Here is a 55,763-nt window from a genome sequence, read left to right as displayed (position 1 = left end):
ACACGACATCCCGCTTCAATAGCAACACGGTCTTCAACAGTAAGCCTGCGACCACGCCCTACCACGCCCTGTTTATCTAAAGCGGCGCTAGGAAATCCATCAACGGCTTGAGTTCTCATCGGTGCTGGCATACCAGAATCTTTACCCAGCTTCTTGCCTGTATCTGGTATAGACACCACCGCCTCATCAGGCGTTCGGCGATGTCGCTGCCGGCGTGACTTCGCATACCGCTGCTTCCTTATCCACTCATACACGGTAGAAGGATGCACAACGACAGCATCAGCCACTGTCTGACAGCTCTCACCAGCAAGCACTCGCTCCACGGCCTGAGCACGTTCATCAGGTGACAAGCGTGCGCGTCTAGGCCGCACTTCGATGACACCAGCCTTCTTTAACCTGCTGTGAAGCACGCCAGTCGATAATCCAACAGTCTGTGCTGCTTGATTGATCGACATACCTGCACGCACCAACCCAACAGCCGGACCTGACCCCTGTTTGGTAGACACCTGATATCCAGCCCGGTTGGGCTGGGAAGAAAGGTAATCTACCACCATGCCTAGGTACTCCGAACAGTTCAAACGTGATGCTGTGGCCCTCTACGAAAACAATGAGGACCTCTCACTTCACGCGGCTTCAGCAGAGCTTGGAGTCAATCGATCCTCACTTTATTCCTGGCTTAAGCAGTACGGCACCGGCAAACGCGCCCGCACGAAGACCCTGCGTGACAACGCCCAGGCGACGACTGATTCTGAACGGATCCGCCAGCTAGAAAAAGAAGTCTCTAAGCTTCGTGAAGAACGTGACATCCTGCGTAAGGCCGCGAAGTATTTTGCCGAAGAGACACGCTGGTAATCCGCTTCCAGTTTGTCTATGACTACCGAACCGAATACTCGGTCAAGCGGATGTGCCACGTGTTAAAGCTCAATCGCTCCTCGTTCTACAAATGGGTCAACACCCGCGAAAAACGCAGGTTAAAGACGTGTTCCGATGCCCTTCTTGGTGCGAGAATCAAGACTATCTTCGATGATGAGCACGGGCTTTATGGTGCTAAACGCATCGCTGCAAGCCTCAACGACGATACGGACTTTCCTCCGATCAATCACAAGAAGGTCGCACGCATCATGAAATCCATGGGGCTGAAAGGCTTTAGTAAACGGCGTCGGTGCATCACCACCAGGCGCAAGCCTGGACGTCGAGTCATGCCAGATTTAGTAGGCCGCAAATTCACAGCTGACAGGCCGAACCACGTCTATGTAGGCGACATTACGTACCTGCCGTGTAAGGGCGGCAAGAACATGTACCTGGCCACGGTCATCGACGTCTACTCGCGCAAACTCGTCGGCCATGCACTAGCCGATCACATGCGGGTATCGCTGGTTATCGAAGCTTTATCTCATGCCAGAAAAGTCCGCGGAAGCCTTAAAGGGGCAGTTTTCCATTCCGATCATGGCAGTGTGTACACCTCACAAGCATTTAGAGAGCACTGCGCTGTACTTGGTGTTCGCCAATCCATGGGAGCAGTGGGTACAAGTGCCGATAATGCCCTGGCAGAATCGTTTAACGCCAGTCTCAAGCGTGAAGTTCTGCGTGATCGGAAAGTGTTTGACAATCCCATCATCTGCCGCCAAGAAGTCTTCCGATGGTGCATGCGCTACAACACGCGCAGACGGCACTCCTGGTGCAATCTTCTAGCCCCCGATGCCTTCGAAGCACTCACATCAGCTACACTGACTCAAGCAGCATAGCTAACCCCCGACGTGTCTACTTTCCGGGGGTCAGGCCCGCCTCACGGACAAACGGATCACGCAGACGACTCGCACGCCTGCCAGGAGGCTCGACACCTCTTACCCTCAACCAACCGTAAACCGTATCGGGACCCACACCCACATCACGCGCGACGAGACTAACTGCCTCACCTGCCACCACGCGCTCAATAGCGGCTTCCTTAACAGGCCCTTCCGGTTTTAGAGTGCGTTGATTTTGTCCTGTAGTTGTCCGGAGTGGATCAGGCTCCGCAAGATGTAGTGGTTGAGGTTTTTGAATCCTAGGGCGATGCCGCGTAGGTGTTCGAGTCTGCCGTTGATTGCCTCGACGGGGCCGTTGGAGGCACCGATATCGAAGTAGGCGAGCACATCTTTGCGTCGACGCCACAGGGTGCGTCCTAGTTGGGCGAGCTCTTCTAGGCCTTGTGGTAATCCTTTACGCAGGGTGTGGATGATGCGTTTCATGAGCTTTTTGCCTTCCGATTTCTTCGGATGCGCGTACGCTGCGATCATGTCTTGGTAGACCAACCACGTTACTTCTAGGCACACGTAGTCATCATCGGTGGCCCACAACATCTCTAAGCGGTGCTTTTGCCGCTCGGTGAGATAATTCGTCCTGGTCAACAGGGTGCGCCGATGCTTGTACAGCGGATCATCTTTGCGTCCGCGGCGCCCGGTGGTCTCGCGTTGGAGTCGCTGTCGGCAACTGGTGAGTTTGTCGGCTGCTAGATGCACCACATGGAAAGGGTCCATGACTTTGTCAGCTTGTGGTAGTTGCTCCTCGACTGCGGTGGCATATCCGGTAAACCCATCCATTGTCACCACCTGTATCTGCTCCCGGAAGCTGGGGTTGCGTTCCTTAAGCCACCCGCTGAGCACATCTGCGGACCTGCCCGGTCGCATGTCTAACAAACGAGCAGGCCCACGCCCGTCCACCAACGGGGTGAGGTCAACGAGTATGGTCACCAGGTTTGATGCCTGGCCTGGTTTTCTGGTGTGTTTCCATACATGTTCATCGACTCCGAGGACGCGAACCCCGTCGAGGTGGTGCGGGTCGCCGTAGACAAGCTGGCGGCAGGCATCCAGTGCGACCTGGTTGACCAGGTCCCAGCCCACACCGAGTGCTTTGGCGGTCGCTGACACACTCATCCGATCAATAGCAAGGCGCTGCAAGATCCAGCGGGTGACTCGGTGGGTGAGCTTGGCGCCGTCATCAGCGCAAGCCAGAGATTCTTGGAAGATCTTCCTTTTACATGAGGTGGCTGTGCACTGGAATCTAGGGACTTTTACGTGCAGCCTGGTGGGGAATCCGACGACAGGAAGATCAACGAGTCGACGGGTGGTGTGGTCGCGCAGCTTGCCTGGCTGTCCGCAGTCCGGGCACACGCCGATAACGGCTACGGGCGTGGCCTCAATGATGGTCAGCGGTCCGGCATCAGCAGCACCGGTGATAGCAAGCCCGATTTCCGCGGTACGGCAAATGGTGTCGGCAACGAGGTTTCCAGTAGGCTTCACAGCACGGGTCCCTGGTGGGTTTAGATGGTTGTGTAGGAACTTTCATCTTCACACCAGGGACCCCTATATGTTGTGGTGACCCGCTGAACCCATCGTGTTCTACTTCACCCAGCTACGCACTCCAAAACCGGAAGAGCCCCTTAACATCCTTCGGAGTCCAACGCGTCACAACTACCTCCCGGTCGAAGTGGCGCATTCACCCCTTGACAGCACGCAGGTGGGCGTCGGCAAGCGCTTGGCGACGCCCGACCACCCACCAGGAGGTTTCGGGATCGAGGTCTGGGGCTTTGGGTTGAGTGCCGCCGCAGCGTTGGGCCCAAAAGATTGGGGTTTTACCTCGCAGCAGGCCTAGACTTGCGGGCGTGACTATTGGCAAGATTCTCCTCTACTACTGCTTTACTCCCATCGAGGACCCCACCGCGATCATGCTGTGGCAGCGCTCCCTGTGCGAGAAGCTCGGCCTGAAGGGCCGCATCCTCATCTCGGAGCATGGTATTAACGGCACCGTGGGCGGGGACATGGATGCGTGTAAGCGCTACGTGCGCGAGACCCGCGAGTACCCAGGCTTCAAGAAGATGGAGTTCAAGTGGTCCGAGGGTAGCGCGGAGGATTTTCCGCGTCTGTCGGTCAAGGTCCGCGATGAAATCGTGGCCTTCGGCGCGCCGGGAGAGCTCAAGGTGGATGAGAATGGCGTCATCGGTGGCGGCGTGCACCTTAAACCCGAAGAGGTCAACAAGCTGGTAGAAGAACGCGGCGAGGAAGTCGTCTTCTTCGACGGGCGCAATGCCATGGAGGCGGAAATCGGCAAATTCAAGAATGCCGTGGTGCCGGACGTGCGCACGACTCACGACTTCATCGCCGAACTCGAATCCGGGAAGTATGACTGGATGAAGGACAAGCCCGTGGTCTCCTATTGCACAGGCGGTATTCGCTGCGAAATCCTCTCCGCGCTGATGAAGAACCGAGGCTTTAACGAGGTCTATCAGATTGACGGCGGCATTGTCCGCTACGGCGAGAGATACGGCAACGATGGCCTGTGGGAAGGCTCGATGTATGTCTTTGACAAGCGCATGCATCACGAGTTTGGCCAGGGCCTAGAGGATCCGGGCTTTATTCAGCTCGGCCACTGCGTGCACTGTGGGAAAGGGACGAATACCTTCCATAACTGCATCAATGAGGACACGTGCCGCAAGCAGGCGCTTATCTGTGATGACTGCATCCAGCACGTGGAAACACAGCACTGTGGGCGCCCAGATTGCGCCGAGGTGGCTGCGTCCCAGGCGAAGGCCTAGTTTTCGCTAGTTTTCAAGAACCGGGGCGAGCAGGATCTGGATATCGTTGATGCACCAGATCATGAAGTTGCCGGCCATGACCCAGAAGATGGCCATCCAGCCGCGCCAGCGCACGTAAGCCTTGAGTTTGCGCACCATAATGACTGCGCAGCCGATCATGCCAATGAAGGGGATGATGAGCGTCGTCGTGGCGAACACGGTGCGTTGGGTCCTCGTGCAGAGCCAGGCGGCGTACTCGGCCTGGAGGCAGCCGGTCGTGGTTCCGGCGACCTTGAAGATGCCCGCGAGGAGAAGCGCATAGAGCACCGAACCGACGAGGATGAAAATCATAAACCACAGCGCTTGGCGCGAGGAGCGGCGGTTGGCCTCGGCGACGGCGAGGGGATCGGGCTCGTCGGCAAGCTCATCAAAGCTGCGGGGCTCGGGGCGAGGCAGGTTGGTATAGTCCGCGTCGGACGTGAGATCATTTTCGGGGTGCTCTGCTGCCATGCTGTGCAAGTCTAACGTGCTTCGGGGTCATAGGTGCTCGGGCAGACCAGGACTGGCACGCCCACGTGGGGGAGTAGTTCGGTGGCGGTGCTGCCGATGAAGACGCGCTCGATCGGTCCCATGGGGGAGGAGCCCAAGCAGAGCAGGTCGCCCTTCTTCCACTTGAGCGAATCCACCGCGCCGGCCCAGCCGTGACCGCTGCCGATGTCCGTCGTGACGGAAATCTCCGGGAAGGCCTCTGCGATGAAATCGGGGGCGCGGTCCAAAAGCGAGGGCGAGTGCTCGCGCCAATTGGGGGCGTCGGAGGGAAAAGTGGGGGAGTATTCGAGGGGGACGTCGACCAGCCCATTGGCGGAAAACGCCAGGATACGCAAGGGGATGCCGCCGCGCTGCGCAATGCAAGCTGCGTGCCGGAGGGCGGGATCGTCAGCGCGGCCAAGTTCGGTGAAGGCGAAATTGATGCGCGTCACTCCGTGCTTGGACAGCTTGATACCGCGCGGGGTGAGACCCACGGGAAGCGGCGAGTAGTGCAGCAGCGCATCGGCGGTAGAACCGGAGAAGAAACGGCCCTTCGGCGCGGACTGGTTGGCCCCCAGGAGGATGACGTGAGCGTTGAAATCCGTAGCCGCTTGCTCCAGCAGCTGCGGGCGGGACGGTCCCGCGATGAGAACGGAGACGTTCTTATCGAGCTGGGCCTTGTCCACCCCGGCTGCGTCCAAGGCCTGCTTAACGGCGCGTTCGCAGGTTGCGCGCTCCTTCTTGAACCACTGCTTATAGGAGCCGCTGAGCTTGCTGAGCGACGTCACGGTGAGGGGTTGCGAAATCGTGGATACAACCCGGATCTGAACGGGCGTGGAACGCGCAAGCCATGCGGCAAACTCGATGGCCTCGGTGCCTGTGGAGCTAGGACTCCACGAGACGAGTACGCGAAGCGGGGGGATACGGTCTTCCGAGGAGGACTGTCCTTCCGCGGGGTGTGAAGATTTCTTAGCCATTCATCAAAAGGATCGGGGTCGTTTCCTTCATTATCGACCCTTCACGCTTTAAAATAAAATCTGTTCTACCGGCACTTTTTGGTCTATTTTCCGTCCATGGTGGGGCGGTACACATCCGCGAGTTTGGAAATCAGGTTGACCAAAGAATTGGCGTCCTTGATGTCCTCCGGTTCAAGCCAGCGCAAGATCTCGGCCAAAGCTGCCGCACGCTGGCGGGAGACGATGGTCAGCTCGGATTCGCCGAGCTGGGTGAGGGCGACGAGAACGCCGCGGCGGTCCTTTTCATCGCGGTGCCGTTCCACGAAGCCTTGGCGCTCCAATTGGTACAGTGCATTGGACGCGGTGGGCATCCGGATCAACTCTGCTTGGGCGATGGTGCTGACGCGAGAGGGCCCACGCAGGCGCAGTTGATTCATGATCGAGACCTGCGAGGTGGTTAGGGACGTGCCCTCCGTTGTGCGCTGGAAGATGAGCATGAGCTTATTGAGCGCGGGCTGGATTTGGCGGGCAACATCCAGGGCGTCCTCGTAGGGGATCGGGGATTCGATAGTTTCTTCACTCATGGAAAATAAGTGTAGCTACGATCCACTCGCGGCGGTAGTTAGCCGACTAAAAAATTAGGTTTTGCGTCGCGAAGTGCCCAAGGGGAGCCTAGATTGTTGACGCTGCCCGCACTACACTGTCCGGCGTGAATTCCCCGTCCAAGGCAGAGTCTGCAAAGGCAAGGCCAGAAGTGGCCTACCGCAACGAAGTCTCCTATGAATGGGAGCGCGCGCAGCATCTGCGCGAGCTTCGCGCGGGAAAAGTGACGCGCGAAGAACTGTGTGATGCTGATTTTCTTCTCCGTGCGGCGGCGGAGCACCACGGCGTTGACATGCAGAAGCCGTGCCCGGTGTGCGGAGAAGCGCTGCGACTGACCCGCTGGGTTTATGGCGACTCTTTAAAGCGCCGTGCGGGAAGCGCGCGCAGCGCGGCGGAAATTGCAGAAATGGCGGCCGAGGGGCTGGAGTTTACAGTGCATTTCGTGGAAGTGTGCCCGGCATGCCGCTGGAATCATCTGCTTCGAGCGGCCACGGTCTATGCTCGAAGGTAGTTTTGGCTTCCCAGTTCACGCCGGTAAGCTGCATGTATTTACAGTTTCTGTACAGGATTGATGAGGACACGGATTAGTGACCGAGAAGGAAACCTCCGGGCGAAAGTCAGGTAATCGCAAGAAGAGCGCCTCGCACAGGAGTAGGCGTTCGTCCGGCCGCACACGCCGCTGGCCGTGGATCGTGCTCGCTGTCTTATTCGTAATTGTCGGCATCCCCGCCTTGCTCTTTGGGTACGCGTATACGCAATACGACGTCCCCGAGCCCAAGGAGCTGCAGCCGAGCCAGATTTCCACGATTGTCGCCGGCGACGGCGAAACCCAGCTGGCCAAACTAGTTCCACCGGAGGGCAACCGCCGCCAGGTGACCCTGGATGAGATCCCGGATTACGTTGAGGATTCTGTCCTCGCGGCCGAGGACCGCGAGTTCTGGACCAACTCGGGCTTTTCCTTTACAGGTCTGGGCCGTGCCGTCTTGGGCAAGCTCACCGGTGATGCTTCCGCTGGTGGTGGCTCGACGATTACTCAGCAGTATGTGAAGAATACTCTCGTTGGTGACGAGTACTCCTACGTCCGCAAGATTCGTGAGCTCATCTACTCGGTGAAGATGACCAACGAATGGTCCAAGGAGGACATCCTCAACGCCTACCTCAACACGGTCTACTTCGGCCGCAACGCGTATGGCATCGAGGCTGCATCCAATGCGTACTTTAATAAGGACGCCAAGGACCTCACTAAGGAAGAAGGCGCGCTGCTGGCGGGTGTTATCCAGTCCCCGTCCGTCCTTGATCCGTGGGTAGATGAGGAACGGTCCCAAGCTCGCTGGAACTACGTCATGGATGGCCTCGTTGAGATGGGTGACTTGGATCAGTCTGAACGCGATCAGCTCGTCTTCCCGGAGACCCGCGATCCGTCTGAGTATTCCGCGTATACCGAAGCGCCGGGTGCCTATGGTCACATCAAGAACCAGGTCATTGATGAGCTGTCCCGCGTGGGTATTACCGAGGACCAGCTGGCCACTGGCGGCCTCAAGGTGACTACCACCATTGATATGACCGTGCAGAACGCGTCGACCGACGCCGCTCACGCACAGCTTGCTGTGCTGCAAGAGGACGCCCGCGCCGCCGCCGTGACCATTGACCCCGCCACGGGCGCCGTACGCGGCTACTTCGGCGGCGATGACTCTAATGGTTGGGACTATGCCAACTCGCCGCTGCAGACCGGCTCGACCTTTAAGATCATGGCACTGGCCGCAGCTCTTCAGCAGGGCATCGACCTCAATACGTATTACTCCTCCGCGCCGTACCAGCTGCCCGGTTCGCAGACCGTGACCAACGTGGGTGGCGGCTGCGGCAGCTGCACCATTGCTGAGGCGCTGAAGAACTCCTACAACACCTCCTTCCTGCGCCTCCAGGATGACCTGGAAAACAAGATGCAGGACACCGCTGACATGGCGCACGCACTGGGTGTTGCGCGCAGCCTGCCGGGGATTGAGAAGACGCTGACGGAGAACGGCGGCACGCCGTACGAGGGTGTCGTGCTGGGCCAGTACCAGTCCCGCCCGCTCGATATGGCGACGGCAATGGCGACCCTGACCAACCAGGGGGTGTGGCACCAGCCGCACTTCGTGCAGAAGGTGGAAAACGCCGCCGGCGAGGTTCTCTACGAGAACCCGACCGACGGCGGTGAGCGCCGCGTGTCCGCCAACGTGGCTAATAACGTTATTTCTGCGATGCAGCCGATTGCCGCATGGTCGAATGGTGCGCTGGCGGGCGGGCGCCCGTCGGCCTCCAAGACTGGTACCACACAGCTGGGTGATACGGGCACCAACAAAGATGCCTGGATGGTTGGTTCCACGCCACAGCTGGCTACAGCAGTGTGGGTAGGCACGGCCGACAACACCTCCGCGATCTTTAATCAGTGGGGTGGAATCATGTACGGCTCGGATGCACCGACAAAGATCTGGAAGTCCATCTTGGATACCTCTCTGGCCAACGTGGAGCAACAGCCCTTCCCGCAGGCTTATCCGGTTCATTACGGCGTCGGCAGCTGGGGCTCGGGATATGTCTATGATCCGAGCCAGACCACCACGTGGAACCAGACGCCGGCGAGCCCGGAGAGCGACAGCACCGAGGGTGAAGAGGAAACACCTGACGAGGGCGGCGAGCACCACGACGAGGGTCAGGGCGGTAGCCCAGAGCAGCCGGCCCAGCCTGAGCAGCCTGAGCAACCCGCTAACCCTGAAGTACCTTCACTCGATGACATTCTTAATGGAGATGGCCTCGACCAATTGCTTGGCCAATAGGAGATTGATCCCCCGGTGAGCCATCACACTTCTTCGCAGCTTGTGCCACTCTCATCCGAATCGATGACCCGTGGCGCCATCGATGCCCTCGGCGGGCCGACGGGGCGCTTCGCCCGCTCGGCCCATTCTGGTTGGTGGACGCCGCTGCGCGTCATCATCACACTGGCGTGGACGTTCCTGGCGTTTGGATTCTTGAGTAAGGCAACCTGCGCGGGCAGCCGCCGGGGCGAGGACGGCCTCATCAGCCTGAACGGGGATGGTAACCGCCAGTACACGTCCTTTTGTTATAACGACATCGTGCCGCTCTATGGTGGGCGCGGCTTGGATCAACCTGGCTTTCCCTATGCCTACTCCTGGGTGGAGGGAGACCTCACGCGCTACATGGAATACCCCGTTCTGGCGGGCCTGTTCCAGGGCGTCGTCGGCTGGCTGGCGCGCACCACGTATCCGGCCGTCGAGTGGATTGGTATGGCCGAGGTCAGTTGGTACTTTGGGCTGACCACGCTCATCTTGTCCCTCGTGTGGGTAGGCACCGTGGTCATGGTATTCCAGCTCACGGGCAATCGGGCATGGGATACCATTCTCATGGCGGCCAGCCCGCTCGTGGTCATCCACGCCTTCACCAATTGGGACATCCCGTCGGTAGCGTTCATGGTGGGCGCCCTTCTTGCCGTGAAAAAGCGCAAGAACTGGCTCGCCGGCATTCTCATCGGGCTCGGCACGGCGTTCAAGCTGTGGCCCCTGTTTATCTTGGGCGCGTTTCTGGTGTTGGCCATCCGTCACAAGCGGTGGGCGCCTTTCTTCAAGATGTTCGTGGCAACCGCTGTGACGTGGCTCGTGGTGAACCTACCCGTGGCGCTCGCCTACCCCGAGGCCTGGCGCGAATTCTTCCGACTCAATCAAGAACGCGGTGCCGAGTGGACCACGATCTATGCGCTCTTGAGCCGCGTCGCGGGCGTGAGTTTTGAGCCCGAATTCCTCAACACTTTCTCACTCGTGGCGTTTCTGGTGAGCTGCGGGGCGATTGCCATCATGGGACTTAAGGCGCCGCGCGCGCCGCGAGTAGCCGAAATGATCTACCTCATCATCATGGCCTTCCTCATTTTCAACAAGGTGTGGTCCCCGCAGTACTCCCTGTGGCTGGTCGTCCCGGCACTCCTGGCCCTTCCCAGGTGGCGGCTCATCTTTAGCTGGGCGCTTGCCGACGCCCTCCTCTGGCCCATCCTCACCTGGCACATGCTCGGCTCGGAAAATAAGGGTCTGCCGCACGAGATGCTCGATATCGCGGTGCTGACGCGCGATGGCTTCATCATTGCCATCGGTGTGCTCATCATCCGCCAGATGTGGGGCAAGTCTGAGGACAAGGTCCGCGCCGCTCATGGCGGCAGGGACCCGTTGGCGGGGGATTTTGCACGATGACTATCACCATCGTGGGCATCGTCTCCATCACGCTGGGCTTCCTTTGTGTGTTGAGCGCCTACTACCTGTTTCAGCGCTCTCAAGACCGCACCTGGCCGGTTGTGCTGGGCTTGCTGGCTTTGCTGTTTCTCACGGTGATCCCGGCGGGATCGGCGATCTTCGTCGCGGCGACCCACTAGCGGCAGCCGAGAAGATGGGGGATTTCCTTTTCCGCCGGTCAGTGCGGTACTGTGTGAGGGTTGCTTGACGCAACAGACCCTCCTGCCATATCCGCAAAGGTGATATGGCCGATACCAATTACTAGACCATAGGAGGTGATGAGGTCCGTGCGTCACTACGAAGTCATGATCATTCTGGATCCTAACCAGGATGAGCGCACCGTAACCCCGTCCCTAGACAAGTTCCTCGAAACGATCCGCAAGGATGGCGGCAAAGTCGAAAAGGTTGATGTGTGGGGCAAGCGCCGTCTTGCATACCCGATCAACAAGAAGGAAGAGGGCATCTACGCAGTCGTGGAGCTGGAGTGTGAATCCCACTCGGTTCTCGAGCTTGATCGCCGTCTGAACCTGAACGACTCCATTATGCGTACCAAGGTTCTGCGCACCGACAGCAAATAGCGGATACTGGGTTTCGAGCAATCCACGTAACCGATATTAAGGAGTAAAGACATGGCTCAGGGAGATACCAACATTACGGTTGTCGGCAACATTGTGGCCGACCCGGAACTGCGCTTCACCCCAGCGGGTGCCGCAGTGGCAAATTTCCGTGTTGCCTCCACCCCGCGTCGCTATAATCAGCAGACTTCCCAGTGGGAGGACGGCGAGGCCATGTTCCTCACCTGCAACGTGTGGCGCCAAGCCGCAGAAAACGTTGCGGAGACCTTGACCAAGGGCATGCGCGTTATCGTTACTGGCCGTTTGCGCCAGCGGTCTTACCAGACCCGTGAGGGCGAAAACCGCACTGTTTTTGAAATCGAGGTTGATGAGGTCGGCCCGTCCCTGCGTTATGCATCCGCACAGGTTAACCGCAAGTCCGGCAACGGCGGCGGCAACTATGGCGGTGGCCAGCAGCAGGGGGGTGCTAACTACGGCGGCGGCGGCAACCAAGGTGGTTTCTCCGGAAACCAGGGCGGTTTCTCTGGAAATCAGTCCCAGTCCTCTGCCCCGCAGCAGTCTCAGCAGCAGTCGGCTCCGAGTAACGATCCGTGGAATTCTGCACCCCAAGCGGGAAGCTTTGGTGGTGCGGATGCAGAACCCCCGTTCTAAGACTGTCACGCAAGTATTCATTTAACTCAATTGAAAGGCAGGGATCATGAAGCTGATCCTCACCGCTGCCGTTGAGAACCTCGGCGCCCCCGGCGAAATTGTAGAGGTTAAGGACGGCTACGGACGTAACTACCTGCTTCCGCGCGGCCTGGCAATCGTTGCTACCCGCGGTGCTGAGAAGCAGATCGAGGGCATCAAGCGCGCCCAGGAAGCTCGCGCAATCCGCGACCTGGACCACGCACGCGAGATCCGTACCCAGCTGGAGGAGCTCAAGGACGTTAACGTCCCCGTGAAGACCTCCGAGTCCGGCAAGCTCTTCGGCTCCGTGTCCGCTGAGGACATCGTGAACGCCGTTGCCGCCGCTGGCGGCCCGAAGCTGGACAAGCGCATCGTTGTGCTGCCCAAGGGCCTGGTCAAGAAGACCGGCAATTACCAAGTCGAGCTGAAGCTGCACGCTGACGTTATCGGCAAGGTGAACTTCTCGGTCGTCGCTGCCTAAGAATTAAGGCGCACGACGGTCACCCTCCGTTCGCCCGCGTGTGAGGCGCGGCGCCGGTACGCAGGATGTGACCTTATGACAACAGCAAGGCTTAAGGCCGTGCTCCTTTCACTATGTGAGGTGGTGAGAGGAAGCACGGCCTTGCGCCGTTTTACGCGGGGTCGCCTTTTGGGGGATCTCGCACCGCGGAAGGCAGGGAAACGTCGCCAAGCGCGGCCTGTGGATAACTCGCCCAGCCTGTGGATAAACCTGCGTTCAGTTAACGGTGAATTCACTCATGCCGCCATGTGTTAACCCGCTGGTAGCGGCAATATCGGGGTAATGCCCCTACTTTTCCACGGAATTTGTGCGTATTTTCACACCACAGAAAATAGGCTTTGACCTGCAGGAATAATCTTCGATGGTCACAGCGTTGCAAAGTTATCCACAGCCCTGACCTCTGGCTTTGTACGCCATGTCTTTGCTGACCTGGGAATTCCACAGCTCTCTGTGGATAACTGTGAGAGTTATGCCCAAGGGGTAGTGTCTTGACCCTCGGCTACACTGTTGTGTACTACGCGCGGTTGCCGCTTGGCACTGCATCGAAGCCTGGCCGTCCGGCGCGGAGAAGAGTGAGAACTTCAGGAACGGCCAGGGTGGGACTAATGAACGGTGGGATTGATGAGCAATGACTAATGCCAGTTTTGACGACGACCACGTTCCACCGCCGCCGGAGCCGGTAGAGGAGGAACCTCGCCGCTCTTACCGGCAGGAAGAACCGAAGCGCTACGGCGAATTTCGCCAGCCGCCCGCGGACCGCGAGGCCGAACAGGGCGTTCTCGGCGCCATGCTCCTGAGCCCGAATACAGTCATGGAGGTCATTGAGGAGCTGGAGCCGGAGGACTTCTACTATCCTGCGCACACGCTCATCTACCAGGCCATGATCGATCTTTACGCGGCAGGCACGGATATTGACGCGGTGATTGTCGCGGCCCGTCTCGATCGCTATAACAACCTCGAGCGCGTTGGCGGTGCGCCCTACCTGCATACCCTGCTGGCCACGGTGCCCACTGCGGCTAACGCCCGCTACTACGCGGAGATTGTCGCGGAGAAGGCGGTGCTGCGCAAGCTGGTGGACGCCGGAACCAGAGTCGTCCAGCTCGGCTTCCAGGGCTCTGAGGACATGGAGATCGAGTCCGTGCTGGACCGCGCCCAGCAGGAAGTCTTCGCGGTGGCGCAAAAGAAGACGACCGAGGATTACCGTGCGCTGAGTGATCTCATCGACCCCACGATCGATGAGCTCGCCGCCCTGCAACAAAACGGAGTGGAGTCGGGCGTGCCCACAGGGTTCATCGACCTCGACAACCTGACCAATGGCCTGCGTGCCGGCCAGATGATTATCGTCGCCGCCCGCCCTGGCGTGGGCAAGTCCACGCTGGCCATGGACTTCATGCGCTCGGCCTCCCTGCAGCACAACAAGACTTCTGTCGTTTTCTCCCTGGAGATGTCCGCCTCCGAGATCGTCATGCGCCTGTTGTCAGCGGAGGCGGAAGTGAAGCTGTCGGATATGCGCGGTGGCCGCGTGTCCACGGAGGATTGGGCCAAGATCGATGACACCCTCAACCGCATCCAGGATGCGCCCCTGTTCATCGATGATTCCCCGAACCTCACCATGATGGAGATCCGCTCGAAGGCCCGCCGTCTGAAGCAGCAGCACGGGCTCGACCTCATTGTGCTGGACTATATGCAGTTGATGTCTTCGGGCAAGAAGGTGGAGTCCCGCCAGCAAGAGGTCTCAGAATTCTCGCGCCAGCTCAAGCTGTTGGCCAAGGAGCTCGAGGTGCCCCTCATCGCGATTTCGCAGCTGAACCGTGGTCCAGAATCCCGTACCGATAAGAAGCCGCAGCTGGCGGATCTGCGTGAGTCCGGCTCGCTGGAGCAGGACGCCGATATGGTTATGCTGCTCTACCGCCCGGACTCACAAGACCGCGATGATCCCCGTGCCGGTGAGGCGGATATCATCCTGGCTAAGCACCGCGGCGGCCCGATCGACACGGTGAAGGTCGCGCACCAGCTGCACTACTCCAAGTTCGTGAACATGGCGCACGGCTAAATTACAGGTCCACCACGGCGTTGGGGTCACCCAACCGTGGGCCGAGGATGACCAAGACCAGGAAGACCGCAGCCGCGGCGAGCGCCAGCCACCGCCACACCGGGAAGAAGCGCTCGCCGCACAGCCTGGCAAACCCTGCGCCGATGAGTGCGCCGAGGGTGTTGAAGATGAGGTCATCAATATCAGTGCGCCCGAGCGCGAAGGCATACTGCGCTGTTTCCAGTGCCAAGCTCAGCGCGAAGCCCCATGCGGCAGTGGCCTTGACTGACCGGCACATGCTGAAGACGAGCATGCCAAAAGGAATGAAGAAGGCGGTATTGCCCGCATACTCAAAAAGCGGGCCAAACCAGGTGCCGCCGGAGAACTCATCAAGTGGCAGCAAGCGTAGGTCACGGACCCGCTGGTTCTCCGGCTTCCAAAGGTAGCCAATCTGGTAGAACGGCTTGAGCGTGGTGAGCGCGACCATGACCCCGACCCACGCGCCGAGGGCGGCCCTATTGAGCAAGGGCCCGCCCCTTGAACTCTGGCAGGGTCAGCGCCGCGAAGGCCGCGATGCCGAAGGCTGCTGCAAAGAGCACGAAGAGCCAGCCCGTTCCCGCCACCGCGATGAGCGGCGGAACGATAAGCGGTGCCAGGATGGAGGCGAGTCGGCCGAAGCCCGCGGCAGCACCGGTACCGCGCCCGCGCAGGGCGGTGGGGTAGAGCTCCGGGCCGATGGCGTACAGCGCACCCCACGCGCCAAGGTTGAAGAAGGAGAGCAGGCAACCGGCCAGGATGATCATGGCTTCAGTGTTAGCGAAACCAAAGAACCCGGCCGACAGGGCGGAACCCACGAGGAATATCGCTAGGGTCGAGCGGCGGCCCCAGACCTCAATGAGCCAGCCGGCTGCGGCGTAGCCGGGTAGCTGGGCGAGGGTGATAATCAGCGTGAAGCTGAAGGACTTCACCAGGGAGAAGCCATCCGCGACAAGCAGTGACGGAATCCAAATGAAGGCGCCGTAGTAGGAGAGGTTGACGCAGAACCAGATGGTCCACAGCGCCAGCGTGCGCCCGCGCAAGGACTTTGACCAAATGCTGGTGGCGGTGACATCTTCCTCGGAGTAGGTCGGTGCCGGGGTCGTGCGGTCAATGTCCGCCTCGTCTACCTCGGCCTCAAAGGACGCGACGATTTCTTCTGCTTCCTCGTGGCGGCCTTTCGACTCCAGGAAGCGCACTGATTCAGGCAAGTGAAGGCGTACATAGAGAGCGTAGAGCGCGGGCACCATGCCGAGCGCTAGGGCCCAGCGCCAGCCGCTTTCCGACGCCCCCACCACGAACGTTCCAATTACGGCAGCGAGGATCCACCCCACCGCCCAGAAGGCCTCCAGCAGAACGACCATGCGCCCGCGCACCTTGAGCGGTGCGAACTCGGAAATCAGCGTGGAGGCCACCGGCAGCTCAGCGCCGAGGCCAAGTCCGATGAAGAAGCGCAGGATGATGAGGAGTGTAAGGCCTGTTGCTAGGGCGGAGGCGCCCGTCGCGAGGCCATAGACCAGCAGGGTCAGAGCAAAGATGTGGCGGCGGCCGAACTTATCGGCCAAGAGGCCGCCGAAGGTGGCGCCCAGGGCCATGCCGATGAAGCCCACGGACGCCAGCCATGAGGACTGGGTCGGTGTGATCCCCCAGTGCACGGCCAAAGCGGCCATGATGAAGGAGATGAGGCCCACGTCCATGGCGTCGAGCGCCCAGCCGATGCCGGAGCCAAAGAGGAGACGTTTGTGTTTTCCAGTGACGGGAAGGCGGTCGAGCCTTTCCGTGCGTGAGATAGAGCGATGATCAAGACGATTCATGCAGGCTAAGCTTACTCCTCGGGGGTAAAGCTTTTCAGCCGCAGAGAATTGGTCACCACAAAGACTGAGCTCAGGGCCATTGCCAACCCCGCCAGTAGGGGGTTGAGCAGCCCGAACGCTGCCACGGGAAGAAGAATAATATTATAGGCGAAGGCCCAAAAAAGGTTGCCCTTGATGATGCGCAGGGTACTGCGCGCGAGCCGCACCGCCTCTGCAACGGAGCGCAGGTCGTTGTTCATCACCGTGATGTCGGAGGCCTCGATGGCCACGTCGGCTCCCGCACCCATCGCGATTCCGAGGTCCGCCTGCGCGAGCGCCGCGGCGTCGTTGACGCCATCGCCCACCATGGCCACGGTCCGCCCCTGCTCCTGCAGTCGAGCGATAGTCTCTACCTTGTCTGCGGGCATGACCTCCGCTGTCACGTTGGCATCATCAATGCCAACGGCCCGCGCCACTGTATGCGCCGCGCCGGCGTTGTCCCCGGTGAGTAGGTGGGGTGTAAGCCCTAGCTTGTGCATTGCGGCGATGGCGGCGGCGGAGGATTCCTTGATGCGATCCTGTAGCTCGATGGTTCCCACCAGGTCATCGTCCGCGTAGACGCCCACCTGCGTCCCGGTGCCGTCATAGCCCGCAGGCGGCCGGCCCACCCGCACCCGGGAGCCCTCAATCGTTGCTTCGATTCCCTGGCCGGGAAGCTCGTGGAAGCCCTCGGCCGCGGGGAGCTCATCGTCGTAGGCTGTGCGGATGGCTCGTGCGATGGGGTGCTCGGAACCCTGTTCCGCGGCGGCCGCGAGGCGGAGAACTTCCTGCTGCGTGCGTCCTGCCGTAGGTTGGACTGCTCCCACCGACATCTGGCCTTCGGTGATGGTGCCGGTCTTGTCCAGCACGATGGTGTCGATTCGGCGCGTCGATTCCAAAATCTCCGGGCCCTTGATGAGGATTCCCAGTTCGGCGCCGCGTCCGGTGCCGACGAGGATTGCGGTGGGCGTCGCCAAGCCCATGGCGCACGGGCAGGCGATGATGAGCACAGACACGGCGGCCACGAAGGCCGGGGCGACGCCGCCGACCCACAGGTGCGCCAGGAGCGCGAGGATGGCGATGCCGATGACGATGGGGACAAAGACGGCGGCGATACGGTCCGCGAGGCGCTGGACCGGTGCCTTCGAGGTCTGGGCTGCAGTGACGAGCGCACCCATCTGGGCCAAGACGGTGTCGGACCCGACGCGGGTGGCGCGCACCTCAAGACGTCCAGAGGTGTTGATGGTCGCGCCCGTTACCGTGCTGCCGGGAGAAACCTCAACCGGCATTGACTCGCCGGTGAGTAGGGATTCGTCCACGGCCGAATGACCGCTGAGGACCACGCCATCGGTGGCGATCTTCTCGCCGGGGCGGACAACAAAAACATCGCCTACGCGGAGCTCGCTGGCAGGAATGCGGGTTTCGGTACCGTCGCGAAGCACAGTGGCTTCCTTAGCTCCCATGGTCAGCAACGCGGTGAGCGCCTCGGAGGATCGCCCCTTAGCTTTGAGCTCAAACCATCGTCCAAGCAGCAGGAACGTGATAACCATGCCGACGGACTCAAGATAAATATGGTCCATCTGCGCGTCATTGGAGTGCAGCGTCATGTGCATGGTCATGCCGGGCATCCCGGCATCGCCGAAGAAGAGCGCGTAGAGCGACCAGCCAAAGGCGGCGGTGGTGCCCAACGTGATGAGAGTATCCATCGTGGCGGCGCCATGCTTGAGATTGGCCCAGGTGGCCCGGTGGAAGGGTGCTCCGCCGATGACATAGACAAGCGTCGTGAGCATCAAGCAGGCCCACTGCCAATGCTGAAACTGCAGGGCCGGGACCATGGAAAGCAGCATCACCGGCAGTGAGAGCGCCGCGGAGAGCAGGGTGCGCTGCAGGATGTCGGAGGCTTCGCTCTCGCGGGCGTCCTCCGCCGTGCTTGCCGACGCCTCCCCCTCACCATCCACGGTGAATGCTCCGTAGCCTGCGCCTTCGACGACGTCGATGAGATCGGCAGGCGTCGTCGTTGCAGGGTCATAACTCACGGAGGCGGACTCCGTAGCGAAGTTGACCGTGGCTTCAACGTTGTCGAGCTTGTTGAGCTTGCGCTCGACGCGGGAGGAACACGACGTGCAGGTCATCCCGGTGATGCCGAGGGTGAGACTGGTAGTCATGCTGTTTAGGCCAACTCGTAGCCGGCTTCGACGACGGCGGCGGCGACTTGGTCGTCGCTAAAGCCCTCCCCGGTCACGGTGACGGCGCCGGTGGTGTGGTCGGCCGTAACGTCGGTGACGCCACTGATCTCTGAGATCTCTTCCTTGACGGAAAGCTCGCAGTGGCCACAGGTCATGCCGTTAACGGTGTAGGTTGTGGTGCTCATGGTGGATCCTTCTCCTTACCTTGGGGGTTAATGCCACTGTCGAGGATATACCCCCCTGGGGTATGTGGGCAAGGAATAATCGAGTCTTGTGTACCGTTGGGGGTTGATAGAACCGAGAAATATCCCCGAGACTGATAGGAAAAGACATGGCAACGATTGACATTACTGAGGACACGTTCCAGGAGACCGTTTCCGGCGACGGCATTACGCTCGTCGATGCTTGGGCGGAATGGTGCGGCCCGTGCAAGCGCTTCGGCCCAGTCTTTGAGAAGGCATCTGAAGAGCACCCCGATGCCACGTTCGCCAAGCTGGATACCGAGGCCAACCAGGAGCTATCCGCGAAGCTGCAGATTCAGTCCATCCCCACCTTGATGGTGTTCCGCGATGGCATCCTGGTCTTCCGCGAGGCTGGTGCCCTGCCGCCGGCGGCACTGGAGGATCTCATTGGCCAGGTTAAGGCCCTCGACATGGACGAGGTCCGCGCCCAGGTGGAGAGCCAGCAGGCGGAATAGAACTGGTTAGTCCTTGTCTGCGGCGGGGCCCGGCGGCCTGCCGCGCGCGCTTTCCTGTGAGTATCGCTACACTCGCAGGAAAGCGTCTTTTTATATAGGGCACCAATAAGAGCTGCATTAACTACTGCTGCAGGAACCACAAAGGAGTGAGTGCGATGGCAAATCCATTTAGCAAAGGCTGGAAGTATGTGATGGCTTCTTTCGATCAGAAGATCGATGAGAATGCTGACCCCAAGGTCCAGATCCAGCAGGCCGTGGAAGGCGCGAAGAAGCAGCATCGCGAGATTTCCGAACACGCAGCGGAGATTATTGGACGCAAGACCCAGTTGGAAATGCAGCTCAACCGCCTGGTGAAGACCCAGCAGGATTACCAGGATCAGACCCGCCGGGCGCTGGAGTTGGCGGATGCCTCTGAGGATCCGCAGAAGGCCGCCGAGTACAACCAGGCGGCAGAGGTCGTGGCGAGCCAGCTGGTCGCCGTGGAAAACGAGCTGGCTAACCTGAAAACGCAGCACGAGGCGGCTAGCCAGGCTGCCGAGCAGGCGAAGGCACAGCAGCAGCAGTCGGAGGCCCGCCTGAAGGAGCAGCTGGCACAAGTCGACCAGTTGCTGTCCCAGGCAGATCAGGCAGCGATGCAGGAAAAGAACGCCGAGGCGTTGAACTCAATGAACGAGCTCAAGCCGGATGATTCCACGCCGACCTTGGACTCGGTGCGCGCCAAGATTGAGAAGCGCTACGCGGATGCGCTCGGCGCCCAGGAGCTCCATCAGGCGGCGGGTGGTAGCCGCATTCAGGAAATTACGGCCGCGGGCCACGACATGGCCGCCACGTCCCGCTTGGACGAGATTCGCGCCGAGATGGCCAAGAGCAAGGAGCTGGAAAGCTCGCCCTTCGCCAGCGACCAAGCGCTTGAGGCCGGCGCCGAAGCTGATGCTAGTGATGCCAACGCCGAATCGGACACCGCCGAGGACAAGCAGTAGCCACTGCAAAGCACGCCACTGTACAGAAAAGGGACCTTCTAGAGCGGGGCGCGCAGCGCGGCCGGGGTGTTTCAGCACCCCACGCTCTCCAAGGTCCCTTTTGGCGGTTTTCGGTTTAGCTATCTTGGCGGCGGATATTGATGAGCACGCCGCGGATGCCCGAGTGAAAGCCATCGCGCAGGTTGACGCGCTGGGTTTCTGTCAGCGTGTACTCGTGCAGCGTTTCGCAGGCGAATTGCAGTAGCGGGCGATCGATCTCCGGTGGCAGGCCGCCGCCGGAGAGCAGATGGGCCTGATCGCGCTGGTCGGCGCTCGCGGCGTTGTCGAACCACCACGAGGCATATTGTTGCCCCACGTCAAAGGGGGACTGGAAGCCTGCGGAGCTCACACTCTCGGGGGGGACATTCGACGCGGCGCGCGCACATCATCGACGTTTGTGCAGCTGTTTGGGGCCGAGCTGTCGGCCGCGCCCGCATCCTTCGCCTGGCTCGGAGCTCTTGTCGGAGGGACGCTCTCTTCTGCGGAGGCATCGGCGCAGCCGATTCGGATGAGGCAGTCGCGGCAACGCCGTCGCGGCGGCAGAAGTCGGGCGGGCGGCGGGGAGGCGAGCGTTGCGCGTGCTCGTCTCCTGTCCATCGGTGGCACGGCTCGCCTGCTGCGTCTCGTCTGAGGCTCGCGCGATGGCGGCGCGCTCGAGGACCCTCATTGCATCGGCGAATTTCCCGGATGATGGTGGAGAGGCGCACGCCGAGACATCGAATCCCAGCCAAAGCCATAGAGGTGTACGCGCACGCCGTTGTTCACGGCTTCTTGGACGCCGGGAATCATGTCGGCATCGCCGGAGACCAAAACAAAGTCCGTGACTTGGCCCTTCATGGCGGAGACGATCATGTCGGCGACAAGGCGGGTGTCCACGGCTTTCTGTGTGCGACGCTCGCCCCACTCGATGAGCTGGCCGGTGCGTAGCTGGACGCCGTCGCAGACGCGCAGTGCGCGTTGGTAGCGGTGGGGGCCGGTATCCGGGATTCCGTCATACCAATATTGGCGGTGAACGCGGTTGCCCACCTGGGTTTCAATCATCGAACCGAGGGAGCTGACCACTTCGGGTAAATCAATCTCTAGCTGGGCACGGGCGCCCGTCTCCCAGGAGTTATAGAAACTGGCGAGTAGATATGACGTGTCAACGAAGACAAGTGTTCGTTCAAGCATGGCTCCTAAATTCCGTTCTATTTTTTCTAACTAATTTTCTTAGGTCACTTCTGTGAGGTCTTCCAGCCTACGGCCGGTGTAGTCCAGTGTGCCCCATTAGTCACAAAACGTCGATAACCTTGAGGAAATTCCCAGGTCAAAGATATGGAATGGGGAAACCTTGCCCTGGTCGAGTGTTGGTTATATGGTTAGTTACATGAGTAACCAACCAGCTAAGGGGTCTGCATGGACAACTCCGCGCAGCCGCTCTTTCGTCAGATAGCGGTGCTCATCGAGGACGCCATCATCGAGGGCACTCTCGCCGAGGGTGCCCAGGCACCGTCCACGAATGAGCTCGCCGCCTTCCACAGCATCAACCCCGCCACTGCCCGAAAGGGCCTGACCCTCCTCGTGGATCTCGGAATCCTCGAAAAACGCCGAGGTATCGGCATGTTCGTCACCTCTGGTGCCGCAGACCTTATCCGGGCGCGGCGTCGCCAAGAATTTGCAGCCGAGTACGCCGCGCCGCTTATCGACGAAGCCGTGCACCTGGGCTATACCCGCCAGCAACTCCACGACCTCATCGACCTTGTCGCAGAAAGCCGAGGACTCTACTCATGATTTCCACCCCGCACTTCACCTTCGACAACGGCCTTACACACGGCCTCGTCGGCCCCAACGGCATTGGCAAGACCACCCTGCTGCGCAAGATTGCTGGCCAGCTCGGCGGCTCCAGCATCAAGGTCGACGGCGACAAGCCCTACGACAATGAAAAAGTCCTCAACAAGGTTGTCCTCATGGGCATAGACAACCCACTGCCTGCAGGCTGGAATATGAAGAAGGTCTTCACGGTATGCAGCCTGCGCTGGCCCACCTGGAGCAAGACGCGCGCCGCGGAACTGGTCGAGCGCTTCGAGCTTCCGATGAAGAACTACTCGGGTCTTTCCCGTGGTCAGAAATCGGCCGCGAGCTTCATCGTTGCGGTGGCTTCGGGGGTGCCGTACATGCTTCTCGACGAGCCCTACCTCGGCCTCGACGCCGCTAAGCGGGAGGTTTTCTATGACGTCCTGCGCGAGGAGCATGGCCGCACCATTATCGTCTCCACCCATCACCTCAACGAGCTGTCCGGTTTGCTCGATACCGTAGCCCTGATGGGGGACAACCCCTTGTCCGGCCCCATCGATGAGTTCATCGAGGGTGTCGTCCAGCTCACTGGCTCTGCCGAAGCCCTCGATCGCGCGCTGGGGCGCCTGCAGCTCCCGGTGCTTGAGCGCGAAACCTCAGCCGTCGCTGACCGTGTGCTTGTCGACGCCCGCCCCAACCACACCGCCAACGTCTTTGCCATGGCCCAGGAAATGGGGCTTCGCGCCACCGAGGTATCCCTCGAACAGGCAGTTCTGGCATTGGGGGAGGCGTGATGAAGCTTTATAGGCATATGGCGCTGAGCTGGATCAGCTTCTTCTACGCCTTGTGGATTGTCATCCTTCCGGTGCTGGGAATGGACCGTGGGCAAGGCTGGGCCATCGGGTATTCACTCCTTATGGCGCTCCAGCTCTACCTGGTCCAGCCTGACTTCTCGCGCTACCTCACCTTTGGTCTCAGTACGCGCGTCTGGAACGGGCACCGGCGAATCAATGCCTCCCTGGCGCTTTTGCTCCTTCTCGTCAGCGCACCCTGGGCTTTCCCGTGGTGGGTCCTCATTGCGCCGGCGCTCATGTGGGTGGTGTGCATGACGAAACGCTTTGAGCCATCACGACTGACCACTGGCTCCCTCATCGTAGGCAGCGATGGTGATTCTTCGACGGGCTGGTTCTCAGCGTCCCCGGTCTCCCAGATTGTGTTGCGCCCTCAAGCTCGCGCGTGGATGTGGGCTGCATTCGGTATAGCCATCGCAACTGCGATAAACATCGTGGTGAGCAAGCTGTGGGATAAGGGTGTGGGCATCGTAGGCGCCATAGTCACGTTGATTGTCCTGCCGCTAGTGGCTGACGCGGTTCGCAGCTCGATGAAGGATGCGGTGACCTTTGGCGTTCCACGCGCGGCCTGGTCCACAGCGACGTTATTGTGTACCGCGATTCCAGTGGGCTTGGGAGCTGTCACTGATGTGGTGACGTTGATGTGGACCGGAAGCCTCGCCGGATTCACCATCGTTCCCCTTGCAATGGCTGCCGTTCTCGTGAGCTTTGCGATCACCGACAAAGAGACATGGCCCTATACGGCTGTCACGGTCGGAGCCATTGCTGCTGTCTTGCTTGCGTGGCTACTTAACTCTGAGATCTCTGTGTGGTGGACGCTCACAGGGATGGCAATCATCTACGTCGTGTGGGTTGCCGCGTATCCCCGGATGGCTAAAAAGACCAACGTGTTTAGCCCGGGCCTTATGGGCTGGTTTGGGGCACACTGAGTGCCATCCAATGTCTGCGTTAAAAGGTTGTTTTAGTGCACTTCAAGAAGGGGTAAAAACCTTCATTGAAGTGCATATTTGTGTTTTATCAAGGCCGTGTGTAACTTTATATGAGTCAGCGCGACCGACAGCGCCCCACAGGAACTGAGGTTCTTGGAGAGTGGCGGTAGGAAAACAGGCCCTGACAACAAATATTTTCTTTACTCGCAGTACTGCGTTTCGCTCAAGGCGGGCCGTATGACTGTGTGGTGACGATGTCTGAGAACTCAATAGTGTGCCAATGTACTTTTTTGTTGGTTGATTTTTATCATTTTGGCTGTGATACGTCGTATGCGTATCGCGGTTGGTGTATGCCGGATGGCGCTTTTCTTTCAAGCGGCGTCATTGTAAATAATATTAAGTTGTTTGGGCATATGGTTGAAATCTTCTAACTGGGCCAGCCTCCTTTTTGCCCCGTCGGGTTGGGGGTTGGTTGGATTTTTTCTTTATGTAATTTTTGGATAGCCAGTCCGTGTGGTGTGTGCGTGATGTGTGCGCATCATGCGGTGTGGTTTGTCTGTTTGTTAGGTTTGGGCTTTTCACGGCCTTTTTTGTGGAGAGTTTGATCCTGGCTCAGGACGAACGCTGGCGGCGTGCTTAACACATGCAAGTCGAACGGAAAGGCCAGTGCTTGCACTGGTACTCGAGTGGCGAACGGGTGAGTAACACGTGGGTGATCTGCCTTGCACTCTGGGATAAGCTTGGGAAACTGGGTCTAATACCGGATATGAACCGTCTTTAGTGTGGTGGTTGGAAAGTTTTTTCGGTGCAAGATGAGCTCGCGGCCTATCAGCTTGTTGGTGGGGTAATGGCCTACCAAGGCGTCGACGGGTAGCCGGCCTGAGAGGGTGTACGGCCACATTGGGACTGAGATACGGCCCAGACTCCTACGGGAGGCAGCAGTGGGGAATATTGCACAATGGGCGGAAGCCTGATGCAGCGACGCCGCGTGGGGGATGACGGCCTTCGGGTTGTAAACTCCTTTCGACAGGGCCGAAGCTTGTTGTGACGGTACCTGTATAAGAAGCACCGGCTTCCTACGTGCCAGCAGCGGCTGTAATACGTAGGGTGCGAGCGTTGTCCGGAATTACTGGGCGTAAAGAGCTCGTAGGTGGTTTGTCGCGTCGTCTGTGAAATTCCGGGGCTTAACGTCGGGCGTGCAGGCGATACGGGCATAACTTGAGTGCTGTAGGGGAGACTGGAATTCCTGGTGTAGCGGTGAAATGCGCAGATATCAGGAGGAACACCGATGGCGAAGGCAGGTCTCTGGGCAGTTACTGACGCTGAGGAGCGAAAGCATGGGTAGCAAACAGGATTAGATACCCTGGTAGTCCATGCCGTAAACGGTGGGCGCTAGGTGTAGGGGGCTTCCACGTCTTCTGTGCCGTAGCTAACGCATTAAGCGCCCCGCCTGGGGAGTACGGCCGCAAGGCTAAAACTCAAAGGAATTGACGGGGGCCCGCACAAGCGGCGGAGCATGTGGATTAATTCGATGCAACGCGAAGAACCTTACCTGGGCTTGACCTCCACTAGATTGCTGCAGAGATGTAGTGTCCCTTGTGGGAGGTGTACAGGTGGTGCATGGTTGTCGTCAGCTCGTTTCGTGAGGTGTTGGGTTAAGTCCCGCTACGAGCGCAACCCTTGCCTTATGTTGCCGGCATATGGCTGGGGCCTCATGAGAGACTGTCGGGGGTAACTCGGAGGAAGGTGGGGATGACGTCAAATCATCATGCCCCTTATGTCCAGGGCTTCACACATGCTACAATGGTCGGTACAACGCGCAGCGACACTGTGAGGTGGAGCGAATCGCTGAAAGCCGGCCTTAGTTCGGATTGGGGTCTGCAACTCGACCCCATGAAGTCGGAGTCGCTAGTAATCGCAGATCAGCAACGCTGCGGTGAATACGTTCCCGGGCCTTGTACACCCCGCCCGTCACGTCATGAAAGTTGGTAACACCCGAAGCCAGTGGCCTAAACTTGTTAGGGAGCTGTCGAAGGTGGGATCGGCGATTGGGACGAAGTCGTAACAAGGTACCCGTACCGGAAGGTGCGGGTGGATCACCTCCTTTCTAAGGAGCATATTTTTTGGCACCAGTTGGTGTCTTTTAGCCGCACTTTTGTTGTGTGGCTGGTGGTTGAGTGAACAAACGTTTTACTGCCACCGCATAATAATCGGGTGGAGATACATCTTAACTGGGATGATGGATTAGCTAACGCGTTGAAGAGTACTTGGTGCATTGTTGGGTGTCTGGGGCATTGTTCCCTGGTTGTAACCCGCACGAGTTTCAATGGCTGCTTAACCTTTTGTGGTGTGGTTGTTTAAGTTGTGTGGGGTGTTGTGTGAGAACTGTATAGTGGACGCGAGCATTAAACCATGTGCTTGTTACTGTCACTTTTTGTGTGGTGGCAATGTGTGTGGTTTGTGTGATTTCTTTGTTCTTTTTGTGTTTTGTGTGTTCACACCAGCACAGTTTGTTGTGTTGGTTGTGTGTTCGTTATTTAGGGCGCATGGTGGATGCCTTGGCATGCTGAGCCGATGAAGGACGTGTAAGGCTGCGTTAAGCCTCGGGGAGTTGTCAATAAAGCGTTGATCCGAGGATGTCCGAATGGGGAAACCTGGCACCTGTTATGGGGTGTTACCCTTCAGTGAATTCATAGCTGTTGTGGGGGTTTACGCGGGGAAGTGAAACATCTCAGTACCCGTAGGAGAAGAAAATAAAATATGATTCTGCTAGTAGTGGCGAACGAACGTGGATGAGGCTAAACCGTGTGCATGTGATACTTGGTAGGGGTTGTGTGTGCGGTGTTGTGGGCCCCAATGTAAATCAGCTACCACTGGTTTGCTTGTGTGTTGTTGTTAGGTGAAGTGGTGTGGAAACGCCTACCGTAGAGGGTGATAGTCCCGTAGTTGAAGGCTTCAGCACATGGGTTGTTGGGTTGCCCGAGTAGCAGCGGGCTCGTGGAATCTGCTGTGAATCTGCCGGGACCACCCGGTAAGCCTAAATACTCAGTGTGACCGATAGTGTATTAGTACCGTGAGGGAATGGTGAAAAGTACCCCGGGAGGGGAGTGAAATAGTTCCTGAAACCATGTGCTTACAATCCGTCAGAGCACTTTTTATTGTGTGATGGCGTGCCTTTTGAAGAATGAGCCTGCGAGTCAGCGGCATGTCGCGAGGTTAACCCGTGTGGGGTAGCCGTAGGGAAACCGAATCCTAATGGGGTGTTTTAGTGGCATGTCCTGGACCCGAAGCGGGGTGATCTACCCATGGCCAGTGTGAAGCAGTAGTAAGATGCTGTGGAGGCGCGAACCCACGTAGGTTGAAAACTGCGGGGATGAGTTGTGGGTAGGGGTGAAAGGCCAATCAAACTCCGTGATAGCTGGTTCTCCCCGAAATGCATTTAGGTGCAGCGTCGCATTAGCTTGGTGGAGGTAGAGCTACTGGTTGGTTGAGCGGGACTACAATCTTAGCAATGTCAGCCAAACTCCGAATGCCATCAATTGTGTTGTGCGGCAGTGAGACTGTGGGGGATAAGCTTCATAGTCGAGAGGGAAACAGCCCAGATCGCCGGTTAAGGCCCCTAAGGGTGTGCTAAGTGGAAAAGGATGTGGGATCGCGAAGACAGCCAGGAGGTTGGCTTAGAAGCAGCCATCCTTGAAAGAGTGCGTAATAGCTCACTGGTCGAGTGGTCCTGCGCCGACAATGTAGTGGGGCTCAAGCACACCGCCGAAGCCGCGGCAAACTTTTTGTTTGGGTAGGGGAGCGTCGTGCATGTGTTGAAGCGTTACCGTAAGGAGGCGTGGAGTGTGTGCGAGTGAGAATGCAGGCATGAGTAACGAATTGGAAGGTGAGAATCCTTCCCGCCGGATGACTAAGGGTTCCTGGGTCAAGTTCGTCTTCCCAGGGTGAGTCGGGACCTAAGGCGAGGCCGACAGGCGTAGTCGATGGACAACCAGTTGATATTCTGGTACCCGTATATCCGCGCCCATGATAAAGCACTGATACTAACCACCGCGGATACGAATTGTGCACTCTTTGAGTGTGTGGTTTGTTGATGTCGTGGGGCCTGATGTGTGGTTCAAGTGATGGGGTGACACAGTGTAGTAGCCATGCCGCTTAGTGGATTGTTGGTGTAAGCGTGTGAGGTGGTGTGTAGGCAAATCCGCACACCGTGTAAGCCTGAGGCGTGATGCGTAGCCCTTGTTGGGGTGAAGTTGGTGATCTAGTACTGTCGAGAAAAGCCTCTAGCGATGTGGATGTATGGCCCGTACCCTAAACCGACACAGGTGGTCAGGTTGAAAATACTAAGGCGTTCGGGTGAACTGTGGTTAAGGAACTCGGCAAAATGCCCCCGTAACTTCGGGAGAAGGGGAACCACACGACTTAAACACTCCTTGCGAGTGTGGTGGGTTGTGGGGTCGCAGAGAATAGAGGGAAGCGACTGTTTATCAAAAACACAGGTCCATGCGAAGACGTTAAGTTGATGTATATGGACTGACGCCTGCCCGGTGCTGGAAGGTTAAGAGGACCGGTTAGTCACCTTTGGTGGCGAAGCTGAGAATTTAAGCCCCAGTAAACGGCGGTGGTAACTATAACCATCCTAAGGTAGCGAAATTCCTTGTCGGGTAAGTTCCGACCTGCACGAATGGCGTAACGACTTCTCTGCTGTCTCAACCACAGGCCCGGTGAAATTGCACTACGAGTAAAGATGCTCGTTACGCGCGGCAGGACGAAAAGACCCCGGGACCTTCACTATAGCTTGGTATTGGTGTTCGGTTCGGTTTGTGTAGGATAGGTGGGAGACTATGAAGCGGCCACGCTAGTGGTTGTGGAGTCGTTGTTGAAATACCACTCTGATCGGATTGGATGTCTAACCTTGGCCCATGATCTGGGTTGGGGACAGTGCCTGGTGGGTAGTTTAACTGGGGCGGTTGCCTCCCAAAATGTAACGGAGGCGCCCAAAGGTTCCCTCAGCCTGGTTGGCAATCAGGTGGTGAGTGTAAGTGCACAAGGGAGCTTGACTGTGAGACAGACATGTCGAACAGGGACGAAAGTCGGGACTAGTGATCCGGCACCTACTTGTGGATGTGGTGTCGCTCAACGGATAAAAGGTACCCCGGGGATAACAGGCTGATCTTCCCCAAGAGTCCATATCGACGGGATGGTTTGGCACCTCGATGTCGGCTCGTCGCATCCTGGGGCTGGAGTAGGTCCCAAGGGTTGGGCTGTTCGCCCATTAAAGCGGCACGCGAGCTGGGTTCAGAACGTCGTGAGACAGTTCGGTCTCTATCCGCCGCGCGCGTTGAAACTTGAAGAAGGCTGTCCCTAGTACGAGAGGACCGGGACGGACGTACCTCTAGTGTGCCAGTTGTTCCGCCAGGAGCATGGCTGGTTGGCTACGTACGGAAGGGATAACCGCTGAAAGCATCTAAGCGGGAAGCCTGTTTTAAGATGAGGTTTCATTTAAGGTCCCCCAAAGACGCCGGGGTTGATAGGCCAGACCTGGAAGCACTGTAAAGTGTGGAGGCTACTGGTACTAATAGACCAAAACAAACACACACACCCCCTTTGTGGAGTGTGTTGACAACAAACACAACAGTTAATTAATCACACTGTCGCTTGCGTCCACTACACAGTATCTGACACAACACCAGCAACCAGAATTTGCCCCGTGTGTTTGTCGGTGGCCTATAGCAGCAGGGAAACGCCCGGTCCCATTCCGAACCCGGAAGCTAAGCCTGCTAACGCTGATGGTACTGCAACCGGGAGGTTGTGGGAGAGTAAGAAACCGCCGACACCAAACAACAAACCATAACTCAATACACCAAGCCCGCCACCGTTGAGCAACCACTCAACGGTGACGGGCTTCATCATCGTTTTCGCACACAGCCTACAAGCGCAGACCCGCAACCACAGACCTGCGTGCTGCACATCCACGTCCGCGCTTATAGACCGCAAGGGATCCGAGCACGGGTCATACGCGCTAATTATCCCAAGCACAAAGAATCCGCCGCCGCCCAAACAAGCAACACAGCTTTGTCGGCTAAGCACACTCATCGCCAGACCATTTGCCGGCTACAGCACCCGTGGACATAGGCACATCCGTCCAAGTTATGGGCTTGCCTCGTAAAGAACATAGAACATCAAAAATAGCCCCCAGCCGCAGCAAATGCGGGCCGAAGGCTAACTCTACAGGAAACAGGAAAAGGCGCTGTCTTTGGTGACGGTGGTACTTAGCCCTTCTCGCAACCGCGGGTGTCATGCAAACCGCACTGAGGGACGCCCAGGAACGAAAGGGCGATCGATGAGAGCGTGACTGGAATAGCGATAATGTCGTAGAAGGGGGAGTCGACGACGAGTTCATTGAGATCGGTGGACGATCCTTGTCGAGCGTTGTTCACTAGCCCGTCCTCAGCGGTCGCTGTGGGGCTTGCCGTGAGCATAAGTGCAGCGGCACCGATGATAGCTAGGGGCTTCTTCATCGTGTCAGTTCCTTTCGGATAGGGAAGTATAGGGGTGTCCTAGGCTATCGGACCAAGATGTCAATGGCAATGGTTTGGTACCGTTCTAATTCCGTCCCCATTCTTTGGCAGCAGTATTGCCTGGCTCAGCCGTCATGGGGTTTGGAGCCAAAACTACGGGCGAAGAAGATTATGGGTATGTAGGGGTAATTGCGAGTGAAACTCACGGGTATAGCCGGTTACGGGGTCGGTAAAAGAAATGTGCGTCGCCGTCAAGTGCATGGGAATTCGCATGTCTTCGGCTTCTGCCGGGTAGATGACGGGGTAGATGGGGTCCCCAATAATGGGTATGCCAGCCTGAAGCATGTGCAATCGGAGTTGATGCGTCTTTCCGGTCTGCGGCTTCAAGGTGTACTTCGCGAGCTCTGGTAGTGAACCGTGGATGGACTCGTAGGGGGCCTTATCTACCGGCTCCACGCCGGCGACCTCGGTGATGGCATTGACTTCCCCCTCGACGATGCGGCCTTGCAGCTCCCCCGGGGTCTTCTCCATACGGGAGCGCCAAATGGTGCCTGGGGAGACGTCGGCAAGCGGCGCGATGGCCTCGTAGGTCTTGTTTACGCGGCGCTCGGCAAACAACGTTTGGTAGGCGCCCCGGACGGAGCGGTCCTTCGTAAAGACGAGGATGCCGGAGGTAAGCCGGTCGAGACGGTGCGCGGGAGATAGCTCGTTGTTTCCCGTCATCCGGCGCAGGCGAACGGTTGCAGTCTCTGTGATGTGCCGGGCGCGGGGCATGGTGGCCATAAAGGGCGGTTTGTCGACGACCAGGAGGTGCTCGTCCTCAAAGAGGATTGGTATGTCGTATGGGACGGGAGTTTCGGGAGCCGGCATGCGGTAGAAGTACACCACTGCGTTGGTGGCGAGAATACTATCAGGGCGAAGAGGGGAACCATCTTGGCGCACAACTTCGTCTGCGTCGAAGCGGGCCTGTAGCGCGGCCTCGTTGTCGTCGGGGTGACGGTGGCGCTGAGTGACGATGAGGTGGTGAATGAAGTTCCACGCGGTAATCGGACCTTCAGGCACGCGGGCGTGGGTGGGGTTTAGCCCATCACGGATAGGAAGTGGTGTTGCGCCACGCCTTTTTTGCGATATTCTTTGACCCATGGATTTTAACTCTATTCTCGCACCCGTCATCGATTTCTTCTCTAATGGTATCGGTGCCGTCATTCGTGACATTGTCGTGGCCGCCTACAACATCCTCTTCCCTGCGAACGCGGACGCTGCTACCGCCCCACAGGTCTAGTAATAGGTATTAGACTGGAAGTGTAAGCACTTCGAAAGGAAAGGTCATGGCAAAGGAAGACATTGTCGTCGTAGCCGTTGATGGTTCGGAAGCGTCGAAGAACGCCGTCCGCTGGGCTGCTAATACCGCGGTAAAGCGGGGTATCCCGCTGCGTATTGCATCGAGCTATACGATGCCGCAGTTCCTCTACGCCGAAGGCATGGTTCCGCCGAAGGAGCTTTTTGATGACCTCCAGGCGGAAACCCTAGAGAAGATCGAGGATGCCCGCGCCGAGGCCCACAAGGTTGCCCCGGATCTGAAGATTGGCCACACCGTGGCTGAAGGTTCCCCGATCGACATGCTGTTGGAGATGTCCAAGGACGTCACCATGATTGTCATGGGCTCCCGCGGTATGGGCGGTCTTTCCGGAATGGTCATGGGTTCGGTTTCTGCCTCCGTGGTTTCCCACGCCTCCTGCCCGGTGGTCGTAGTCCGTGAGGATAACCACGTCACTGAGTCCACCAAGTACGGTCCGGTTGTCATCGGCGTCGATGGTTCCGAGGTTTCCCAGAAGGCAACCGATTACGCCTTCAAGGAAGCCGATGCCCGCGGCGCGGAGCTCATTGCCGTTCACACCTGGATGGATATGCAGGTGCAGGCTTCTCTGGCCGGCCTCTCCGCTGCGCAGGCCGAGTGGGCTGAGGTGGAGAAGGAGCAGGCAGAGCTGCTGACCGAGCGCCTAGCTGAGTTCCAAGAAAAGTACCCGGAGGTACAGGTCAAGAAGGTTATTGCCCGCGACCGTCCGGTCCGTGCGCTGGCAGATGCTTCTGAGGGCGCCCAGCTTCTCGTCGTGGGTTCCCACGGCCGTGGTGGCTTCAAGGGCATGCTGCTTGGCTCCACCTCCCGCGCGCTACTGCAGTCCGCTCCGTGCCCGATGATGGTGGTTCGTCCGGACTCCGAGTAACCTTCGCATAACCCCGTAATAACGATTCGGGCCCATTTATTGGATATATGGTGGGCCCGGGTCGTTTTGGTGTTTTAACGCGTACGGTGGGGAGCACGTAAATAAAAGCTATTTACTGTTATTAGAAGGAGAGAGTGACATGGGACTTGGTCTCGGTTTCTTTGGTTCGATTGTTGTTGGCATCATTGCGGGCTGGCTCGCTGAGAAGATTATGAAGCGCGATCAGGGGCTGTTCACTAACCTCATTGTTGGTGTTATCGGTGGCCTGATTGGTGGCGGCTTGCTTGCGCTCTTTAATAAGAGTGTTGGTGATAGCTGGTTCCTTATGATTATTACGGCAACGGTCGGCGCCTGTATCCTGCTGTGGATTGTGGGAGCCATTACGGGCCGCAAGAAATAATAATTCGCATACATACCGGTTTGTCTATATTGTGTAGATGAACCGGTTTTGTCATGTGAGGAGAAGAAATGGCCGAAAAGAAGTCGCGACGCAATCGTCCGAGTCCGCGCAGCCGACTGCTCGAATCCGCCACGCGGCTCTTTACCACCGAAGGAATCCGCGTGATCGGCATCGACCGCATCCTGCGTGAGGCGGACGTCGCTAAGGCATCGCTGTACTCCCTCTTCGGCTCTAAGGACGCCCTCGTTATCGCGTACGTTGAGGCCCTCGATGAGGAGTATCGCGCCGATTGGCAAAAGCGCACCGAGGACGCGACAGACCCGGAAAGCAAGATCCTGGCCTTCTTCGACAAGGCCATCGAGGAGCAGCCCTCCATGGAATTCCGGGGCTCGCACTTCCTCAACGCTGCGGGCGAGTATCCGCGGCCAGAAACTGATGCCGAGCGCGGCATCGTGGCCGCCTGCGTCGAGCACCGCACGTGGATGCACTCCACGGTCACAGCACTCCTCAACACCAAGAATGGCTACCCCTCAGAGGAGCAGGCGAGCGAAATTCTCATCTTCCTTGATGGCGGGCTTGCCGGCGCACGCCTTACCCGCGACGTCGTCCCGCTCGTAACAGCCAAGCAGCTGGCTATTCGGCTTCTGTCGGCCCCTCCTGCCGACTATTCGATTTAACAATCTTTCGTGCCTCCGCCACGATCTCCGAGTGGCGCTTGCGGTTAGCGGCGAGCTCTTCCTTGTGCCCCGGCTCCTCTTTGAGCCGCTGCTTGGCCGCTTTCTTTTCCCGCTTCTTCTCCTTGGTGCGCCAGCGCTGGATGCTAGCGCGGCGCTGCTCGTGGACGGCCTCCGGCAGCGGGTAGCGCTTGCGCAGAATGATTTCGTACACGCCCGTCTGTAGCAGGGTGAAGAGGTAGGAACAACCCCAGTAGAAGATGATGGTCACGGGGATGGGGCCGTGCCAGGCCACCATCCACAACATCCACGGGATAAGAACCACCATGAGGGCCATAAACCACAGCAAGCGGCGAGGGATCTTTTCGTCGAAAAGCGTGGTGAGGTAGCCGCGGTAGAGCGTAATGAGCGTGTTGAGGGAGGTAAACACGAGTGCCGCGATGAGCATGGGCAGGACCAAATCACGGTGCTCGCGGGCGAAATCGGTGAGGGGAACGCCGAAGACGGTGGAGGCGCGGAAAGAGGAGACGTCGTCAAGCGTGAGCATTCCCACCGGCTCATGCGTGGAGCCAGAAACCCGGAGCACCACCTGGTAGAGGCCAATAAAGGCGGGAATGATGAGGAAGGCTGGGAAGCAACCCACTAATGGATTGTGCTGAAAGCGCTTCTTGAGATCGCGCTGCGGCGTAAGGACGGCGACGGCCTCATCGACGGTGTCGGCCCGAGCGAGCTGCGCGTTGAGCTCGGTCATCTCTGGGCGCATGAGGGCTCCGATGCGGCCTTGCTTCACGGAAAGCCAGTTCAGCGGTGCGATGAGCCCGCGGACCGTCAGCACGAGGAAGACGATGGTGAGGATCCATGACATGGAGCCGGAGAAGAAAGCACCTAACAGGAGGTGCCAGAGTTTCATGATTCCGGAGACCGGATACATGAAAATTTCGATCATCGCCTACTCCTCTTTCTGCAGGGTGGTGGGGCACTTACACGTTACAGGGAGGCTAGGGTAGTGAGTATGCCCCACCCCACCGCACGCACGCGAACGACCGTCGGCTCCGTCATCGGTGAGCTGATGCTGACGGCCGGCGTGCTGCTGCTGCTCTTTGCTTTTTACGAGTCCTACTGGACCAACATCGCCTCCGGCAAGCTACAGGACGAAGCCAACGAGACGCTACAGGAGGAGTGGCACAATCCGCGCGGCGCTGGCCATGCCCCGCAGCTCGGTGAGGCATTTGCACGCCTCTATATCCCTGCCTTCGGCTCGGACTTCGCCTTCGCGGTCCTCGAAGGCACCAACGAGGATGATTTGCTGCGCGGACCGGGGCGCTACACCGACACGCAGATGCCCGGTGAGCCGGGCAACTTTGCGGTGGCCGGACACCGCGTGGGCAAGGGCGCGCCCTTTAATGACTTGGGTAACCTGCACACCTGCGACGCCATCGTCATCGAAACTGCGACGGAGTGGATCACCTACCGCGTGCTGCCTATCGACGGTTCCCCGGGGGAGTGCTTCAGCCCAGAGCAGCAAGCCAAGCCGGAGTACCAGCCCATTCAAGGCCGCCACATCACGCTGCCGGGTGATGTGAGCGTGCTCCAACCTGTTCCCGGAACGGAGGGCGTTGAGCCCAGCGAATCCTTGCTTACACTCACGACGTGCCATCCGCAGTTCTCCAATGCGGAACGCATGATCGTGCACGCCATGGAGACCGACCGGGAGGCTAAGAAGCCCGGCTCAGATGACAACACCCGCCCCGCCGTCTTGGAGGAGAACTAATGTATCGCGCGCTGTGGAACTTGTTGCCTGGCCCTACCGCGGTAAAGGCCGTGCTGGCGCTGGCCCTTGCCGTGGGGGTCTTCTTCCTGCTCATGGAGGTTGTGTTCCCCTGGGTAGCAGCGCAGATGCCCTATAACGACGTCGCCGTTTAGACCATTAAATGCTTAGGCCTAAACGGTTGATCGCTTCCTGCGCTATGAGCTGGGGCTTGAGCGTTTGCAGCTGGTTCGACCACACCACCACGGCGTGGTTGTCCTTCTGCACGGCGAAGACCGAGTGATCCTCAAAGACGCCGCGCCCGCCCGACCAGCCATCGAATTCGGCAAGCTCCGTGTCCTCGACAGGGGCGGCCCAGTCCACGACCGCGCGCGCTTCCTCCACGCTGGGCATCTGGCGGATGAGGACGGTGGCTTGTGGGTCCTCGGGGTAGGACCAGAACACGCAGGCGGGGGTGCCAAAGCGCTTGTCGACGCCCCACCGGGTCATCCTCTGCCCGTTCGTATCGGCCACCCATTGGGTATCCAGATAGGGGCAGTCTTCCCAGTCGCTGACCTCCGCCGTGGCGTCGATGGGCAGGCCATCGCCTGCGTCGGTGGGTGTCGCAGGGCTTGCGGCCGGGGTGCTGGGGGTGGGATCGTCTGCATCCGAGCACCCCGCGGCGGCGAAGCCGATGCCGATCAGGCAGGCGGCAAGCGGGGGAAGTAGGCTGTGGCGCATGACGTCCACACTAGACCAGCGCTCGGTTGAATCGGATGCCCTGCGCAACGGTATCCACGTCCTGACGGCGACGCTGCTGGTGGTGGCGATTTTTACCACGGTGCGCCTACCTCTGTGGCAGGGCGTGCTCAACCTGCTGCTCTTGGTTTCTTTCGCCGTGGTGTACTTCGGGGGCTCAGCCTACTTGGAGACGCTGCCGCGCATCGCACGTTATGGCTGGATAGTCATCCTCACGGTGCTGTGGCTCGCTGACTTGGCGGTGGCGCCCGCGGCCATCTACCTGGTGTTTTCCCTGTACTTTGTGTACCTCTACGTGCTGGAGATGATCCCCGGCGTCGTCTGCGTTATCGCGGCCACGGTGATGACCGTGCTGGTGCAGGTACCGGGCGGGCTGTCCTTCGGCGGCGTTATGGGCCCAGCGGTATCGGCCCTGGTGACGATCGCTATCACCTATGCCTTCCGGGCGCTGAGCCGTATGAACCAAGAGTTGGTGAAAACCCGTTCGCAACTTGTGGAGTCCGAGCGCACGGCCGGTATGACAGCCGAGCGCCAGCGCATCGCCCACGAAATCCACGACACCCTGGCTCAAGGTTTGTCCTCCATCCAGATGCTTCTGCACGCCGCTGACCGCGACCTGGCCCAGGAGAATATCCCTAAGGCGCAGGAGCGCATTGAGCTCGCCCGGCGCACCGCGGCGGATAACCTCCACGAGGCGCGTGCCATGATCGCAGCACTACAGCCGGCGGCGTTATCAGAAACCTCCCTGGAGTCAGCTATGACCAGGATGGCGGATAACTTCGCGGCAACCGGTGGGGTTGATGTTTCCGTGGACGTTGAGGGCGATGTCCAGCAACTTCCCATGAAGGTGGAAGCAGCACTGTTGCGGATTGCGCAGGGGGCGATGGGGAACGTCGTCAAGCATGCCCACGCCAGCAAGGCACGGGTGACGGTGACCTATGCGCCGGATGAGGTGCGCGTGGACGTGGTGGACAATGGAGACGGCTTTGATGTCGAGGCAGTGGAGAATAAGCCGGCGGGGTTGGGGCATATTGGTCTATCGGCGATGCGCAGACGTGCCGAGGAACTTGGTGGAGAGGTCGTGATTGAATCCACGCCAGGAAGCGGCACGGCGGTCTCAGTTAGTGTGCCCTTACATAACGATGTAGATTAGGAATTTGTCCACACCGTACCAATGAGGAGGAAGCCCGTGATTAGGGTCTTGCTTGCCGACGACCACGAGATCGTACGCCTAGGTCTACGCTCGGTGCTCGAGGGGGCTGAGGATATCGAGGTGGTGGGTGAGGTAGCGACCGCCGAAGCCGCCGTCTCCGCAGCGCAGGCAGGTGGCATTGACGTCCTCCTCATGGATCTGCGGTTTGGAGCGGGTATTGAAGGCACCCGCGTCATGGGCGGCGCGGAGGCGACTGCCGCCATCCGCTACTCCATGGAGAACCCGCCCAAGGTGCTCGTGGTGACCAATTACGACACTGACGCGGACATTCTCGGGGCGATTGAGGCCGGAGCGGTAGGCTACTTGCTGAAGGATGCGCCGCCGGTCGAGCTGCTCGCGGCGGTGCGCTCGGCGGCCGACGGTGATTCGGCGCTTTCGCCGGTAGTGGCCGATAAGCTGATGACCCGCGTGCGCACGCCGCGCACCTCCCTTACCCCGCGCGAGCTGGAAGTACTGAAGCTAGTCGCGGCGGGATCCTCCAACAGGGAGATCGGTGTGGAGCTGATGCTTTCGGAGGCGACGGTGAAGTCCCACCTCGTCCACATCTACGACAAATTAGGAGTGCGCTCGCGCACGTCGGCCGTGGCGGCCGCCCGCGAGCAGGGCGTTCTTTAGAGGTTGTTGGCGTCGCGGTAGGCCAGGATGACGTCGTTGGGGATCTTGCCGCGCTCGGCCACCTGGTAGCCGTGCTGGGCGGCCCAGGCGCGGACATCGGCCGGCTTGTAGCGGCGGGTGTCCTTCTTCACCGGGTGACGGGCGGCCTTGACAAAAGGTTCCATTGCGGCGTGGAACTTATCGGCATTCTCCTGGGAAACATCGAGGAGATAGTCTTTACCGTCAACGCTGAAGCGGATGACAATCAGTTCTTCCTCGCTGAGGGGCTTGTTATCAATGTCGTCAAAAAACTGGGTGATTTCGCGGCGTGCCATGATTCTCCATTCGATCTGTAATCTGATCGCGCTGTGCTTGGGCTTCCCTCATCGTTCACCACAAGAGCGGAAGCCTAAACTTTAAGTAACTTAACGGATTAAAGAGAAAGTCATTAAAAGAACCTTCTCTTGTTATTGACTATAGAGCAAAACCACGTCTGCGACACAGTTAAGGGGCGCTAGGAGAAGCAATATTCTGGCCGGTAACAAAGGCTGATTTTAAACCCGAAAGAAAAAGCCTCCGATCCGCTTTCCCGCCCTTGTTAGGAGGCGGGGAATGTGGGGATCGAAGGCTGGAAGCTGTGGTGCGAAGGGTTATGCGCCCAGCTTGGACTGGATCTCGTCGTTGAGAGAATCAATCTCGCCGGAGATGGAGCGGTGTGCGCGCTGGCGCTGCTGCTCAGTCATGTATTCCGCATTGTCGATTGCGGAATCGAGCTCGTTGAGCCGCTCCTTGACGTCGCGCTTAAAGCCGGCGGGCAGCTGGGCGTCCTTCAGGGAGTTGCGGATGCCGGCGGTGCGCGCCTTTAGCGGTGCGCCGTGGCCGGAGAAGGAGGCCAGCTGCTCAGCGCTGACGCCAGCCTTGTGCGCGCGCTTCTTCTCAACCTCGCGCTGGGCAACGGTGATGCCGCGGTAAATCAGGGGCAAAAGAAGAGGTGCGGCGGTGCGCAGGGCGCCGGCATAACGCTTGACATTGTTCTTATTTAAACGGCCTTCCTTAATGCGCTCGAGTTCCTTCTTGGCCATTTTGTATTCGTGCTTGCGGCGGTTCTTCAGGCCCTTTTCCTCGGACTTGATAAGCGCCTTCTCCTGCTTAGCCAACAGCTTTTGCTGACGGTGCTTGGCCTTATCAGCGGCCTTGACCTCTGCCTTTACACGGGTCTTGGCGGCCTTAACCTCAGCACGGGCCTCACGGCGGGCCTTGCGGATCTTCTTCATAATGCCCATTGAAACGTCCTTAAATTATTTTTCCTTAGGGTCTCGCTACAACTCTAGCAAGGTGGTCTACTAAGCTCACCTGCTGTGAAGGATGTGCTCGTCGCCACGGATCTTGTGGGCTGCCGTTATCGCTTGGTGCAGCGCCGCGCGCATCCCGAGATCCCACGTACCGCGGTAAGTCAGGCCCGTGCGGAACGCCATGCCGCGGCCATCGATGCCGCCTTGAGCCGCCTTCCCGCCAAGGGGCCGGGCCGTTTTCGCCGCATTGACCTGGAGGGTAGCGACTTCGAGCGGGCCCTGGCCACGCTCGAGGCCCTAGCTCGTGGGTATACGCACATCACCAACGCCGTCTTTTCCACCGAAGAGTGGATGGTGCGCGTGGAGCTCCTCGTTCGGGACGGCGATATGTACAGCCCCGTTATCGTTTCCGATCACCGCGTGGCGCGCCGGCATGAGGCCTCGCGCGCGCTCGTCGTGCCGACCCACCGCTTGGGGTTGAGCGAGCCCTTGCCGGCCAAGTACAAGATTCGGCATCACGCCATCGACGGCTACCGTTTGGCGCTGGCAGCCCGGGGCTTGGAAGAAGTGGGGCTGAATTCTGGCAGGGGCGCGGCGATTGGGCAGGACCGCAGCCAGGCTTTTGTCACGGATACCTCGCGTTTTGCCATCGATGAGGCACTGGCGCACCCGCTGCCCGCGGGCCCGCGCCGTGTCAAGGAGTGCGCCTCCTGCCGCTTTTGGCCCTTGTGCCGGGAAGAGCTGGAAGTCCGCGATGACATTTCCCTTTTCCTGCCGGGCGACCGCGCCAACCCCTACCGCGAGCGCGGTATCACAACGGTGCAAGGGCTTATCGACGCCTCCCTCGGCGCCCCCTCCGCCCTCGCCGTCGCCTGGCGCGAAGGTATTCCCCTGCTGCGCCGCGGGCAGGTCAGCGTTCCTCGCGCGGATGTGGAAGTCGACGTCGATATGGAGGCCTACCTGGATCAAGGCGCCTACCTGTGGGGTGCACTCCTGGACGGTGAGTATCACTCTTTTGCCACGTGGGAGCCGCTCGGCGGCCGGGCGGAAGCAGAGAATTTCGCCGAGTTTTGGGAGTGGCTCATGGGAGTGCGCGCTGACGCACATGCGGCGGGAAAGACCTTTGCGGCGTATTGCTACTCCGCCCACGGGGAGAACCATTGGATGCGCAGGTCCGCGCAGCGTTTTTCTACCCCCAACCTCCAGGAAGTGGAGGAGTTCATCTCCTCGGAGGAGTGGGTGGATATGTTTGTCCACGTCAAGCGTAGTTTCGCCGGCACCGCGGGGTTGGGTCTGAAGACCGTGGCACCCGTTGCGGGCTTTGAATGGCCGGAAGAGTTTGACGGCGAAGAATCCGTCAATGCCCGCCGCGCTGCGCTTGCCGGTGACACGGACGTGCGTGCGCAGATTCTGCGCTATAACGCCGGCGATGTGCGCGCTACCCACGTGGTCCGCGAGTGGATGTCCGCCGGCGCGCCGGGCGTGCCTCCCCTCGAGCCCTAGCTTCTTCTTCCTTCCCGTTTTGCAAGTCCCCAGACCTGAAACCCGCAACCTGCAGGTGGGCGTCGCCAAGCGCTTGCCGACGCCCCACTGCCCACGCAGGAGGTTGCGGGATCGAGGTCTGGGGATTTACAGGATGAGGCTGAGTCCGCCGAGGATGATGAGCACCGCAAGCGCCACCCACACCTGGTCCCAGTCCGTAGTGCTCGTTGGGGCTGGGCCTTCGGCCTTCTTGAGAAGCACGGCTTTCTGGGCCTTGACCGCGCGGGCGGTGAGGATGGGGAGGACGGCCATGGAACCGAGGCAGAGCAGCGAGGCGGCAACCATGGTGAGGGAACTGGAGGTGGCCAGCCAGAGGGCAAGCCCGCCGTTGATAAAGACCGAGCGCCCCAGCCCCCAGCGGTTATATTCGCGCAGGCCAGCCCGCACCGCTGAAGGGCCGCCGCCCATCGTGGTGGGCAGCATATAGCCCATGACGCCGATGAGCAGTTGGGCGCCAAACCCTACGACGAGCGCGAGCATGGGAATCTGTGGCTCGCTGGAGAAGAAATGCTGGGTGGTGTAATACACCAGACCGCCGAGCAGCCAGAAGCAGGAAAAGAGCACAGAAAGCGCCGGGAAGGTGATGCGCCCGCGTGGTTCCCGGAACACGCTAAGGGCATTGAGTAACCAGCTCTGCAGGCTGAGCGCCCAGCCGACGCAGTAGAGGATGAGGCCCGCTTGCGGTACATTCCACGCGCTGCCGATCACGGTGGTCACCACGCCCAGCGCCAACAGCGTGAAGCTCAGGCCCATGTGCGGATTGATTCCCTTGGTGCGCCAGATGGACGGGAACAAGATGGTGAGTGAGCCGGCCGCCGCCAGCCCCACGAAGCCACCAATATTGGCGGCCACGTGCGCGATGAGCAGGCGCGGATGGGAGGGGTGCGTCGCGAGGAAGGCACCAAGAGTGGCACCAACGGCAAGAAAGAAGGCAGAGGCTACGTACGCAGCAACGACAGGGCGGAATCTTTTGGATTCCGCTTGGCGCCATAAGGCAAAGAGGGCCACGCCGTGCCAGACCACGGCGAGCGCGACAAGTGTGGCACCTATCTGTGTGAGCACCCAGTGGTGGCCCCAATATTCACTGAGGATTTGGCCCACGAGGGTGAGGATAACGCCGGCATTCTGCAGATAAATCCGCGCGAGCTGGCGAGGGCGGGCCGACATCGGAACCTTGAGCTGCACGAACTTCTCGGTGAGATGCTGGGACCACACCACGATGCTGTTGCTGAGGATGCCGAGCGTGAAGAGGTGGATGAGGACCCAGCGGTAGTTCGGGATAAAGGTATGGATTGCGCCCGCGAGGAGAAAAACCATCATCCACAGGCTGACCGGGCGGGATGCTTTCCGGTGCCATGTACGCGGTGACCACTTATCCATAAAACACGATTTTATCCGGTTTTTCTCACGGCCCAACTCAGCGCCGCGATACCCGCTGCGAGGGCTGCGTAGACGGCGATGAAGCCGGTCCACGACAGGAAATCAAAGAGCACGCCCGCTAGCGCGCCCAGGAGGGAACTGCCCAGGTAGTAGAAGAAGACATAGAGGCTGGAGGCCTCAGCGCGGTCGTGGGTGGCGATGTGTCCGACCCAGCCCGAGGCTGTGGAGTGTGCGGCGAAAAAGCCGATGGTAAATAACACGATGCCCAGTAGGGTGGGGAGTAGCGAACCCATACACAGAGCGATGCCCACGGCAAAGAGCGCGCAGGAGAGTAGAAGCGTGTTGGCGTGGCCCACTTGGGTCACCAGCCGGCCAGCGCGCGCCGAGGACCACGTGCCGGTGAGGTAGAAGAGGAAGACCAAGCCGGCCAAACCGGGCGCGAGGTGGAAGTGGTCGATGAGCCGAAAAGCCAAGAAGTTATAGAGGGACACGAAGGTTCCCATCGCCACGAAGGCCACGATGAACAAGGGAATCAGGCGGGTATCCCGGGCATGGCGGAAGATGGCGCGCAGCTCCGAGCGGAAGTGAATCGCTTTCGGGGTGAAGTTCTGTTGGTAGGGCAGCAAGATCGCCGCGATGATAGCCAAAATCAGCGTGACCAAGCTGGAGCCGGCCAGGGCCCAGCGCCAGGACGTGAGCTCGAGCAGCCCGGTGGGAATGAGGCGGCCGGTCAGCCCACCGATGGTGGTGCCGGCGATGTACAACCCCATGGCACGGGCAACGTAGGAGCTTTCCAGCTCCTCCGAGATCCAGGCCATGGCGGTAGCGGGTGCGCCGGCGATGACAGCGCCCTGGAGCGCGCGGGTGGCGATAAGGATCTCCGGATTGGGCGCCAGCGGTACGAGCATGCCGATGAGCGTGGCCGCGATGGTGGAAACGAGCAACAGCTTTCCACGGCCGATGCGCTCGGAGATGGACAGATCACGCAGATACAGCGCCGTGGCGCGGAGAGGCTGCGGCTCCGTGGGGACATGCCATGCCTCACCAGGTGGGCAGCATGCGGGGGTAGAGGCAAAAAATGCCAGCCCACGAAGAGCATGGCAATGGGCGCGCGCGTCTGCATGCATAGGCCTGCGCGGGTTATGTAAATGTCTAAAAAGCACATAAACAGCGAGTGCATGCTGAGGATGTGCGCGTCGTCGCCGTGGCCGACCATGGCCTCGTCGGCGCGGCTGCCGACGCCCTCGGGCTCTCCCAATCCGCGCTAACCCGCCGCGTGCAGCGCATTGAGGCGGAGGTGGGGGCCAGCCTCTTCGAGCGCAGCGGCCGGCGCCTGCGGCTCAATGCCCGCGGCCAGGCATTCGTGGAGCATGCCCGGCGGATGCTCATGGCGGAGACCGCCGCGCGCGACGCCGTTTCCCGCCTCATGGATCCGGAGCGCGGTACCGTGCGCCTCGATTTCATGCATTCCCTGGGTACGTGGATGGTCCCGGAGCTACTCAAGGCTTATCGCGCCAGGCATCCTCACGTGGATATTCGCCTGCACCAGGGGGCGGCCCGGGAGTTGGTGGACAGAGTAGCTGCCGGCGAGTCCGACCTAGCGCTGGTTGGTCCCCGACCTATAAGCCCAGGACCGCTGGGTTGGCACCAGCTCAAGCTGCAACGACTGGGGCTGGCGGTGCCGGAAGGCCATTGGGCCGCGGGAAGAGACGGGGTGCGCATGGAAAACTTCCGCGACGAGCCCTTCATCGGCATGCTGCCGGGCTATGGAACCCGCATGCTTCTCGATTCCCTGGCGGGCGAGGCCGGTTTTAGCCCTCGCCTCGTCTTCGAATCCATGGAGCTGACTACCGTGGCCGGCCTCGTGGCCGCCGGGCTGGGATCGGCCCTGCTGCCGCTTGATGACCCGTATCTAAAAGCCCGCAACCTCATTCCCTTAGAACCAGAGGCCTACCGCGAGCTGGGTTTGGTGTGGCGCGAGGGCGATGATGCCCCGCCGGTGGAGCACTTCAAGGATTTCGTTGTGGCACGCACCGCCGACTAGCTATCGAACGGCAGCGCGGCCGCCAACGCGCAGAGTGCTTCAGGGCTGGAGATCTCGTGTGGCAGCCTGGCACTGGTGCTCCCAGGCGGCGGAGTGTCTTAACGGATAGGCCAACTGCCCAATATGACGAAGATCCCTCTCGGATCTGCCGCAATGGCGGCGCATAACTTTGGCGGATCGGGCAGTTGTGGTCTGGATATCGGGGTTGGGTGGTCCTCCGCAAAGCCTGTAGAGGGAGTCACAACGCGAAACCGCGCTGAGCCTCAATGAAGAGGACCCAGCGCGGTCGAAACTATATGGCCTTAAAGGAGGCCAGAGTGCTTACTTGGTAGCAGCAGCGTAACGCTCAGCAACGTCATCCCAGTTGAAGACGTTCCAGACAGCCTTGACGTAGTCAGCCTTCACGTTCTTGTACTGGAGGTAGAAGGCGTGCTCCCACATATCCAGCATCAGCAGCGGGGTGAAGTTCACCGAGATGTTGCCCTGCTGATCAGTGAGCTGCTCAATAATCAGGCGACCAGCAACGTGGTCGTAGCCCAGAACTGCCCAACCGGAGCCCTGCAGGCCGGTCGCAACAGCGGAGAAGTGAGCCTTGAACTTCTCGAAGGAACCGAAGTCGCGGTTAATAGCCTCAGCCAGCTCGCCGGTCGGCTCGCCGCCACCGTTCGGCGAGAGGTTCTTCCAGAAGATGGAGTGGTTGGTGTGGCCACCCAGGTTGAAGGCAAGGTTCTTGGACAGAGCGCGGATAGCGTCAGCGTTAGCCTCGCCGTTGCGCTGCTCCTCCAGCGCCTCGAGCGCAGCGTTAGCGCCAGCAACGTAGCCAGCGTGGTGCTTGGAGTGGTGCAGCTCCATGATCTCAGCGGAGATGTGCGGCTCCAGAGCGTCGTATGCGTAGTCGAGTTCAGGAAGTTCGTAAACAGCCATTTGTGTCATCCTTTCTTTGGGGTACGAGGCCCCATCGTAGGGCGCGGATGAGGATTTGGCCACAATAATTTTTTAATGGGAACCGCCGTGAACGAAAACCTGGATTGCAAGCGGCGTAGCGGAGTATAAGGGGAGGACAACACTACGCGAAGGAGAATCCTGCATGTTTCTTTTCAAGCCAGAACCCAAGCTGGTGGCAGCGGAGGACGCCCTTCCCGGGCGATCCGAGCCCGTCTTGGACAACCCGCAGCCCCATGCGGTCCTGGGGACTCCTATCACCGGTCCGTGGAAGGAAGGGCAGAAGTCCCTCATCATTGCCATCGGCTGTTTCTGGGGCGCGGAGAAGATGTTCTGGGAAACCGAGGGTGTGGAGTCGACGTCCGTGGGCTATGCGGGTGGCACCACTCCTAACCCGACGTACTACGAGGTCTGCCGCGGGCTGACCAACCACGCGGAGGCCGTGCAGATTACCTACGACCCACAGCGTGTGAGCCTGCGCGACCTAGTGGTCAAGGCTCTGGAGGCGCACGATCCGACCCAGGGCTTCCGACAGGGCAATGACGTCGGTACGCAGTACCGCTCGGCGTTCTATCCAGAGGCCGGCGAGGAGCGCCAAGAGATCCAGCAGCTCGTGGATTCCTACGCGGGCAAGCTTGCCGACGCCGGCTTCGGCGCCACCACCACCGAGGTCACCCTCCTCGGTGAGACGGACTCGGGGGAGTATTACCTGGCCGAGGATGAGCACCAGCAGTACCTACACAAGGTGCCCAACGGTTACTGCCCGCATCACAGCACCGGCGTCAAGTGTGGCTAGCGCAGTGAGCGCACTGGCGCGCAGCTAGAGCTGCTTGCGCACGTGCGTGCGGAAGTCGGAAGGTTTGTTGAGCTGGTCGCGCTCCACAAAGTCCCGCATGCGCTCAGCGAGCTCCGGAGTGAGCTGGGTGCGCGTTTGGGATCCGAGGACGGAATCCCAGTACCAAAAGGTTTCCTCAAAGTAGTTGTGGCCGTGGCCGCCCGGCACGTTGAGCGAGTTGATCTGGTCCAGTGCTACCTGCCAGAAGGTGATGAACGGGTGCCAGCGCAGGTTCTTAAAGGTATCTGCGTACAAGGTCTGCGGGGTCGGTTCGTGGATCCAGTTGGGGCGGGCATAGATGAGCTTGCTGTCCCACCACACGATGGCATCGGAGGCGTGCTGCCCCACCGCCACGCGCGGGCGCTCCCAGGGGCCATAGGGTTCGCCGAAGGCATCGTGTTCCATGTGGGCCGGAACGGCGGCAAAGCGGAGGTGCCGGCCGCCGTCGATAAGCGGCAGGCGTTCCAAGGAACCGCGTTCGCGGTGAAGGCGCCGCATGAAGCTGGTCATCCGAGGCGGCCCAGTGAACACCGCACCATCGCAGGCGTCGAGCAGTTCCTCGAGCGTCTCGTAGTTTTCCACGATGGCATAACAGCCTAAGGACTCGCCGCTTAAGTACAGCTTGGGGCGGTTGTCCTCGGGCAAGAGTGCGAGGCGGGCATGAACGGCGGCGATGAGCTCGCGCGCAAAGGTACGGGAGAGGTTCTTGTCCACCAGGTAGGAAAACATGGAGGGAAGGTAGTCAAATTGCAGGGCTACGGTGGCGCAATTTCCGCGCGTGAGGAATTCATAGCCGCTGACCGAATAATTGTTGATCCAGCCTGAGCCGGAGGGCATCTGCAGCACGATGGTGTCGCGGTGGAATGCGCCCGTGCGATCCATCTCCGCCACCGCGTGGCGGGCGGCGGCGTGCGGACCACGGCCGCGGATGAGCCCGATGTAAATACGGATCGGCTCGTGGGCGCGTTCGAAGTGCATGACCTCTTTGATGTCCTGGGCGCGTGGGCCGCGGTCGAGGAAGGCCCTGCCCTGGGAGCCGACGGCCGTCCACGGCTCGTGGGACCAGGGGCTTCCCGAGCGTTCCGGCTCCCACGGCATCGCGGAGCCTGGGTACACCAATTTATTGAGGGCCAGACCTTGGATGGAGGCCCTGCGGAGCAGCCGGCGCCACACCATGCGGTCGCTGACTACGGCCGCAGCGAAGCCGACCGCGCCGCCGGCTAGCGGCCACGCTATCCACCTGGGCAGCCAGCGCTGCACCTGGCGGGAAAGCTGGGTGACGGCGATCTGCGCTGCTTCCCCGACGATGAGCAGGGCGCCGTAGCCCGCGGTGCCCACCACCATGCCCAGTGCTGCGGATTGGGGGCCGCGGTCATTGAGCTTGCTTACGAGGCGGGCTTGTTCTGATTGGTTGCGCAGGGAGCGTATGCCCGCGATGAATGTTCCGAGCCCAAGCAGGTAGTAGGAGTAGCGCCGGGTGGTGGGGCCCACGTGGTCCTGGGGGCGTCGCCCAGCGAGGCGGAGCCCGCGCTTCGCTGCGAAGGCCGCGGTGGTAGCGGCGAGGTGTCCCGCACCTTGGCCGATGGCCACGTTGGCGGCGGTGACCCACCACGGGCGTGGCAATAGCGACGGGGAGACGGCTGCCCAGGTTGCTACCTCCGCGCCGAAGATCCCGGGCCACATATTTTGCGGCAGGCGCCGCCGGCCGGTCATGCGCATGCCGGGTGTGAGATCGCTGATGAGCTCCAGGGAAAAGATTGCAGCCTGAAGGCCCTTCTGGGCGGTTGTCAGTGCGACGCGGCGTGCGAGTTGACGCATGGTGGCCATTGAACCAGCTTTAGCGCGGGCGCGCAGGGAAGCCTCAAACCGTGCACAATCGGACATGAAAATGTGAGATCGGACTACTGGTCCTGTGAATTCGGGCGCATAACGAGCAAAATTCGGACATTGGGGGCACAATAGGAGGCATGGGAAATCATGTTGGAAACAAAGTAGTACTCATCGGCGCTGGCGACGTTGGAGTTGCTTACGCCTACGCTCTGGTCAACCAGGGCACTGTTGACCACCTGGCCATCATCGACATCGACGAAAAGAAGCTCGAAGGCAACGTCATGGATCTCAACCACGGCGTTGTCTGGGCCCCGTCCCGCACCCGCGTGACCAAGGGCACCTACGAAGACTGCAAGGACGCCTCCATGGTCGTCATCTGCGCCGGTGCTGCGCAGAAGCCTGGTGAGACCCGCCTGCAGCTCGTGGACAAGAACGTCAACATCATGAACTCCATCGTGGCGGACGTCATGAAGAATGACTTCGACGGCATCTTCCTGGTCGCCTCCAACCCGGTGGACCTGCTGACCTATGCAGTGTGGAAGGCCTCCGGCTTCCCGCACCAGCGCGTCATCGGCTCCGGCACCGTTCTGGACTCGGCCCGCTACCGCTACATGCTCTCTGAGATGGATGACGTGGCGCCGACCTCCGTCCACGCCTACATCATTGGTGAGCACGGTGACTCCGAGCTGCCGGTCGTCTCCTCCGCCAACATCGCAGGTGTCTCCCTGTCCCACCGTTCTGAGAAGGACCCGGGCTACAACGAGCGCATCGAGAAGATCTTCGAGGACACCCGCGACGCTGCCTACCACATCATCGACGCTAAGGGCTCCACCTCCTACGGCATCGGCATGGCCCTGGCCCGCATCACCCGCGCGGTCATCCAGAACCAGGCTGTTGCGCTGCCGGTCTCTGCCTACCTCCAGGGCGAGTACGGCCACGAGGATGTCTTCATTGGCACCCCGGCCATCGTTGACCGCTCCGGCGTCAACCGCGTTATCGAGCTGGCCCTCGATGACCACGAGAAGGAGCGCTTTGAGAACTCCTTCAACACGCTCAACACCATCAAGGAAGAAATCTTCGGCTAGTGAAGATCGTCGCCCACAGGGGATACTCCGGGAAATATCCGGAGCTATCCCCTCTTGCCTTTGAGAAAGCGCTCGCGCTTCCCATTCACGGTATCGAGTGCGATATCCGCCTGAGCAGTGATGGCAAGGTGGTGGTTCACCACGATCCCACCCTGGACCGCACCACGAACGGCTCGGGCCGAGTGTCTCGCCTGACCTGGGAGGAGCTGCGCCGCCTGAAGATTGGCGGCGGCCAGCGCATGCTGCTTCTCGACGAGCTCCTTGAGATGCTCGGTGACAAGAAGCATCACCTCTACATTGAGACCAAGCATCCCTCGGGGCAGGGCGACATCCTTGAAGAGCAAATGGTGCTGCGGCTGCGCTACGCAGGGCTTCTCGACGACCCCCGGATCCACATGATTTCCTTTTCCCACCGGGCCATTCGTCGAATGGCAGCACTCGCCCCGCACGTCGACCGCATCTACCTGCGCCGCGATTGGGAGCGCCACGTCAACCGCCCGGATATCCTGTTATCCCAGCCCACTGGCTTAGGTATGTCGCTGTTGCGCGGCAAGCTCCAACCTGGTGCCATCGGCGCGCATGGTCTGCCCACGTACATGTGGACCATCGATAAACCCGAGGACATGAAGTGGGCATGGGCCAATGGGGTGGATATTCTCGCCACGAACCAACCGGAAGTGGCCCTGCATGCCATTGAGCTGTAATGAACAGGTAAGTTGTTCAGTATGGCCAAGAAGAAAAAGAAGAACGAACAGCTGCCGGAGGGCATGTCCCGCCGCCAAGCTAAGCTCGCTGCCCGCGCTGCCGAGCGCGCTGCCCTGGAAAAGGACCCCCGCCCCTTCGGTGGGCTCGCCGCTGAGGCTAGCCTCGTCGCCCTGCAGGAATTTGTTCCTTCCGCAACGGCGAAGCTGTCCGTCAAGGGCTTTGACAAGGACGTCTACGTCGCCACCGTGCTGCCCGGTGCTACCGCGGCGCTTATTCGTGACGAAGAGTCTGGCGGTGAGGCTTTTGTGGGCCTGCAGGTACAGTCCCACACTCACAACCCGGGCCGCGACTTGGCTTTTGCCCTGAACTGGGTGAAGAACAACGCGCCGGGCTCCACCCTCGAGTCCACCGCTGCCGACGGCTCCCAGCCGGAGCTCAAGGAGCTGCTGGAAGAGGACGCTGAGCTGGAGATCAACGTCTACCAGGACTTCGCGTGGTGGATGCCGGAGGGCGCGCAGGTTCCTCCGCAGAGGGCGCACGCTCTGCAGCGCGCCAACGGTTCCGTCATCGAGTCTACCAGGTGGGCCGGGAGGCCGAAGGTTTTGTCGGCACCGCTTTCTGGGAATGCCGGTGGCGGCAAGGCCCACATCCGCTGGGTCCGCCCGTGCGATGACGAGAACGCTTTCCTCAACGCGCTGGCACGCGTGGCCGCTCGCGGCGAGCTCAACTTGGGCGAGGACACCAAGTTCGCCGGTGTCTTCCGCACCCACGGTCTGATCGCTCCGGTCTTCGACCTCGATCCAGAGGTTGCGCACGACTCCTACGAGGCCGAGCTGTCTCGCGTGAACAAGGCGCTGGAGGAGGAGATCTCCAACGACGCCAACCTCGACGCCGATGAGCGCAAGCAGCTGCAGAACATCAAGTCCCGTCAGGTGACGCTGCGCTAATTCCTCGGCGCCTTCGCCCCGAAGCGTAGGTACATATCGATCAAATAGGGCTCCAAAACCACGAGGTTTTGGAGCCCTATTTGATCGAAACGACCGGCCGAAGCCTTAGCGCATGGAGTCCCAAAGTGCTTGGGCCTCGGCGTCATCCCAGAGGACGACGTTGCCCACGACCGTGTCTTGGAAGCCGCCGATCGGCACAGTCTTTGTCTCCACGCCCGAGGCCATCGACAGTGCCACGCGGGCAAGGTGCCAGACGTGGTCCTTCTCGTTGACGATGAAGGAATCCGCGGTGTGGTTGACCAGGGAGACCGCCTTGAAGGGGTTGCCGATGGTGGAGAAGGATGTTGCCTTATCCAGCAGCGCGGCGAAGAACTCGCGCTGGCGCTCGACGCGGTCCAAGTCACCCATCGCGGTAGCGCGGGTGCGCACGTAGCCGAGGGCATCCGGGCCGCGGAGCTTCTGGCATCCCGCTTGGAGGTCGATGCCGGCGAGCGGATCGTTGATGGGCTCCTTGACACAAATCTCCACGCCGCCCACGGAATCCACGACGTTGGCTAAGCCGCCCATGCCGATCTCCGCATAGTGATCGATGTGGAGGCCGGTGGCTTGTTCCACGGTTTGGGTCAGCAGCTGCGGCCCACCGTAGGTGAAGGCGGCGTTGACCTTGTCCATGCCGAAGCCGGGCACATCGACGTAGCTATCGCGCGGAATGGAGACCAGCTGGGCCTTTCCGGATGCGGGAATGTGCAGAAGCATGATGGTGTCGGTGCGGCCAACTCCTACGTCACCGCCGGTGCCCAGCTCGGCCTGTTGTTCCTCGGTGAGGCCCTGGCGCGAGTCCGAGCCCACCAACAGCCAGTTCGTCCCGGAGGTCGGCGTCACCTGCTCGGAGGGCAAGGCATCGATACGGGTCAGGCGCGAATCCGTCCACAAGGTGAAGGCCACCATGAAGACGAGGGCGATGACGATGAGCCAGCCTAAGCAGCCGAAGACCTGCTTGGCCGGGTTGACCTTCTTGCGGCGGCTATGCGGGCGCCGAGCAGGACGCCCGCGGGACGCAGTCTGTGGGGAGTAGCTGCGCGGCGGTGCGTCGGGGCTTCGCCGGTATGCGCCGGCGGCAGGTTCCCGGGCGGGCATGTTCTGCTGGGGCGCCGGGCGCGGCGATGCGTGCTGAGCCATATAAGCATCGACGTCGAAGCGGGTTTCCTCCGGACGCGAGCGCTGCGCACTGGGGCGCTGAGCGCGAGAAGAAGAGTGCGTGGGATTAGCTCGCTGCCCGGAGGGGCGGCGACGCACCGGGCGTCCATAACGATCCCGCAGGGGCTGCCCGTCAGCGCCAAGGACGAACTCACCGGCATCCTGCCCGGCAGCATGCGCACCGCGCGGGCCATCCGGGCCGTGGGGGTGGGCCGGGCCAGTGGCACCCGCGCGGCGGGAATCGCCGTGGGGATCGCCAGCGCGGCGGGAATCGCGCTCTGGATCGTGTCCTTGGTAGGTCATGGGGAACACTGTACCGCGAAATCACTTCCGCCCCACCTTTCACACAGGGCGCGGTCGTGGTCTTTTCGGTGCCACGAGCCCTCGGCCCGCGCTTAAGCACCGAAGAGCAATGTGTAGCCCACGAAAGCGATGGCGTCGATCAGAAAATGCGCGATGACCAGAGGCCACACCTTCCCCGTGCGGTGGAAGTACCAGCCATAGAGCACGCCCATGATGATATTGCCGAAGCCTGCGGAAACACCCTGGTAGAGGTGATAGGAGCCGCGCAGGATGGAGGAAGCAGCCAGCGTTGCGGGCAGGGCCCACCCAGACTGCTTGAGCCTGGTCATGAACCAGTACACCACCACCAGCTCCTCCGCCCACGCGTTGGCGAAGGACTTGATGAGCAGCACCGGGATCTCAATCCAACTGTCAAAAGCCCCCGGCACCACCTCCTTGGTCCAACCGAAGTGCAGCGCCACGTAATACAGCACCAACCCCGGCAGACCAATGACTGCCGCCAACGCCGCGCCGTGCACACCATCGCGCCACCGCGGGCGGGGCGGGAAAGAGATCAGATAGAGCGCAAGCGCTCCCCACGCGAAAAGCACCGCGGCGCTGCAGAGTTGGAAGGCGAGGTCGAGCAGCGTGGTCGCCGATTGGGAGGCGTTGATGGTGACCGATTGCTCGTTGAGCGGGGCCGGGTTAAGCAAGGCATCAGTCAGCCGCAGCGCGGCGCGCACGCCCGAGATACCAAACGTGATGGTGAGGACGATGAGGATTTCCGCGCGCAGGCGTGAGCGCGCGGTCATGGGTGAAGTACCTGGGCGAGGCCGAGAAGGGAGGCGTCGTCAAGCGTGATTGAACCCAACTGCACGCCCACGGGCGGGTGATCGCGCACCGGCCACGGCACGGAGATGGCAGGCAGCTGCGCCACGTTGAACAACGAACCCCACGGTGACCACCGCGTTTGCTCATCAAAGTTGGCCTGGTGCTCCAGCGCCAGGAAGTGCCCACGCCGGGGCGGATCGAAGGCCAGCATGGGGCTCAAGATGGCATCGACTTCCCACTCTTGTGCCAGCAGCTCCGGCAGCTGCGCGGCGTGCGCGCGGGCTGAGGCGAATTCGGAATCCGTGACGCGCCGGCCCTTCGCACGGATCCACTCCGCGTAACCCTCCGCGAAGTCAAGGCCGGCCAGCCGGCGGCTAAAGATGTGTTGAAAGGCCTCAAAGGTAGTCGCGGCCTGGGGGTAAGGGGAAATGGCCACGGTTTCAAATCCCGCGCCTTCAAAGGTGGCGGTGGCCTCTGCGACCGCGCGCAGCATGTGCGGGGCCACCTCGGTGTTAGCGAAGAGGGGATCCGTCAGCACTCCGATGCGGGCGCGCCGGGCGCGCGGACGAAGGCCGTGCAGCGTTGCGGTATCGGCGATGCTGCGCGTGATGAACCCCTGCACCGAGAGGTCCTCACCGCCGGGCTTGAACCCGACGACGCCACAGGCGGCAGCCGGCACGCGGATGGAGCCTCCGCCGTCGGAGGCATGCGCAGCGCGCAGCAGACCCCGCGCCACCTGGACCGCCGCTCCACCGGAGGAACCGCCCGGGGTATGGCCCGGGTAGAGCGGGTTATCCGGGTGGGGCAGGCCTACGGGTTCGGTGTCCACGCGCAGGCCCAGTTCGGGCGCGGCGGACTTGCCGACGATGAGCGCGCCGGCGTCGATCAGCTCCTGCACGAAAGGATCGGTCTCCTCCGCCACGTAAGCGCGCTCGGCATGACCGAGCGTGGTGGGCATGCCGGCGACGTCATTGAGATCCTTGACCGAGAGAATCCAGCCGCTCAAGCGCCCGTGCGTGTGCGGCCGGCGCTCGAGATCGAGGTACGTGAAGCCGTGCTCCGCGGGGCCCAGACCAGATAGATCCTCGCGCAGCTTGTCCAGAGTGAACTCGGTGCTGTCCATGGCGGCTCAGTTTAGTAGTTACGTGAGATAAAGTTGCTGTCATGAGCACCACCATCGCATTCCTCGGGCCCGCCGGAACCTTCACGGAAGCGGCGATGCAGCACTTCGCCGCAGACTTTGCTTCCCCCGAGGGGCTGCCGGTGAACTCGCCGGCCGAGGCGTTGGCAGCGGTGCGCTCAGGTGCGGCGGACTATGCCTGCGTGGCTATCGAAAACTCCGTGGACGGTCCGGTGACTGCCACCTTTGACGCGCTTGCCGACGGCTCCCGGGTCCAGATCTACCGCGAAGTAGACCTGCCGGTGTCCTTCTCCATTCTGGTGCGCCCCGGCACTTCCGCGGAGACTCTTCGCACCTTCTCCACGCATCCTGTGGCCTACCAGCAGGTGCGCGGTTGGTTGGAGCAGAACCTGCCGGGCGTGGACTATGTTCCGGCGGCGTCGAATGGCGCGGCGGCGCAGGCCGTGGCGCGCGGGGAGGTCGATGCCGCGGCTGCCCCGGCACGGGCAGCGGAGGTCTTCGGGCTGGAGTCTCTTGCGGAGAACGTGGCGGATGTCGCGGGGGCCACGACGCGGTTCGTCCTCGTGGGGCCGGCCGGAAAGCCCACCGCGCGGACCGGCAAGGACAGGACGTCCGTCATCTTCACCCTGCCCAATGAGCCCGGCTCCCTGGTCGGGGCCCTGCAAGAATTCGCGCACCGCGGGGTGGACCTCTCCCGCATCGAATCGCGTCCGCTGCGCACCGTCTTCGGTAACTACCGCTTCCACGCCGACCTCATCGGACACATCGAGGACCAGCCGGTCGCGGAGGCGCTGCGGGCGCTGTGGTTGCGCGCGGAGGATGTCGTTTTCGTGGGTTCCTGGCCTTCCGTGGTGGCGCTAGGGGAGGCCCCACGGGATTTGGCGCGGTTGAAAGAGGCCGATGAATGGGTAGCGCAGGCGCGCACCGGCCAATAGTGTGGTGAAGCATGACCGGAAGAATCATCCTGCTGCGCCACGGCCAGACCTTTTCCAATATTGACCGCATCATGGACACCCGCCCGCCGGGCGCCGAGCTCACCGAGCGCGGCCGCGGCCAGGCGGAAGATGTTGGCCGCGAGTTGGCTGAGCTGTGCGCGGGGCGCCGCGTGCGCTTTGTGTGCTCTATTGCCCTGCGCGCCCAGCAGACCGCGATGCTGGCCGCCCGCACATACGGCGAGGCCGCCGATGAGCGCAACGTCTCGGTGGAGGTGCGTGTAGGCCTGCACGAGGTCTTTGCCGGTGAGCATGAAATGAGTGGCAGCGAGGATACCCACCGCGAATACATGGTGGCGCTGCGCGGCTGGCTCGACGGCGATGAAGCTGCCCGGATGCCTGGCGGTGAGAGCTACGTGGATGTGCTCGAGCGCTACCAACCGGTGTTGGAGGATCTTGCTGCGGAGCTGGAGGATGATGAGGATATCGTCGTCGTCAGCCACGGTGCTGCCATCCGCGTGGTGACCACGCATGCCTGCGGCGTGGACCCCGACTTTGCTTATACCGGCTACATGCCGAACTGCCGCCTTACCCTCATGGAGCCGCAGGGCCAGCCTTT

53 protein-coding genes, 3 rRNA genes and 3 pseudogenes (2 of these 59 only partly in view) are annotated in these 55,763 nt (G+C 60.4%); 34 read left to right on the top strand and 25 right to left on the bottom strand.

The genetic code is table 11. The annotated features are described in order from the left end of the window. Positions 1 to 226, bottom strand: a pseudogene (locus HWX44_RS13295) (helix-turn-helix domain-containing protein) (its annotated part extends 130 nt beyond the left edge of the window); the annotation flags it as partial. A 19-nt stretch (positions 227 to 245) separates the two neighbouring features. Then, positions 246 to 455, bottom strand: a pseudogene (locus tag HWX44_RS13290) (hypothetical protein); the annotation flags it as partial. Positions 456 to 552: 97 nt separating this feature from the next. Between HWX44_RS13290 and HWX44_RS06865 the strand changes: the two are divergent. Then, positions 553 to 1,745, top strand: a protein-coding gene (locus HWX44_RS06865) for an IS3 family transposase (protein ID WP_175973892.1) whose coding sequence is annotated in 2 segments (ribosomal slippage) — positions 553 to 835 and positions 835 to 1,745 — 1,194 coding nt in all. Because the reading frame shifts where the segments join, the coding sequence is not laid out codon by codon here. Positions 1,746 to 1,964: 219 nt separating this feature from the next. Here the strand turns inward: HWX44_RS06865 and HWX44_RS06855 are convergent. Then, positions 1,965 to 3,278 carry an ISL3 family transposase gene (locus HWX44_RS06855; protein WP_175973888.1) on the bottom strand — a complete coding sequence of 438 codons (1,314 nt, stop codon included), beginning with the start codon at positions 3,276 to 3,278 and terminating at the stop codon, positions 1,965 to 1,967. Between the two features lie 362 nt (positions 3,279 to 3,640). Here HWX44_RS06855 and trhO point away from each other — a divergent pair, with 362 nt between their 5' ends. Next, entirely contained in the window at positions 3,641 to 4,570 is a 930-nt protein-coding gene (trhO, locus tag HWX44_RS06850; protein ID WP_175973886.1) for an oxygen-dependent tRNA uridine(34) hydroxylase TrhO, read from the top strand. A 6-nt stretch (positions 4,571 to 4,576) separates the two neighbouring features. On the opposite strand, the gene HWX44_RS06845 is transcribed toward trhO, so the two are convergent. The 3 genes from HWX44_RS06845 to HWX44_RS06835 all read right to left on the bottom strand — a co-directional run bounded on the left by HWX44_RS06845 (position 4,577) and on the right by HWX44_RS06835 (position 6,617). Next, a complete protein-coding gene (locus HWX44_RS06845) occupies positions 4,577 to 5,059 on the bottom strand; it encodes a hypothetical protein (RefSeq protein ID WP_175973884.1) in 483 nt (160 codons plus the stop codon). Between the two features lie 11 nt (positions 5,060 to 5,070). Continuing rightward, complete coding sequence (locus HWX44_RS06840) at positions 5,071 to 6,054, bottom strand: universal stress protein (RefSeq protein WP_175973883.1); 984 nt, start codon at positions 6,052 to 6,054, stop codon at positions 5,071 to 5,073. A gap of 83 nt (positions 6,055 to 6,137) precedes the next feature. Continuing rightward, complete coding sequence (locus tag HWX44_RS06835; protein WP_046648788.1) at positions 6,138 to 6,617, bottom strand: MarR family winged helix-turn-helix transcriptional regulator; 480 nt, start codon at positions 6,615 to 6,617, stop codon at positions 6,138 to 6,140. A gap of 170 nt (positions 6,618 to 6,787) precedes the next feature. Between HWX44_RS06835 and HWX44_RS06830 the strand changes: the two genes are divergently transcribed. The 8 genes from HWX44_RS06830 (at position 6,788) to dnaB (ending at position 14,724) form a co-directional block, all read left to right on the top strand. Further along, on the top strand, positions 6,788 to 7,147 hold the full coding sequence (locus tag HWX44_RS06830; RefSeq protein ID WP_046648789.1) for a DUF5318 family protein: 360 nt from the start codon (positions 6,788 to 6,790) through the stop codon (positions 7,145 to 7,147). A gap of 76 nt (positions 7,148 to 7,223) precedes the next feature. Next, a complete protein-coding gene (locus HWX44_RS06825; RefSeq protein ID WP_175973881.1) occupies positions 7,224 to 9,449 on the top strand; it encodes a transglycosylase domain-containing protein in 2,226 nt (741 codons plus the stop codon). Positions 9,450 to 9,512: 63 nt separating this feature from the next. Further along, the gene (locus HWX44_RS06820) at positions 9,513 to 10,868 is read left to right on the top strand and encodes a glycosyltransferase family 87 protein (RefSeq protein WP_175973879.1); all 1,356 of its coding nucleotides are present in this window, start codon (positions 9,513 to 9,515) and stop codon (positions 10,866 to 10,868) included. Further along, positions 10,865 to 11,047, top strand: a complete 183-nt coding sequence (locus HWX44_RS06815; RefSeq protein WP_046648791.1) for a hypothetical protein — start codon at positions 10,865 to 10,867, stop codon at positions 11,045 to 11,047. Before HWX44_RS06820 ends, HWX44_RS06815 begins: the two co-directional genes overlap by 4 nt. 147 nt (positions 11,048 to 11,194) lie before the next feature. Further along, positions 11,195 to 11,485 (top strand): 30S ribosomal protein S6, encoded by a 291-nt coding sequence (rpsF, locus tag HWX44_RS06810; RefSeq protein WP_175973876.1) that lies wholly within the window; start codon positions 11,195 to 11,197, stop codon positions 11,483 to 11,485. Between the two features lie 51 nt (positions 11,486 to 11,536). Further along, positions 11,537 to 12,133 (top strand): single-stranded DNA-binding protein, encoded by a 597-nt coding sequence (locus HWX44_RS06805; protein ID WP_175973875.1) that lies wholly within the window; start codon positions 11,537 to 11,539, stop codon positions 12,131 to 12,133. A 46-nt stretch (positions 12,134 to 12,179) separates the two neighbouring features. Beyond that, on the top strand, positions 12,180 to 12,632 hold the full coding sequence (rplI, locus tag HWX44_RS06800) for a 50S ribosomal protein L9 (protein ID WP_010187895.1): 453 nt from the start codon (positions 12,180 to 12,182) through the stop codon (positions 12,630 to 12,632). A 667-nt stretch (positions 12,633 to 13,299) separates the two neighbouring features. Next, on the top strand, positions 13,300 to 14,724 hold the full coding sequence (gene dnaB / locus HWX44_RS06795) for a replicative DNA helicase (RefSeq protein WP_046648794.1): 1,425 nt from the start codon (positions 13,300 to 13,302) through the stop codon (positions 14,722 to 14,724). A gap of 1 nt (position 14,725) precedes the next feature. Here dnaB and HWX44_RS06790 read toward each other — a convergent pair whose 3' ends face one another. From HWX44_RS06790 to HWX44_RS06775, 4 genes are read right to left on the bottom strand one after another with little or no spacing between them, the layout of a single operon-like run. Continuing rightward, the gene (locus HWX44_RS06790; RefSeq protein ID WP_175973941.1) at positions 14,726 to 15,190 is read right to left on the bottom strand and encodes a VanZ family protein; all 465 of its coding nucleotides are present in this window, start codon (positions 15,188 to 15,190) and stop codon (positions 14,726 to 14,728) included. Between the two features lie 28 nt (positions 15,191 to 15,218). Continuing rightward, positions 15,219 to 16,553 (bottom strand): MFS transporter, encoded by a 1,335-nt coding sequence (locus tag HWX44_RS06785; protein ID WP_175973873.1) that lies wholly within the window; start codon positions 16,551 to 16,553, stop codon positions 15,219 to 15,221. An 11-nt stretch (positions 16,554 to 16,564) separates the two neighbouring features. Continuing rightward, positions 16,565 to 18,736, bottom strand: a complete 2,172-nt coding sequence (locus HWX44_RS06780) for a heavy metal translocating P-type ATPase (RefSeq protein ID WP_175973871.1) — start codon at positions 18,734 to 18,736, stop codon at positions 16,565 to 16,567. A gap of 5 nt (positions 18,737 to 18,741) precedes the next feature. Beyond that, positions 18,742 to 18,942 carry a heavy-metal-associated domain-containing protein gene (locus tag HWX44_RS06775; protein WP_046648796.1) on the bottom strand — a complete coding sequence of 67 codons (201 nt, stop codon included), beginning with the start codon at positions 18,940 to 18,942 and terminating at the stop codon, positions 18,742 to 18,744. Positions 18,943 to 19,088: 146 nt separating this feature from the next. Here HWX44_RS06775 and trxA point away from each other — a divergent pair, with 146 nt between their 5' ends. Continuing rightward, complete coding sequence (gene trxA / locus HWX44_RS06770) at positions 19,089 to 19,454, top strand: thioredoxin (protein ID WP_046648797.1); 366 nt, start codon at positions 19,089 to 19,091, stop codon at positions 19,452 to 19,454. A 155-nt stretch (positions 19,455 to 19,609) separates the two neighbouring features. After that, complete coding sequence (locus HWX44_RS06765) at positions 19,610 to 20,434, top strand: PspA/IM30 family protein (protein WP_049154469.1); 825 nt, start codon at positions 19,610 to 19,612, stop codon at positions 20,432 to 20,434. A gap of 115 nt (positions 20,435 to 20,549) precedes the next feature. Here HWX44_RS06765 and HWX44_RS06760 read toward each other — a convergent pair. Next, positions 20,550 to 21,643: pseudogene (locus tag HWX44_RS06760) on the bottom strand (NYN domain-containing protein). Positions 21,644 to 21,868: 225 nt separating this feature from the next. Here HWX44_RS06760 and HWX44_RS06755 point away from each other — a divergent pair. The 3 genes from HWX44_RS06755 to HWX44_RS06745 are packed head-to-tail and all read left to right on the top strand — an operon-like array spanning position 21,869 to position 24,026. Next, positions 21,869 to 22,243: a GntR family transcriptional regulator gene (locus tag HWX44_RS06755; protein WP_175973868.1), complete on the top strand. Its 375-nt coding sequence runs from the start codon at positions 21,869 to 21,871 to the stop codon at positions 22,241 to 22,243. Further along, on the top strand, positions 22,240 to 23,040 hold the full coding sequence (locus tag HWX44_RS06750; protein WP_175973866.1) for an ATP-binding cassette domain-containing protein: 801 nt from the start codon (positions 22,240 to 22,242) through the stop codon (positions 23,038 to 23,040). The genes HWX44_RS06755 and HWX44_RS06750 overlap by 4 nt, the downstream gene beginning before the upstream one ends. Further along, positions 23,040 to 24,026 carry a hypothetical protein gene (locus tag HWX44_RS06745; protein ID WP_046648802.1) on the top strand — a complete coding sequence of 329 codons (987 nt, stop codon included), beginning with the start codon at positions 23,040 to 23,042 and terminating at the stop codon, positions 24,024 to 24,026. Before HWX44_RS06750 ends, HWX44_RS06745 begins: the two co-directional genes overlap by 1 nt. Positions 24,027 to 24,068: 42 nt before the next feature. Here HWX44_RS06745 and HWX44_RS06740 read toward each other — a convergent pair whose 3' ends face one another. Beyond that, positions 24,069 to 24,401 carry a hypothetical protein gene (locus HWX44_RS06740; protein ID WP_175973865.1) on the bottom strand — a complete coding sequence of 111 codons (333 nt, stop codon included), beginning with the start codon at positions 24,399 to 24,401 and terminating at the stop codon, positions 24,069 to 24,071. A gap of 214 nt (positions 24,402 to 24,615) precedes the next feature. On the opposite strand from HWX44_RS06740, the gene HWX44_RS06735 reads away from it, so the two are divergent. From HWX44_RS06735 to rrf, 3 genes are all read left to right on the top strand, one after another. After that, positions 24,616 to 26,133, top strand: a 16S ribosomal RNA gene (locus tag HWX44_RS06735). A gap of 419 nt (positions 26,134 to 26,552) precedes the next feature. Then, positions 26,553 to 29,624: ribosomal RNA gene (locus HWX44_RS06730) — 23S ribosomal RNA — on the top strand. A 120-nt stretch (positions 29,625 to 29,744) separates the two neighbouring features. Continuing rightward, a 5S ribosomal RNA gene (rrf, locus tag HWX44_RS06725) occupies positions 29,745 to 29,862 on the top strand. Together the 16S, 23S and 5S rRNA genes form the textbook arrangement of a ribosomal RNA operon. 436 nt (positions 29,863 to 30,298) lie before the next feature. Here rrf and HWX44_RS06720 read toward each other — a convergent pair. Both HWX44_RS06720 and HWX44_RS06715 read right to left on the bottom strand, forming a co-directional pair. Beyond that, entirely contained in the window at positions 30,299 to 30,547 is a 249-nt protein-coding gene (locus HWX44_RS06720; RefSeq protein WP_070517770.1) for a hypothetical protein, read from the bottom strand. A gap of 153 nt (positions 30,548 to 30,700) precedes the next feature. Beyond that, positions 30,701 to 31,753, bottom strand: a complete 1,053-nt coding sequence (locus HWX44_RS06715) for a pseudouridine synthase (protein WP_175973863.1) — start codon at positions 31,751 to 31,753, stop codon at positions 30,701 to 30,703. Between HWX44_RS06715 and HWX44_RS06710 the strand changes: the two genes are divergently transcribed. The 4 genes from HWX44_RS06710 (at position 31,689) to HWX44_RS06695 (ending at position 33,849) form a co-directional block, all read left to right on the top strand. Then, entirely contained in the window at positions 31,689 to 31,829 is a 141-nt protein-coding gene (locus tag HWX44_RS06710; RefSeq protein WP_175973861.1) for a hypothetical protein, read from the top strand. The genes HWX44_RS06715 and HWX44_RS06710 overlap by 65 nt on opposite strands. Before the next feature lie 46 nt (positions 31,830 to 31,875). Next, positions 31,876 to 32,772 carry a universal stress protein gene (locus HWX44_RS06705; RefSeq protein WP_175973859.1) on the top strand — a complete coding sequence of 299 codons (897 nt, stop codon included), beginning with the start codon at positions 31,876 to 31,878 and terminating at the stop codon, positions 32,770 to 32,772. Between the two features lie 139 nt (positions 32,773 to 32,911). Then, a complete protein-coding gene (locus HWX44_RS06700) occupies positions 32,912 to 33,172 on the top strand; it encodes a GlsB/YeaQ/YmgE family stress response membrane protein (RefSeq protein ID WP_010188457.1) in 261 nt (86 codons plus the stop codon). A 68-nt stretch (positions 33,173 to 33,240) separates the two neighbouring features. Beyond that, positions 33,241 to 33,849: a TetR/AcrR family transcriptional regulator gene (locus HWX44_RS06695; protein ID WP_175973857.1), complete on the top strand. Its 609-nt coding sequence runs from the start codon at positions 33,241 to 33,243 to the stop codon at positions 33,847 to 33,849. Here HWX44_RS06695 and yidC read toward each other — a convergent pair. Then, the gene (gene yidC, locus HWX44_RS06690; RefSeq protein ID WP_175973855.1) at positions 33,806 to 34,792 is read right to left on the bottom strand and encodes a membrane protein insertase YidC; all 987 of its coding nucleotides are present in this window, start codon (positions 34,790 to 34,792) and stop codon (positions 33,806 to 33,808) included. The two genes, HWX44_RS06695 and yidC, sit on opposite strands and share 44 nt — an antisense overlap. Before the next feature lie 66 nt (positions 34,793 to 34,858). Between yidC and HWX44_RS06685 the strand changes: the two genes are divergently transcribed. Together HWX44_RS06685 and HWX44_RS06680 are read left to right on the top strand one after the other, a co-directional pair. Continuing rightward, on the top strand, positions 34,859 to 35,617 hold the full coding sequence (locus HWX44_RS06685) for a class E sortase (protein WP_175973853.1): 759 nt from the start codon (positions 34,859 to 34,861) through the stop codon (positions 35,615 to 35,617). Next, entirely contained in the window at positions 35,617 to 35,769 is a 153-nt protein-coding gene (locus tag HWX44_RS06680; protein ID WP_168166775.1) for a hypothetical protein, read from the top strand. The genes HWX44_RS06685 and HWX44_RS06680 overlap by 1 nt, the downstream gene beginning before the upstream one ends. A 4-nt stretch (positions 35,770 to 35,773) precedes the next feature. On the opposite strand, the gene HWX44_RS06675 is transcribed toward HWX44_RS06680, so the two are convergent. After that, positions 35,774 to 36,334 (bottom strand): DUF2020 domain-containing protein, encoded by a 561-nt coding sequence (locus HWX44_RS06675; protein WP_046647686.1) that lies wholly within the window; start codon positions 36,332 to 36,334, stop codon positions 35,774 to 35,776. On the opposite strand from HWX44_RS06675, the gene HWX44_RS06670 reads away from it, so the two are divergent. Both HWX44_RS06670 and HWX44_RS06665 read left to right on the top strand, forming a co-directional pair. Further along, complete coding sequence (locus HWX44_RS06670) at positions 36,333 to 37,505, top strand: sensor histidine kinase (protein ID WP_175973850.1); 1,173 nt, start codon at positions 36,333 to 36,335, stop codon at positions 37,503 to 37,505. The genes HWX44_RS06675 and HWX44_RS06670 overlap by 2 nt on opposite strands. 36 nt (positions 37,506 to 37,541) lie before the next feature. Beyond that, on the top strand, positions 37,542 to 38,180 hold the full coding sequence (locus HWX44_RS06665; protein ID WP_046647640.1) for a LuxR C-terminal-related transcriptional regulator: 639 nt from the start codon (positions 37,542 to 37,544) through the stop codon (positions 38,178 to 38,180). Here the strand turns inward: HWX44_RS06665 and HWX44_RS06660 are convergent. Both HWX44_RS06660 and HWX44_RS06655 read right to left on the bottom strand, forming a co-directional pair. After that, positions 38,177 to 38,494, bottom strand: a complete 318-nt coding sequence (locus tag HWX44_RS06660; RefSeq protein WP_070517764.1) for a histone-like nucleoid-structuring protein Lsr2 — start codon at positions 38,492 to 38,494, stop codon at positions 38,177 to 38,179. The genes HWX44_RS06665 and HWX44_RS06660 overlap by 4 nt on opposite strands. Positions 38,495 to 38,809: 315 nt before the next feature. Next, entirely contained in the window at positions 38,810 to 39,442 is a 633-nt protein-coding gene (locus HWX44_RS06655) for a DUF6474 family protein (protein WP_046647636.1), read from the bottom strand. Between the two features lie 75 nt (positions 39,443 to 39,517). Between HWX44_RS06655 and HWX44_RS06650 the strand changes: the two genes are divergently transcribed. Further along, on the top strand, positions 39,518 to 40,954 hold the full coding sequence (locus tag HWX44_RS06650; RefSeq protein ID WP_175973849.1) for a TM0106 family RecB-like putative nuclease: 1,437 nt from the start codon (positions 39,518 to 39,520) through the stop codon (positions 40,952 to 40,954). A gap of 126 nt (positions 40,955 to 41,080) precedes the next feature. Here the strand turns inward: HWX44_RS06650 and HWX44_RS06645 are convergent, their stop codons facing one another. Continuing rightward, positions 41,081 to 42,373, bottom strand: a complete 1,293-nt coding sequence (locus HWX44_RS06645) for a hypothetical protein (RefSeq protein ID WP_049156873.1) — start codon at positions 42,371 to 42,373, stop codon at positions 41,081 to 41,083. An 11-nt stretch (positions 42,374 to 42,384) separates the two neighbouring features. Beyond that, positions 42,385 to 43,500 carry an MFS transporter gene (locus tag HWX44_RS06640; RefSeq protein ID WP_254868130.1) on the bottom strand — a complete coding sequence of 372 codons (1,116 nt, stop codon included), beginning with the start codon at positions 43,498 to 43,500 and terminating at the stop codon, positions 42,385 to 42,387. A 47-nt stretch (positions 43,501 to 43,547) separates the two neighbouring features. Between HWX44_RS06640 and HWX44_RS06635 the strand changes: the two genes are divergently transcribed. Beyond that, positions 43,548 to 44,417, top strand: coding sequence for a LysR family transcriptional regulator (locus HWX44_RS06635; RefSeq protein ID WP_175973846.1), 870 nt, complete (start codon positions 43,548 to 43,550; stop codon positions 44,415 to 44,417). 321 nt (positions 44,418 to 44,738) lie between these two features. Here the strand turns inward: HWX44_RS06635 and HWX44_RS06630 are convergent, their stop codons facing one another. Continuing rightward, entirely contained in the window at positions 44,739 to 45,341 is a 603-nt protein-coding gene (locus tag HWX44_RS06630; RefSeq protein ID WP_046647628.1) for a superoxide dismutase, read from the bottom strand. A gap of 163 nt (positions 45,342 to 45,504) precedes the next feature. Here HWX44_RS06630 and msrA point away from each other — a divergent pair, with 163 nt between their 5' ends. Continuing rightward, positions 45,505 to 46,155, top strand: a complete 651-nt coding sequence (gene msrA / locus HWX44_RS06625) for a peptide-methionine (S)-S-oxide reductase MsrA (RefSeq protein ID WP_046647627.1) — start codon at positions 45,505 to 45,507, stop codon at positions 46,153 to 46,155. Between the two features lie 24 nt (positions 46,156 to 46,179). On the opposite strand, the gene HWX44_RS06620 is transcribed toward msrA, so the two are convergent. After that, positions 46,180 to 48,021 carry an alpha/beta-hydrolase family protein gene (locus HWX44_RS06620; protein ID WP_175973844.1) on the bottom strand — a complete coding sequence of 614 codons (1,842 nt, stop codon included), beginning with the start codon at positions 48,019 to 48,021 and terminating at the stop codon, positions 46,180 to 46,182. 140 nt (positions 48,022 to 48,161) lie between these two features. On the opposite strand from HWX44_RS06620, the gene HWX44_RS06615 reads away from it, so the two are divergent. Genes HWX44_RS06615 through HWX44_RS06605 form a run of 3 tightly spaced genes read left to right on the top strand, consistent with a single transcriptional unit; the run spans position 48,162 to position 50,761 of the window. After that, complete coding sequence (locus HWX44_RS06615; RefSeq protein WP_046647625.1) at positions 48,162 to 49,109, top strand: L-lactate dehydrogenase; 948 nt, start codon at positions 48,162 to 48,164, stop codon at positions 49,107 to 49,109. Beyond that, entirely contained in the window at positions 49,109 to 49,813 is a 705-nt protein-coding gene (locus HWX44_RS06610) for a glycerophosphodiester phosphodiesterase family protein (RefSeq protein ID WP_175973842.1), read from the top strand. Before HWX44_RS06615 ends, HWX44_RS06610 begins: the two co-directional genes overlap by 1 nt. A gap of 21 nt (positions 49,814 to 49,834) precedes the next feature. Next, entirely contained in the window at positions 49,835 to 50,761 is a 927-nt protein-coding gene (locus HWX44_RS06605; RefSeq protein ID WP_175973840.1) for a DUF5926 family protein, read from the top strand. 105 nt (positions 50,762 to 50,866) lie between these two features. Here the strand turns inward: HWX44_RS06605 and HWX44_RS06600 are convergent, their stop codons facing one another. The 3 genes from HWX44_RS06600 to HWX44_RS06590 form a co-directional block, all read right to left on the bottom strand. Next, positions 50,867 to 52,261 carry an LCP family protein gene (locus HWX44_RS06600; protein WP_175973838.1) on the bottom strand — a complete coding sequence of 465 codons (1,395 nt, stop codon included), beginning with the start codon at positions 52,259 to 52,261 and terminating at the stop codon, positions 50,867 to 50,869. 92 nt (positions 52,262 to 52,353) lie between these two features. Further along, the gene (locus HWX44_RS06595) at positions 52,354 to 53,052 is read right to left on the bottom strand and encodes a CPBP family intramembrane glutamic endopeptidase (protein WP_046647622.1); all 699 of its coding nucleotides are present in this window, start codon (positions 53,050 to 53,052) and stop codon (positions 52,354 to 52,356) included. Then, positions 53,049 to 54,194 (bottom strand): amidase, encoded by a 1,146-nt coding sequence (locus tag HWX44_RS06590; RefSeq protein ID WP_046647621.1) that lies wholly within the window; start codon positions 54,192 to 54,194, stop codon positions 53,049 to 53,051. Before HWX44_RS06590 ends, HWX44_RS06595 begins: the two co-directional genes overlap by 4 nt. Before the next feature lie 41 nt (positions 54,195 to 54,235). Between HWX44_RS06590 and pheA the strand changes: the two genes are divergently transcribed. Together pheA and HWX44_RS06580 are read left to right on the top strand one after the other, a co-directional pair. Continuing rightward, a complete protein-coding gene (gene pheA, locus HWX44_RS06585) occupies positions 54,236 to 55,147 on the top strand; it encodes a prephenate dehydratase (RefSeq protein ID WP_049156889.1) in 912 nt (303 codons plus the stop codon). An 11-nt stretch (positions 55,148 to 55,158) separates the two neighbouring features. Continuing rightward, positions 55,159 to 55,763, top strand: partial view of a histidine phosphatase family protein gene (locus HWX44_RS06580; RefSeq protein WP_071409552.1) — the 5' portion only. The gene runs 43 nt beyond the window's last position; 605 of the gene's 648 nt are visible here — the first part of the coding sequence; the start codon lies at positions 55,159 to 55,161; its stop codon lies beyond the right edge, outside the window.

The sequence above is a fragment of the Corynebacterium sp. Marseille-Q2823 genome (assembly GCF_903645345.1).
In the GTDB taxonomy this organism is placed as follows: Bacteria; Actinomycetota; Actinomycetes; order Mycobacteriales; family Mycobacteriaceae; genus Corynebacterium; species Corynebacterium hiratae.
Note: the sequence above shows the minus strand (reverse complement) of the source record. Positions and strands in the feature narration are given on the sequence as shown.

Coding starts and splice junctions, on each gene's coding strand:
- HWX44_RS06820 (WP_175973879.1), top strand. CDS start 9,513: ATGACCCGTGGCGCCATCGATGCCCTCGGCGGGCCGACGGGGCGCTTC.
- HWX44_RS06765 (WP_049154469.1), top strand. CDS start 19,610: ATGGCAAATCCATTTAGCAAAGGCTGGAAGTATGTGATGGCTTCTTTC.
- HWX44_RS06720 (WP_070517770.1), bottom strand. CDS start 30,547: ATGAAGAAGCCCCTAGCTATCATCGGTGCCGCTGCACTTATGCTCACG.
- HWX44_RS06805 (WP_175973875.1), top strand. CDS start 11,537: ATGGCTCAGGGAGATACCAACATTACGGTTGTCGGCAACATTGTGGCC.
- HWX44_RS06655 (WP_046647636.1), bottom strand. CDS start 39,442: ATGGGCATTATGAAGAAGATCCGCAAGGCCCGCCGTGAGGCCCGTGCT.
- HWX44_RS06620 (WP_175973844.1), bottom strand. CDS start 48,021: ATGGCCACCATGCGTCAACTCGCACGCCGCGTCGCACTGACAACCGCC.
- HWX44_RS06695 (WP_175973857.1), top strand. CDS start 33,241: ATGGCCGAAAAGAAGTCGCGACGCAATCGTCCGAGTCCGCGCAGCCGA.
- HWX44_RS06715 (WP_175973863.1), bottom strand. CDS start 31,753: ATGACGGCACCGATACCATTAGAGAAGAAATCGATGACGGGTGCGAGA.
- HWX44_RS06835 (WP_046648788.1), bottom strand. CDS start 6,617: ATGAGTGAAGAAACTATCGAATCCCCGATCCCCTACGAGGACGCCCTG.
- HWX44_RS06675 (WP_046647686.1), bottom strand. CDS start 36,334: ATGCGCCACAGCCTACTTCCCCCGCTTGCCGCCTGCCTGATCGGCATC.
- HWX44_RS06595 (WP_046647622.1), bottom strand. CDS start 53,052: ATGACCGCGCGCTCACGCCTGCGCGCGGAAATCCTCATCGTCCTCACC.
- HWX44_RS06600 (WP_175973838.1), bottom strand. CDS start 52,261: ATGACCTACCAAGGACACGATCCAGAGCGCGATTCCCGCCGCGCTGGC.
- HWX44_RS06645 (WP_049156873.1), bottom strand. CDS start 42,373: ATGGATAAGTGGTCACCGCGTACATGGCACCGGAAAGCATCCCGCCCG.
- HWX44_RS06660 (WP_070517764.1), bottom strand. CDS start 38,494: ATGGCACGCCGCGAAATCACCCAGTTTTTTGACGACATTGATAACAAG.
- HWX44_RS06680 (WP_168166775.1), top strand. CDS start 35,617: ATGTATCGCGCGCTGTGGAACTTGTTGCCTGGCCCTACCGCGGTAAAG.
- HWX44_RS06750 (WP_175973866.1), top strand. CDS start 22,240: ATGATTTCCACCCCGCACTTCACCTTCGACAACGGCCTTACACACGGC.
- HWX44_RS06780 (WP_175973871.1), bottom strand. CDS start 18,736: ATGACTACCAGTCTCACCCTCGGCATCACCGGGATGACCTGCACGTCG.
- trxA (WP_046648797.1), top strand. CDS start 19,089: ATGGCAACGATTGACATTACTGAGGACACGTTCCAGGAGACCGTTTCC.
- yidC (WP_175973855.1), bottom strand. CDS start 34,792: ATGATCGAAATTTTCATGTATCCGGTCTCCGGAATCATGAAACTCTGG.
- HWX44_RS06685 (WP_175973853.1), top strand. CDS start 34,859: ATGCCCCACCCCACCGCACGCACGCGAACGACCGTCGGCTCCGTCATC.
- HWX44_RS06700 (WP_010188457.1), top strand. CDS start 32,912: ATGGGACTTGGTCTCGGTTTCTTTGGTTCGATTGTTGTTGGCATCATT.
- rplI (WP_010187895.1), top strand. CDS start 12,180: ATGAAGCTGATCCTCACCGCTGCCGTTGAGAACCTCGGCGCCCCCGGC.
- msrA (WP_046647627.1), top strand. CDS start 45,505: ATGTTTCTTTTCAAGCCAGAACCCAAGCTGGTGGCAGCGGAGGACGCC.
- HWX44_RS06745 (WP_046648802.1), top strand. CDS start 23,040: ATGAAGCTTTATAGGCATATGGCGCTGAGCTGGATCAGCTTCTTCTAC.
- HWX44_RS06790 (WP_175973941.1), bottom strand. CDS start 15,190: ATGGTCGCGCTCACCACGCTCAAGCCGTTCTACCAGATTGGCTACCTT.
- HWX44_RS06710 (WP_175973861.1), top strand. CDS start 31,689: ATGGATTTTAACTCTATTCTCGCACCCGTCATCGATTTCTTCTCTAAT.
- HWX44_RS06755 (WP_175973868.1), top strand. CDS start 21,869: ATGGACAACTCCGCGCAGCCGCTCTTTCGTCAGATAGCGGTGCTCATC.
- HWX44_RS06705 (WP_175973859.1), top strand. CDS start 31,876: ATGGCAAAGGAAGACATTGTCGTCGTAGCCGTTGATGGTTCGGAAGCG.
- HWX44_RS06845 (WP_175973884.1), bottom strand. CDS start 5,059: ATGGCAGCAGAGCACCCCGAAAATGATCTCACGTCCGACGCGGACTAT.
- HWX44_RS06640 (WP_254868130.1), bottom strand. CDS start 43,500: ATGCATGCAGACGCGCGCGCCCATTGCCATGCTCTTCGTGGGCTGGCA.
- pheA (WP_049156889.1), top strand. CDS start 54,236: ATGAGCACCACCATCGCATTCCTCGGGCCCGCCGGAACCTTCACGGAA.
- HWX44_RS06775 (WP_046648796.1), bottom strand. CDS start 18,942: ATGAGCACCACAACCTACACCGTTAACGGCATGACCTGTGGCCACTGC.
- HWX44_RS06605 (WP_175973840.1), top strand. CDS start 49,835: ATGGCCAAGAAGAAAAAGAAGAACGAACAGCTGCCGGAGGGCATGTCC.
- HWX44_RS06670 (WP_175973850.1), top strand. CDS start 36,333: ATGACGTCCACACTAGACCAGCGCTCGGTTGAATCGGATGCCCTGCGC.
- HWX44_RS06615 (WP_046647625.1), top strand. CDS start 48,162: ATGGGAAATCATGTTGGAAACAAAGTAGTACTCATCGGCGCTGGCGAC.
- dnaB (WP_046648794.1), top strand. CDS start 13,300: ATGACTAATGCCAGTTTTGACGACGACCACGTTCCACCGCCGCCGGAG.
- HWX44_RS06840 (WP_175973883.1), bottom strand. CDS start 6,054: ATGGCTAAGAAATCTTCACACCCCGCGGAAGGACAGTCCTCCTCGGAA.
- HWX44_RS06630 (WP_046647628.1), bottom strand. CDS start 45,341: ATGGCTGTTTACGAACTTCCTGAACTCGACTACGCATACGACGCTCTG.
- HWX44_RS06590 (WP_046647621.1), bottom strand. CDS start 54,194: ATGGACAGCACCGAGTTCACTCTGGACAAGCTGCGCGAGGATCTATCT.
- HWX44_RS06815 (WP_046648791.1), top strand. CDS start 10,865: ATGACTATCACCATCGTGGGCATCGTCTCCATCACGCTGGGCTTCCTT.
- HWX44_RS06785 (WP_175973873.1), bottom strand. CDS start 16,553: ATGAATCGTCTTGATCATCGCTCTATCTCACGCACGGAAAGGCTCGAC.